Here is a 57,671-nt window from a genome sequence, read left to right as displayed (position 1 = left end):
ATTAAAAGGAGGAAAATCAAAAGTTGTTACAAAACGCAAACGAAAGATATCCGTTGTATCAGGTTGTACCAAATGTTCATGCGAATCAAAAAAAGAAGGCAGCCTTTCAGCTTCTGCGTAAGAGGAAAATAGAACCCCCCCTGCTACAAATAAAATACGAATAAAAATATTGTATGGATTATTGAATAAAAGATACCGTAAACGCAATTGAAGATGTTTTACATATATAGATTTTTTTATTTTCAAAATCTCTCCCCCATTTTCAAAACTAAGATGCAACTCTCCTTAATTATTATCTAACGCACTTCACCAAAATATCTGGCGTTTAATAAATAAAATTCTTGCTATTTTTTAAAACTGTTAAAAAATTTAACAGTTTTCATATATTTTTTTGAAACCATTGAAAATACTTCTTAAAAAATTGCGTGAATAAGCCGCACAATAGCGTTTTATTTTGAATAAGAAATGTAACCTCCATGGACAGGAATAATACAAACAAATATACACAATATTCTCACCTCAATTTAACATACAAAAAGTTAAAAAACTTAGAGAACGCGTAATATTAACTTCATTAAGATTGAAGATTGATTTATAGGTAAGAAAGTAAAAGTCTCGTTAGTGTAACATAAAGATGCACAACTAATTTTGAAATATTATGCATATGTAAAAATAAACAATAATACTACTCTTTACATAATTTTAAAATTTACGTTTAAAGTTTACGTAAAGCATAATTGGCCTCGTCCTCAAATTTTAAAGGAAAAGGATTCGTACCAACGCTGTTCTGTAAACAGTCAGCTTCTCTCGATAAATTACGCTTTTAATTTCTTTAGTCTTCTCATTGTGATTCACTTAACTAAAGGCGTTCAAGCCCTGCCCTGAATATTCACCACGCACTGTAAAAATACTTAAATATACCAAAGAGGTGCTTACTTGTCTTATATTATCACCCTAAATGACGGTATTTTACTGTATAATTGTGTCATATCATTTCATCATTCTTTCCATTATATATCGACAGATATTGAATCTAGATCTGATATACGGTAAATGTTTAATGTGGTTATTCCATAAATAACTTATCAGAACATTGAGCTTTAAAAAAGCGGATAAAATATTGAAATTGAACACAGGAATGGACTAACTTATGAGTGATGAAATAACCTCACCGGCAAAAAGCCATGACTATGATGCGGCTTCTATCAAAGTTCTCAAAGGTCTTGATGCTGTACGCAAACGTCCTGGGATGTATATCGGTGACACTGATGATGGATCGGGGTTACATCATATGGTCTATGAAGTTGTAGACAATGCTATCGATGAGGCTTTAGCCGGTCATGCAACTCTTGTAAACGTCACACTCCATGCTGATGGTTCTTGTTCTGTTCGTGATAATGGACGCGGAATTCCGACAGATATCCATCCAACAGAAGGTATTTCTGCAGCTGAAGTTATTATGACACAGCTTCATGCCGGCGGAAAGTTTGATCAAAACTCTTATAAAGTTTCAGGCGGATTACACGGTGTTGGCGTCTCTGTTGTGAATGCACTCTCTGTTTGGCTTAAATTGCAAATCAAACGCAATGGTAAAATTCATGAAATATCATTTACCCACGGGGTAGCTGATGCTCCATTAAAAGTTGTTGGCGATTGCGATCAAGAAAGTGGAACAGAAATTAGATTTTTACCAAGCTCTGAAACCTTTACTATGGTTGAGTTTGATTTTGAAACTTTAGAGCGTCGTTTACGGGAATTAGCCTTTCTAAATTCTGGGGTTTATATTCTTCTTGTTGACGAGCGTCATGCTGATATTAAATCCGTTGAATTGCATTATGAAGGTGGATTAATAGAGTTTGTGAAATATATTGATCAATCAAAAAAAGCGCTGCTTGATACTCCTATTTATATTACAAGTGAAAAGGATGGTATGAGCGTTGATGTTGCCCTATGGTGGAATGATTCCTATCATGAGAAGGTCTTGTGTTTTACCAATAATATCCCTCAGCGTGACGGTGGAACTCATTTGATAGGTTTCAGAAGTGCCCTTACACGCCAAATTAATGGCTATGCTGAATCTTCAGGTATTGCTAAAAAAGAAAAAGTGAACTTAACCGGTGATGACTGCCGTGAAGGATTAACAGCTATTCTTTCTGTCAAAGTTCCTGATCCAAAATTTTCTTCACAAACAAAGGATAAGTTAGTCTCTTCTGAAGTGCGCCCTATTGTTGAAAGTTTGGTCAATGAAGGTCTTTCAATATGGCTGGAAGAACATCCTCATGAAGCAAAACTTCTCATTAGTAAAGTGGTAGAAGCTGCAACAGCACGTGAAGCAGCACGCAAAGCACGTGAACTCACAAGACGAAAAGGGGCGCTTGATATCACTTCTCTACCAGGAAAGCTTGCCGATTGCCAAGAACGAGATCCCGCAAAATCAGAAATCTTTATTGTCGAGGGGGATTCGGCTGGCGGTTCAGCAAAAAGTGGGCGCTCACGTCAAAATCAAGCAATTTTACCCCTTCGTGGTAAAATCCTCAATGTTGAACGAGCACGTTTCGACCGCATGCTCTCATCTGATATGATTGGAACACTTATTACAGCTCTTGGAACGTCTATCGGTAAGGATGAATTTTCACCCGATAAATTACGTTATCATAAGATTATTATCATGACAGATGCGGACGTTGATGGAGCCCATATTCGTACGCTGCTGCTCACTTTCTTTTTTAGACAAATGCCCGAGTTGATTGAACGTGGACATCTTTATATTGCTCAGCCTCCTCTTTATAAAGTATCGCGTGGAAAATCTTCCCAATATATTAAAAATGAAGCAGCGTTTGAAGAATTCTTGATCGATACTGGATTAGAAGAAACAACGCTTGAGCTTTCAACGGGAGAAGTTCGTGCAGGAGCTGATTTGTATCAACTCGCTAAAGATGCTCGTATATTACGTCAACTTTTAAATGGTCTTCATACCCGTTATGACCGTAATATTGTTGAACAAGCAGCAATTGTTGGCGCTTTTAATCTTGAAGTCTTTGCAACACAAGAAAAAGCGCAAAAAATAGCAGATACTGTAGCACTCCGCCTTAATCTGATTGCTGATGATATGGAACAAGGTTGGAGTGGACAATATACAGCAGATGGAAGTTTATGTTTTGAGCGTATTTTACGTGGTGTTAAAGATGTTGTTACGCTTGATGTGGGACTTATAAATTCAACTGACGCACGCCAAATTGATCGCATTTCCCAAAATTTTATCGACATATATCATCCTCCTGTTCTTTTACGTCGCAAAGATAAAACAGAGCGTATTTTTGGTCCTATGAGCCTTTTAGAGAGCATTTTTACAAACGGTAAAAAAGGTGTTACTCTTCAACGTTATAAAGGTCTTGGGGAAATGAATGCTGAACAACTTTGGGAAACAACGCTTGATCCCAATGCACGTTCTCTTTTACAAGTAAAAATTAATGATGCAACCGATGCAGATTCACTCTTTTCTCGTCTCATGGGTGATGAAGTTGAACCTAGACGTATTTTTATTCAAGACAATGCCTTAAGCGTTGCCAATCTTGATATCTAAAGATACTCTTCTGTTTTTGGCTGTGTAAACGTCGTAGTTTTATACGTTGTTTTTTCGTATTTGAACATTTCATCTCTCTTTCATTTACGATAAAAGAAAAATAAGAAAGGTCATCCATATGACAGCTGAAACAGAACGTGTAGGAACCAAGGGTGGCATGGAGCACTCTTTTGGTTTTACAAGAGTAGATGAAACACAAAAACAATCCATGGTGGATGGTGTGTTTCATTCTGTCGCTGAAAATTATGACAAGATGAATGATATCCTATCATTGGGGCTACATCGTGTGTGGAAAAATTCCATGATTGCTTGGCTTTCCCCACCAGCACTTTCTCATTGGAAAGTTCTTGATGTCGCTGGCGGTACAGGTGATATTGCTTTTCGTATTCTTAATGCTTCACGCCAAAAAGCCCATGCTACAGTGCTTGATATTAATGGCTCAATGCTCAGCGTTGGTAAAAAACGCGCACAAAAAAATGGTCTTGCCCCTCTGATTGATTTTGTTGAAGCCAATGCAGAACATCTACCTTTTGAAGATCAAAGCTTTGACGCTTACACGATTGCTTTTGGAATTCGCAATGTTCCTCATATTGATCAAGCCCTTAGAGAAGCTTTTCGTGTCTTAAAGCCCGGTGGACGTTTCTTATGTTTAGAATTTTCAAATGTCGAGATGCCTCTGTTGGATAAAATTTATGATCTTTGGTCTTTCCATGCTATCCCTAAGCTGGGTCAATTTATCGCAAATGATGGCGATGCTTATCGTTATTTGGTTGAATCTATCCGCAAATTTCCTAAGCAAGATGATTTTGCCCATATGATCAAGCATGCGGGGTTTTCGCGGGTATCGTACCGCAATCTCACCGGTGCGATTGCAGCGCTGCATTCAGGTTGGAAAATTTAAAAATGGTGCAAATTTCCCCTTACTTTCAATTGATGCGTGCAGGATGGGTTCTAACACGTGAAGGTGTTTTAAGTGCTCTCCCTCATGATGATCTTCAAGGATTTCCAGCGCTATGTCATCGTATAGCGAGTGCATTAGCACGACGCAAAACAAAAAAGAAACAACGATCTGAAAATATTTCATATGCCATTAATAAGCTTGGACCCTCTTACATAAAACTTGGTCAATTTCTTGCCACAAGACCTGATATTGTTGGGCGTGATATTGCGGAAGATTTGTCACAGCTACAAGATCGCGTCCAAACATTTTCTTGCACTGCCGCTATTGCTCAAATTGAAAGTTCTCTTGGTCGCTCTATTGATGATTTATTCGTAAATTTTTATCCCCCCATTGCCGCCGCGTCTATTGCTCAAGTTCATCCAGCTGAATATAGTGATGAAACTGGCCATAAGAAAAAATGTGCTGTAAAAGTTATTCGTCCCAATATCAGAGCACGTTTTTCTAAAGATCTTAGAGGATTCTATCTCATTGCTCATTTACAAGAGCGCTATATCCCTGCCTCTCGAAGGCTTCGTCCTGTTTGTGTGGTGGATACTTTAGCACAAACAACACGACTTGAAATGGATTTACGCTTAGAAGCAGCAGCTATATCTGAAATGGCTGAAAATATTCAACATGATACAGGCTTTCGGGTTCCACGTATTGACTGGGAACGGACAGGACGTAATGTTCTTACAATGGAATGGATTGATGGTATAAGAATATCCGAAACTTCCAAACTCAAAGAAGCAGGTTTTGATTTGAAGGTGCTTGCTATTACGCTTATTCAATCTTTTCTTCGTCATACACTGCGTGATGGTTTTTTTCACGCCGATATGCATCCTGGTAATTTATTTGTAGATGAAAAAGGATGTATTGTTGCTGTTGATCTAGGCATTACAGGAAGGCTTGGCAAAAAAGAAAAGCATTTCCTTGCTGAAATTCTTTACGGCTTTATTACCCGCGATTACCATCGAGTTGCACGTGCCCATTTTGAGGCCGGCTATGTTCCTTCACACCATAATATCGAAAGCTTTGCGCAAGCCAACCGTGCTATTGGCGAACCAATTCACGGACAATCAGCACAAAGCATTTCCATGGCTAAATTGCTCACTTTATTATTTGAAGTCACTGAATTATTTGACATGCAAACGCGACCTGAACTTTTATTGCTGCAAAAAACAATGGTTGTCGTGGAAGGTGTTGCCCGTACATTAGACCCCACTTTTAATATGTGGAAAGCTTCTGAACCCGTTGTCAAAGAATGGATTAGTAAAAATTTAGGACCCGTAGGCGTTGCAAAAGACTTTAGTGAAGGAGCACAAGCTCTCCTTTCGCTGGCACGCAAAACACCACAATTGGTTCAAAATTTCCAACGAATAGAAGAAGATTTCAATCAAATGAGAAAAACAGGTTTTAATCTTTCTCCTGCTACCCTCAAACAACTTGCTGTGGAACAAAGTTACAGAAACCGTTATGGTCGTTATAGTCTTTTCATCATTGCACTTTGTTGCGCTTGTCTTACTTTTTACTTTTTTCATCTTTTCTAATCTCCTTAATATGCTAAAAATATCAACAATGAAATCATTGAAATCATTTTTATTTCTTGGAGGTATTTTATGGCCAGTATTACTATTCGTAACCTGTCTCTTGAAACCAAAGAAGCTTTGCGCATACGCGCCGCGCAAAATGGTATTTCTATGGAAGAAGAAGCCCGCCGTCTTTTAAGCAATCCCCCTACTCACACCACACTCCCCTCTCATGCCAGTGCTGTTGAAGTGCAATCATTGAAATCAAAATCTCTCCTTCTTATTATTGGTGGAAGTATTGCATCTTATAAAGCCCTTGATTTGATTCGCCGTTTACAAGAACGTGGAGCAGATTTAAAAGTTGTGATGACAAAAGCGGCGCAAAAATTTATTACGCCTTTAGCCGCTGAAGCTTTAAGCGGTGGTACTGTATATACTGATTTATTTTCACGCGAAGAAGAACATGATATCGGACATATCCGATTAGCACGTGATGCTGATCTGATTATTTTAGCTCCTGCTACAGCCAACCGCATTGCAAAAATAGCCAATGGCATAGGAGATGATCTGGCTGATTGTGTCCTTTTAGCAGCACGCTGTCCACTCTTGATTGCACCCGCCATGAATCCAGCCATGTGGGTGCATCCAGCAACTATTCGTAATGTTGCACAATTGCACGCAGATGGCGTTCATATCATCGGACCAGAAATCGGAAATATGGCTGAACGTGACGAGATTGGATATGGACGTATGAGCGAACCTTTAACTATTGTCGCTGCTATAGAGAATCTTTTGAACGTGCATGAAAAACCTCTCTTTGACCGCCATTTCATCGTTACCTCTGGCCCTACCCATGAACCAATTGATCCAGTACGTTATCTTGCTAATCGGTCCTCAGGTAAACAAGGTCATGCCATTGCAACCGCTCTTGCACATTTGGGTGCAAAAGTAACACTTATTTGTGGACCTGTTCATCTTGCAGACCCACAAGAAGTAAAAACAATTCATGTTGAAACAGCACAACAGATGTTAAAAGCCGTTCAAACCGCATTGCCTGCTGATGGTGCCATCTTTGTTGCCGCTGTTTGTGACTGGCGTAGTCAAACCCAATCTTTACACAAAATTAAAAAGGATGCTCATAAAACACCACCATCCCTTCAAATGGTTGAAAATCCTGACATTTTAGCAACGATTGGACACGCTCCAAAACGCCCCTCATTGGTCATTGGTTTTGCTGCTGAAACATGCGATATTATTGCTAATGCGCAAAAGAAATGCGTTGAAAAAGGAGCTGATTTCATTCTTGCTAATGATATTTCTCTTCAAGTAGATGGTACAAGTGTCATGGGTTCTGATACAAATCAAGTTTATCTCGTAAGTAGAAAAAAAGTTGAACAATGGCCTCATATGAGTAAACAACACGTAGCGCAAAAATTAGCAAACGTGATTGTATCATTTTTTGCCCCCCAAACATCTACTCCTCATGAGAAAAATATACCCCTTTGCAAATAAGAACTCTTCAAACGCGTTGATATTAAAACACCTTATAAAATAGAACTGATAATAGGTGTCTATCCATCTCAATTAGTATATAATATTTTTGATTTATAATGATAACCTAGCATTGTTCATATTAAATTAGAATCCCAGACATCGTAAGATTCTCTCATTCCCAATCTCTCTCATATTGAATCAATAAAAATCATTTTCTTGCACGTTTTAAACAAGGATAACTGTATGAATACAAAACGTTTAAGAAAGAACTAAAAGCGCTTATAATGGACCGTCTCAAGAACCAAGAGTTTGTCTCGGACAACACTAAGGATGATGGCACCAACGTACTCTTTTTATTAAGAGTATAGTGATGCCCTATAAGTTTTATATTATTCACGAGAGCTTTACCCATAGACCATTCACAAGCGCTGTTGCGAAATGGGTGTGACAAGCGTTGGAAAATATTTTTTAAAAAAATCACATCTCACTCTAGCCTTCATAAAAGTAGGATCTATTGCACTACTGTCTCCCCAGCTTATAAAAAAACAAGCTATCATTCACTTTGCCTAACATTAATTTTGAGAAAGCTCTTGCACTGGATAAAATTTATAAAAAGCATTTTCTCTCTTCAATGTTTTTATCCCCATATTGGTCCTATTTATGATATACGAATAAATGATTTTGATTGTTTCATGATGAGAACAGCTCATGAGAAAATATGACAACTTTATTTGAAGCTCTTATTCACTATGAAAATGATGTATAAATTAATATATTATAATATCTCAATGCAATTTTAAGCATACCTCACACTGACGCTCATAAAGAGTGTAGACAAAATTCATTGTACCACTGTCTATAAGTTTATGAAACTGACGCTTTTATTATTTTCCTCAGTGATCGGTCTTTAAGATTAAATGTCTGTCTCCTCTCTCCAGCATACCAAGACCACAAAGACTAGAATTTTATCCATGATATCCTCACATTGTGACGATTCATGAGAAGCATTTTTATTCTTTTATCGAAAGCTTTGTACCCATACATTGGTCTCGCCTATAATGTGCACGTAAATAATTTTTTGATGTTGAATAGAGACTTTGAAATTAAAGAATATTTCTATATTTTGGATTCTTATTCAAGTTGAAAATGATCAATTCTCTTCATAAATTAATGGTGTTATTATCTAAAAATTATTTGATACAGTGCACCACTTGTATGAAAAGTGCTTCAATGAATTCTTACTTCATTGCACTTATGGCTTTTAAAATTCAAAATCTCATCATTTTTAAGCATCAGTGACATCTCCCTTTCTTTGCTTCTTCTCAAAAAACTGCTCTTCCATGGAATCGGACGGTCAATCGCCTAAGCTTATTTTTTCCACTTCTATCATATTAATCATTCTGTTGCCCAAAATTAGAATATCTACGGAGCTACTACGTTACCCCTATTCCATTGAACTCAATATTTTTTTGAAAGCGAGAGGCAAAAACATGCTGCCAAATAGTAGAAAAGTACAGAATTTTAGGAATTGTGTAAAACAATTAAGCACTTAAATAAACTAAGTTAGATAAATCTACTGAATAAATAGAAGTAAATAACTTTCCTCCCCAAAGTTCTTATTCCTTAATTTTTTACATATATCATATAAACGCAATAATCTACACTATGTACAAAAATAATAAAAACTTCTTCTACAACAGCTGCTTTTTAAATTCTTCTTTGTTTTAAAAATCAAAATTTCTATTTATTCAAACTTTATTTTAAATAAAGGAGCCTTATCCGTTTTTTATAATGTTTTTGAAAAAAATCTTGTAATTCAAAGAAAGAAAAAATTACACTGTACATACTTTAAATATATTTCTTGTTTTTTTTGCTTCTTTCCTTAGTTTATTAATCTATGATTTTTACTGCTGCTTATCGTGCTTTACAACGTCTTCTGACCTCGCAATATCGTATTATGATACTGAAAGCATTGGGGGTTACTTTTTTCATTCTCACCATTTTATGGTTATGTGTGCACCAACTTTTTGTGTCTTACTTTTGGCCCTGGATTGCTCAATTTCTTCCTGGACTCCCTAGTTGGGCGGGATGGATTGGTTTTAGCATGCTTATCATTTTTAATCTTGGTTTGGCTCTTTTGTTAGCTTTTTTGATTGCACCAATCACCGCTATGATTGGTGGTTTTTTCATTGATTCTGCTGCTGAAATCATTGAAAAAGAGGAGTACCCAAATGAGCCTATTGGACAAGCTTTGCCGTTTCAGCGTTCTCTTATCATTTCCTTTAAATTTGTTATTTTAAGCCTTCTTGGTAATGGAATTGCTTTTATTTTATTCTTCATACCAGGTATTAATTTAATTGCTTTTTATCTTATTAATGGTTATTTGCTCGGTCATGAATATTTCTTGTTTGCTGCTTATCGTTTTCGAACAGAGCAAGATGCACGTACTTTTTTACATACTCATTACACAACGGTTTTTGGTGCAGGATTATTGATAGCGCTTTTTGTTTCGATTCCAATTCTTAATTTAGCAACACCGCTTTTTGCAGCCGCCTTTATGACATATTTACACAAAATGCTTTCCCAAAAGACCATGGCACGCATTACACAAAAATAGTTTCCTTGACTTTAAGGTTAATAAAACTTGCCAGCCAAAGAAAGCATAATATAAAATTTTATGCTTTCTCTTTTATTAAAGCAATATATTGATTTATAATGATAATTTATTGTTTCACAATATGAGTGAAAAACCTAAATATCATGAGGGTTTCTCATTTTAATCCTATTCATATTGGATCAATTGAAATCGTTTGTTTATGTATCATAAATGAAGGTGGTATGCGGATAAAAGTACTTTCAAAAAGGCGTGAAATATCTTTATATGAATCCTCTCAATGCAAACATTATCGTCGCATTGAAAACTGAAAAAGAGTATTATGGTGCCGCTTTGTACCTTATATTTCAGTAAAAATGGAGAGCATAATGTATTTTATACCCTTCATAGAGAAATGATTATTATACTCTTCATGGGTACCGTCATAAGAGAGTTTTGGGAATATTGAGACTGTTAAATCTAGCAACGCGTGAATACATAACAAGAACAATATTTTGTTTTTGACGTTCTATTTTATGTGAAAAGCGTGCGCTTTGAAAAACCATTCTGAAAAAATATTGCTCTGGTGTTGGCGTTTCGCTAACATAACATTATCATAGTCATTATCTTTAATGGAATGAGTGTGGCTTATATTATAAGGTTTCTTGATTTAAAAATTGTTGATACGAATGATTAATTGGATATCCATTTTTATTAAAAGAAAATAAGGCGTTTGTTAACCATCGCAAGGAGTAAATTTTAATACCAAAGTAAAAATAAAAACATGTAAGTTCTTAAAACTTCTGAGAAGTTTGTTATAGGAAATACTCTTCATGCATATGATTGTTGTAAAATTGGAAAAATTAAAAAACAGTGGAGTGAGAGCTATACGTATACTGATAAAAGTATTAAATAGACTCGTTTGGTCAGCCGGCAAAGCAAATGTGACTGCTTAAATTCTATATTCTTTCAAATCATGCAAAAGGTGTATAATATTTTAAAGGAAGGTTATAAAGATGAACTGGATTACAAATTATGTTCGCCCTAAAATTAATTCTATATTGGGACGCCGTGAAATTCCAGAAAATCTATGGATTAAAGATCCTACCAGTGGTGAAATGATCTTCCATAAAGATTTGGAAGCCAATCAATTTGTGGCTCCTAATTCTGGCTATCATATGCGTATCAGTGCCAAAAATCGTCTCATGCATTTTTTTGATGATGGTATTTATACAGCTCTTGAAAATCCAAAAGTTGTGACAGACCCTTTAAAGTTTCGCGACGAAAAACGCTATATTGATCGGTTAAAAGAGTACCGTTCTAAACTCGGTGTTGAGGACAACATTTTGAGTGCACGCGGTACGATTGAGGGTTTGCCAATTATTGCAACCGTTCAAGATTTCGCCTTTATGGGGGGATCACTCGGTATGGCCTCAGGAGAAGCTATTATCAAAGCTTTTGATACTGCCATTGCCGAAAGATGCCCTTTGGTTCTTTTTACTGCTTCTGGTGGTGCACGCATGCAAGAAGGAACACTCTCATTGATGCAAATGCCCCGTACAACAGTAGCGATTGAAATGTTGAAAGAAGCAAAACTTCCCTATATTGTTGTGCTGACTAATCCAACCACCGGTGGTGTTACTGCTTCTTACGCCATGCTTGGTGATATTCACATTGCCGAACCTGGCGCTATGATTGGTTTTGCTGGTCCACGTGTGATTCAACAAACGATACGTGAAACCCTACCAGAAGGGTTTCAAAGTAGTGAATATCTGCTTGAACATGGTATGATTGATATGGTTGTATCGCGTTTAGAAATGAAAACAACAATTGCGCGTATTTTACGCTTGATGATGAAACGCCCTGCTGTTTTTAACCCTTCCGATCCATCCCCAACAGACTCTCAAACATCGCTTTCTAGGACAAAAGCAGCTTAAGTTTATGCAACAGAGTCAAATACAAAGGGTGGTGGATGATTTACTAAAAAATTATCCGAAAAAATTTGATCTTTCTTTAGAGCGTATTGTTCACCTTTTAGAGCGTCTTGGTAATCCACATTTAAAACTTCCACCTGTTATTCACATCGCTGGAACAAATGGCAAAGGATCTGCCTCCGCAATTTGTCGTGCTCTTTTGGAAAGTGAAGGATACTGCGTTCATGTTTATAGCTCACCTCATCTCGTCAACTGGAATGAACGCTGCCGGTTAGGTCAAAAAGGAGGTGGTCAACTTGTTACAGAAAACCAATTGGCTGAGACAATCCGTGAAATTATAAAAGTAAATCGTCAAGAGCCGATTACTATTTTTGAAATTTTTACAGCCGCTGCCTTTATGCTGTTTAGTATACATCCAGCTGATGTTGTTATTTTAGAAGTTGGATTGGGAGGACGTTTTGATGCTACCAATGTCGTTAACAAAACAGCTGTATCGCTTATTATGCCCATTGATTATGATCATGAGAATTTTCTTGGAAACACAATTGCTCAAATCGCTTTTCAAAAAGGGGGGATTATAAAACCAAACGTTCCAGTGGTCATCGGAAAGCAAAATTATGAAGAAACTCTTGCTACTTTAATACCCCTTGCCGATAAAAATAAAGCATCTTATGCTCTCTTTGATCAAGATTATCAAAGCTATAAAGAACATGGACGTATGGTTTTTCAAAACCATCAAGGTCTCATGGACCTTCCTCTTCCTAACCTTATTGGAGACCACCAAATTGCTAATGCTGGTGCATCTCTTGAAGCAGTTTATCAAGCGGGTTTTCAACTTTCAGAACAAACCATAAATGACGCTTTGAAGAATATTTATTGGCCCGCACGAATGCAGCATCTTACCCAAGGGCTTTTGGTTGATCAACTATCTCCTGATATTGATTTATGGTTAGATGGTGGTCACAATCCTGCTGCAGGAAAAGTTATTGCGGCAGAACTTACACAATGGAGAAAAAAAACAGATCGTCCCATTATTATGATTGCTGGCATGCTTAATACCAAAGATGCTGTCGGTTATTTTCGTCCTTTAGCAAACCTTGTCGATAAAGTATATACGATACCGCTTATTAACAATGACGCCAGTCTCTCTCCAATAAACTTAGCTGAATCAGCCCAAAAAGCAGGAATCTTTGCTACTCCACAAGCACATCTACAAGATGCTTTGCATAAAATTAAAATGGAATATAAAGAGGCTATTGTCCTTATTAGTGGTTCTCTTTATCTTGCGGGTGATATTTTGCGTGACAATAAAACACCACCGTGCTAGATAATTAGCTATTTTTAAAGCTTTGAAAGATAGACCTTTTAATCATGCAACTTGATTGTGCACTTTATCAACATCCTAAACTCATTACTGTTTTTGGCGGATCCGGTTTTGTAGGACGACATGTCGTTGAAACTTTGACTAAGCGGGGATATCGCGTTCGCATCGCTGTTCGTTGTCCACAAAAAGCTTATTACATGCTACAAATAGGAGAAGTAGGACAAACCCAAATGCTTAAAACAGATATCAAGCATCGTGCCTCTGTTGCACGCGCATTGCTTGGAGCTGATGCAGCAGTGTTTTTACCCGGTAGCTTAAAACAAGCAAATCAATCGAATTTTAAAAGCACACAAATTGATGGTGCTTACAATGTTGCTGAATTAACAGTAGAAGCTGGTATTCCTCTCATCTATATGTCGACTCTTGTGGCTAGCGAAAACACTGCATGTCTTTATGCACGTGTTAAGTTTATGGGTGAACAAATCATTCATAACAAGAATCCTCAGGCAATTATTATACGTCCATCCATTATCTTTGGACCAGAAGATTGTTTCTTTAATACCTTAGCAGATTTGTCACGTTTTTTACCAATTATGCCTCTTTTTGGAGGTGGGAAAAGCAAATTGCAACCCGTATATGTTGGTGACGTTGCTGAGTTTATCGCACGTGCTTTAGATGGACAGGTAGCTTGGGGAAAAAAATATGATCTTGGTGGTCCCCAGATTATCACCCTCCAAAATGCTCTTGAAAATATACTTAAAATCATTCGTCGTAAAAAAACAATCCTATCTATGCCTCTTTCTGTCGGTCTATTGATTGGAGGAGTTTTAGGAACGATTGGTAAGTTGCCTCTTGTGCCAACGCTCGTAACAGCCAATCAAATACGCTTTTTGCAAATGGATAACATTGTTTCTAAAGAAGCTATAGAGAATGGATATACTCTAGAAGGAGTAGGAATTACTCCTAGAGCAATGACTGCATTCTTGCCAAGTTATCTCTGGCGATTTCGTCCACATGGTCAATTTTCCCAAAACCTACTCGTCTAGAATAAATTCTTCTAAAACTGAGTTAATTATTTGATTTATAATTCATAGCGCGTTGTTAGCGGTTTTAAAATCAGAGTGTTCAATAGAGTGATGTTTTTGCATTTTTAATGCTCCATTTAGTATCACAAAACATGTTTCCTCGCACATCTATAGTATTTTGATAAAAACTGTTGGAAACAGGAGAAAAGCACTTCTTATAAACTGTCTTTATCCAAGAGCAGGTGCAACATTGGAATCCTAAAGAACCGATCCTGAACTGCCTATCCATAAACATGATAATCTATAGCTTTGCATTTATATTATTTTGCCAAAAAGCTTAATAATGAGATTAAAGTAATTCTTCCTTTTTCAGAAACCGCATAAGTGAGTAGAATACGAGTATACTACTTTCGATATTATCCCATAAAAATCGATATAAAAACTGTAAAGCAATGCACCATTTTTATTATTTAAAAGGTATTCCCTCTAGAAACTTTTAAAAGCTTTAAAGTTACGTGAAAAGGATAGAATTTTGTTTATATAATAAAACTTATCATGAAGATCTCCTACTCTGTCAGTAACATCACTACTCAGATCCATAAATGCATATTTGTTGCACAAATTTATGGAGATTTTAAAAGAGCTTTTTCACATAAAGAAGTCCTCTTCTTGTCTTGCATTTTTTTTTAATTTCTCCTACCGTCTTGGAAAAAATTATTTTAAAGGAATGAAGAATGGCAGCTCAAGATTTTGTTGTCAAAGATATTGCACTTGCCGCTTATGGTCGTAAAGAACTTGATATTGCTGAAACTGAAATGCCTGGTTTGATGGCTTGTCGTAAGGAGTTTTCTTCCAGCCAACCTTTGCGCGGAGCGCGTATTTCTGGCTCATTGCATATGACAATTCAAACAGCTGTTTTAATTGAAACATTAAAAGCAATTGGCGCCGATATACGGTGGAGCTCTAGCAATATTTTTTCTACGCAAGACCATGCAGCAGCAGCTATCGCCGCAACTGGCATTCCTGTATTTGCCGTTAAGGGTGAAACATTGGAAGAATATTGGACTTATATAGATGCAATCTTCCAATGGCCAGATGGTAATCCTTCCAATCTTATTTTAGATGATGGAGCTGACGCCACAAACTATATTTTAATGGGAAGTCGTGCAGAACAAAATAAAGATATTTTATCGCATCCCAAAACAGAAGAAGAAGAAATTTTTTTCAAACAAATACAAAAGCGTATGGATGCAACGCCAGGTTTTTTTACACAACAGCGCGCAGCAATTAAAGGTGTAAGCGAAGAAACCACAACAGGTGTAAACCGTCTTTATCAGTTACAAAAAGAAGGACTTCTACCTTTTCCTGCTATTAATGTTAATGATAGCGTCACTAAATCAAAGTTTGATAATAAATATGGATGTAAAGAATCATTGGTCGATGGTATTCGACGTGGAACAGATGTGATGATCGCTGGTAAAACTGCCATTGTCTGTGGTTATGGTGATGTAGGAAAAGGTTCAGCAGCATCTCTTTCTGGTGCTGGGGCTCGTGTTAAAGTAACAGAAATTGATCCTATCTGCGCTCTTCAAGCCGCTATGGATGGCTATGAAGTTGTTAATTTGGATGATGCTGCTTCCAGTGCTGATATTATCATCACGACAACAGGCAATAAAGATGTTGTTCGTTTAGATCATATGCGACAAGTAAAGGATATGTGTATTCTTGGAAATATTGGTCATTTTGATAACGAAATCCAAGTCGCTGCCCTTAGAAATTTGCCATGGACGAATATTAAACCACAAGTTGATATGATCACCTTTCCCGATGGAAAACGCATCATTTTGCTCTCTGAAGGACGATTGTTAAACCTCGGCAATGCGACGGGGCATCCTTCTTTTGTCATGTCAGCTTCGTTTACCAATCAAGTTTTAGCGCAAATTGAACTTTTTACCCGTACAGAACACTATACAAATGAAGTCACTGTTTTGCCTAAACATCTTGATGAAAAGGTTGCACGTCTACATCTGGATCGGTTAGGAATAAAATTAAGTGTTTTATCAGAAGAACAAGCCGCTTATATTGGAGTCTCACCACAAGGACCTTATAAACCAAACCATTACCGTTACTAATACGTTTCCTTGGGTTAAAAAAGGGAAAGATGTCGTGCTCAGCTTTGGTGACTATAACCCCAAAGAAAAAACTCAAAAAGAGATCCGAATCTATACGTATATACTTTGCCTTTTTTTCTTTTTTTCTCCAACATGCGCTTTTTCTCAGTCATTGGAAGGTTATTTACCATTTTTCTTCACTTTGCCGAATGGTCCATGGCTGCTTTTAGCGCTGTGTGGAGGAATTTCTTGTGCTTCACTTCTCTCATGTATAGCTGTTACCGTGCGTGCAAAAAAAACTGCACAGAAGCCTTTGAAGATAATTCAGGCAAATTTTTCTGAAAAACTTAAATATTATGAATGGCTTCTGGAAGAAACCGAGCAATTCCTTCTTATTTGGGAAAATCCAACAACCTTACCCCATGTTGTTGGTGCTCTTTCCACATTGCAAAAAATAGGAATCGATCAGAAAGATTTTCAGCGTTTTGAGCTCTGGGTTGAAGAAAATTCTCTGCGAGAACTTGATTATGCATTGACTCAACTCCGTTGTAAATGTCACCCTTTTGATCTTTCTATCACCACCACAAACAATGTACTGCTACAAGTTACAGGAGTCATCGCAGGAACAGTCGCCATTGCTCGTTTTCAAGATATCTCAAAACAACAGAGTGAAAATGCTCGTTTACAGAAAGATATCGCCCGCCTTCTTACTGAACTGAGAATGCAGCGTAATCTTCTTGATCTTATTCAAGAGCCCGTATGGATAAAAGATTGTGAAGGAAAAGTTTGTTTTATCAATCGCGCCTTTAGAGAAATGACAGACTTTCGTGAAGACAGTGATGACGTGGGGGATCTTTTCAATGAAAATACACAACGCAAAACAGATGAAACAGAAACAATTTTTCAAGAACATGTTCATACGGTTATTGGTGGAGAACGGCACCGTTTTCATCTCACACGTATTACAACAGCTGAAGGGATGGCAGCTTTTGCACGTGATGACAGCGCCTATGAAAATCTTGCTCATGAATTAAGATATGTTCTTCAAAGTCATTGTGAAACACTTGACCAAATTTCAACAGCTGTAGCCATTTTTGATACAAACCAAAAATTAAAATTCTGTAATCACGCTTTCAAAATTTTATGGCCGTTGGAGAGTTCTTTTTTAGAAAGTGAACCAAGCCATACATTGTTTCTTGAACGTTTACGTGAAAAGGGGCTCATTGCTGAACACCCTGATTGGCGCGCATGGAAAGAAGAACTTTTAAAAGCCTATTGGCAAACAGAATCGAACCAACAAATTTGGAATCTTCCAGATGGGCGTACGGTGCGTGTTGTCTCGAACCCTCATCCACAAGGAGGTGTCACTTGGCTTTACGAAAACCTTACCGAAAAAATTGATCTTGAGCGCCGTTATAATACACTTATTAAAATACAAGGTGAAACACTTGATAAACTTTCTGAAGGTGTGGTCGTTTTTGGTACTGATGGACGCCTTCGCTTATCGAATCCTGCCTTGTCGAAATTGTGGTCTCTTCCTTATAATTTACTGGTAGAAGGAACCCATATTACACAGTTACAAAGCCATTGTTCAGCCTTAACCTTGGGGCAAGAATGGGATCAATTTACCAAGTTCATTACCGGTTTTGCTGAAAAACGTGAAACATTTTCAGGTCGTATAGATCTTAAAAATGATATGATTATTGACTATACTCTGGTCCCTCTTCCTAATGGACAAACGATGCTTACTTTTGTGAATGTTACGGACACTGTCCATATTGCGCGTGCTCTTCAAGAAAAAAATGAAGCATTAGAAAGTGCTGATCGTTTGCGTAATGAATTTGTCCAACATGTTTCTTATGAATTACGCACACCTCTCACCAATATTATTGGATTTTCCGATATTTTACGTGATCAAATTTTCGGTTCTATCAATGAACGTCAACAAGAATATCTTGAACACATTCATTCAGAATCAGGAACTCTTTTAAATATTGTTAACGATATTCTTGATCTTGCTACCCTTGATGCAGGCATTATGGAGTTGGACATAAAATCGGTTAACATTGCCGATGCTATGATACAAGCAGTAGCACGTGTAGAAGATCGCCTTAATGGACGTCATATTACGCTTTTACAACAAATTTCTCCTTCCTTAAATTCTATTTCTGCTGATGAAAAGCGCTTGCATCAAATTTTTGTGAATGTCCTGAGTAATGCTATTAATTTTGCAACGGAGGCGAGTACTATTGAATTTTGCGTTGATGAACAAGATGATAACATTGTCTTTAGCGTTCACAATCAGGGCTCTGACATCCCAGAAGATGTCCTTGATCGTATTTTTAAACGTTTTTCTTCCCATTCACACCATGGTGGGCGTGCGGGAGCGGGTCTTGGCCTTTCCCTTGTAAAAAGTTTCGTTGAACTACACGGTGGACATGTTGAAATTCTTACCGGTTCTGGAAAAGGAACAACAGTTAAATGTTTTTTCCCACTCTCCAAAGGAGATACGATTTTTTAATTTTAACCTTTATGATAACAAAAATTTTTCATCCATTTCATGGAACTTTTAATGAATTTTAGTTTTTTTCTTGAAAATGAAGAGGCAACAAAGCTTTTTTCACAAAATTTAGCTCTTTCTTTAAAGCCAGGAGATCTTGTAACGCTGCAAGGAGATCTTGGAACTGGAAAGTCAACCATTGCACGTACAATCATTCAAACACTTGCGAACGATAACACTATGGATGTTCCAAGCCCTACTTTTACTCTTGTGCAAAGCTATCAACTTCCAAAGTTTGAAATTATTCATGCTGATCTTTATCGCCTTTCTATGGCAGAAGAAATTGATGAATTAGGGCTTCATGAAGCTCGTGAGAAAAATATTTTACTTGTTGAGTGGCCAGAAAGAAATACAGCTCTTTTAGAGCTTGCCACTTTTGCACTCACCTTACATTATAAAGAACATGGGCGTCATGTAACAGTTAAATCAGCGCAACATTCCATTGAATGTTTGCAACAGTCTTTCGCAATTCGTACATTTTAAAAAAAACATGGACATCATCATTTTTAATTTGATAATACCTCAGTACTACCTATGAAATTTGAGATGATGGACAACATAAAGAAGGCTTCAATGGAGACACCAACCATGGAAGATGAAGTGAAATGCTGACTCTTTCATATAACAATGACATAAATTGCAAAGAACAGTCGTTAATTTATAGGAATTCATCAATTTATTTTAGAGAATCTGATACCTACAATTTTGATTTTAGAGAATAGTATAAGAGAATTTTAAATTGAAGTGGTAACCCTTTAGAAGAGCATTATATAACCTGTAGTGAATTGCTTGTTTCTTTCTGCTTAAAAATTGTGAGCTTCAAAAAAGTAATTTGCAAAGTTTTTGCTTAAAATCTCCTTTTATGTGTTGAAAGCACTATCTATCTCAATAGTCTTATCTAAGAAGAAAATATCATTCACTTAAATATTCGTTGGCACGCATATAAACAAGGAATTGCCTACATTGTTCATACAGGACAATTTTTTGATAAAAAATGATCTATTGAATTACGTATAACAGTGTGGATTCTTAAAATCATTTAAATTTTTGATTTAATTGAATTGCTATTACAATGTATTACAGAAAAGGAATGTAAAAAAAATCAAAAGGAGAGACTAAAATTTCTCTCCTTTATCGTTACTGTGTATGGCATTAACTAAGGCCATTTTTTATCCACTCAGAAAGACGTCCTTTAGAGGTAGCGCCAACCATATTCGATGAAATATTTCCATTTTTAAACATTAGTAATGTAGGGATAGAACGTACTCCGTATTGGGTAGCCAGTTCCGGATTTTCATCAATATTTACCTTAGCAATTTTAACTTGATTTTGCATTTCTATTGAAACTTCATCCAAAATTGGAGCAATCACTTTGCAAGGGCCACACCATTCTGCCCAAAAATCAACCACAACAGGGGTGGAAGAGGTTAGAACTTCACTTTCAAAATTATCCTTATCAACTTTTATACACGTCATTGATTTATCCTTTATATTCACTTTTTATAGATTGGTATAATAACAATTCATATCAAGTTATTGCAAAGATAAATTATTAAAGGACTTTTTTACATCAGAGATTGTGCGTTGTGTTTGTTTGAGCGATTTTATGAAAGTAAATAAAGTGTAAAAATGCTTTGCAAGGAAAAGACTAACTTATAAGGCAACTTCACTAAGAAATGCCTCAAGTTTTTCTGGAGAAAGTTTGAAAATTTTGGCTTCTTTACTATAGATAAGCAGAGCTTGTATATCTTTATCGGGATGAATAGCTTGCAATAATTTTCGATAAAGAGCCATTTGCAACCAATGATGGGAAGCAATAGCGGCTTCATTTTCTGGTGGGGTTCCCGTTTTAAAATCGGCAAAGATAATGCTGTTTTGCGTGATGTAGAGACGGTCAATTTGACCAGAGATTACTTGTTCTTTTCCACGAATTTTTACAATGCCCATTAAGGAAACCTCAGCACGTGAATGCTCAGAAAAAAGGGGTTTGAGATAAACATGATCTAATATTTTCCAAATATGGCAAAGAGCATCTTCTCTTTGGCTCTCATGCCAATGAGAGGCTTTGATATTGAGATAGTTTTGAGCATAATCTCGACGTTTTTGTGGGGGACAATCGGGTAAATATTGTAACAATCGGTGAATGAGATTACCGTACTCAATGGAAAAAGCTCTGTTTGTGTTCGTTTCTCCTAAAACAGGTGAAATAGTAAATTGTTTTGGACTTGAGGAAGGTTCTGTATCAGCTTCAATAGAAAGGCTCGCTACTGAGGGTTTTAACGGTTTTGGGAGAATTGGTTCTGCTGGTACTTTATGAGAGAAAAAATCTGGTAGAGGTGGAAGTGTTTGGCACTCAGAACGAGAGGCTTCCTGATTTATTGAGGCAGAAGAAGAATCTGTGATACAATAACGCCAAGCTGCAATATCTTCTGCAGGACCCTTAATGGGAACTGCATGCGGTTTGAGAGCTTTCTTTACCAATTGTAGCCACGTATGAGGATTATTGCGTTCACCGCTATACCCGCAAACAAACAATCGATCTTCAGCACGCGTCATTCCTACATAGAGAAGGCGCCTATACTCCTCTTCAGCACGCTCTTTTAAACGCAAAATTGCTTGTTTAGAGGGCATTGTATCGAATTCTGCATTAGGGCACCAGATAAAAGCTTGTTGATCACTCAAATGTGCATTGTTCAAGGGAACTTCAAGCAAGTGAGGTGAATGCTGAGGATGCCAGATTGCACTACCAGGATCAACCAGAAATACAACGGAAGCTTCCAGTCCTTTTGCAGCATGAACAGTCATGATGCGAATTTCTTCATGATTTTGGTCAAACTCACGTTTAATTTCTGGTTCACTGACACTTAATGTTTCCAAAAAAGCTTGTAATCCTGGTAACCCCGTTTTTTGAATCGCGAGTGTGTAGTCCATAAAAGCATCAAGCACATCATTGGCTTCCGAGCCTAAGCGCGCTAAAATTTTTTGTCTTCCCTTATCATTATTCAGAATATGGCTATAGAATTCGAAGACTGGTATTTTATCCACTAAAGTACGATAATGGTTCAGCTTTTCAAAAGCATCTTTAAAAGATACCCGCGATGATGTATGCGTACACAAACTTTGCCAAAGAGAGCCAGTGCGGTGTGCGGCAAGCAGATAGAGTTCCTCTTCACTAAGAGCAAAAAGGGGACTTTTTAAAACACAAGCAAGAGAAAGATCATCTTGTGGCTGCAAAACAAAACGCGCAAGTGCCATTAAATCACGGATACTAATATGTTTAGTAAGTTGTAAACGGTCTGCACCAGCGACAGGTATATTGCGTTGTTTAAGGGCACGAGAAAGCGCTAGGGCAAATTGATCACGCTTACGAACCAAAACCATAATATCACTAGCACGCAATAACCGCCCTTTTGCTGGAAGCATTTCTCCTTTTTGTAACCAGCCTGCAATAGTTTCAGCAACTTTTTCTGCCAAACGTACTGCTGGTGTATCTAAATGATCAACAGTTACATGCCAATCATCAGGAAATTCGTCTTTTTCTTTAGAAATAGCATCCCATAAAATAACTTCACCTGGACTGTGAGTACGGATAGCTTCGTGTATGGTTTTTGTATTTTCTGCCGAAAGCCCTTTATAATTTTCTGGTGTTTCAAAAACAAGATCAACGCTTTTAAGAACATCTGCTGTAGAGCGAAAAGAGTAATGCAGTTGTATTTTTTCGAATTTCTGCTTTGCTTGTTGTGCTTTTTTTTGAATAATTTTCCCATTTGCAGCAAAATTTTCTGGTGCAGCGCCCTGAAAGGAATAAATAGACTGTTTTTCATCTCCAACAGCAAAAAGAGTACGTATATTGTCACGTTGACTATGACCTGTAAAAAATTCTTGCGCTAAAAATTGAATAATTTTCCATTGATCAGGGTTCGTATCTTGTGCTTCATCAAGCAAAATATGATCAAGACCCTTATCAAGTTTATAGTGCACCCATTGGCTTGCACCTTCACGTTGCAATAAATGGAGTGTGCGCTCAATGAGATCATCAAAGTTTAAAAAACCATTGGTTTTTTTTAAATTTGCATAAATTTTGAGATAAAGGGCACAAAGCTGAAAAGCCGCCATATTGAGTGCACAGACTTTTACGCACTGATATTTCTCTAAAAGAACAGAAAGCTTGCTTTGTTTATCTTTAATCAATTGTTGAATAAAAGGCCAAATTTCATCTGATTTTTTAGACGATATAAGTGCAAAATTACGAGGTTTACCTTCTGTTGTAAAATAAATATCAGAAATACTATTGAGAATATTTGTCTCATCACGTACCTCTTCTAATTGGGAAAGTTTTGCCACCATATCCTTGAAGCTTTGACTTCCATTGGTTTCACAATGGTTAAGAGCATAAAGAGGAAGACGAGCAGTCTGTTGAATTTTTTCTAGTAATTGCTGATTTGTATCATCAGGTGCTAAATCAAACAGCGACCGCAATTTTTCTTCTCCATTTTCAGACAGAAGAGAAGACAAAAAATCAGACAGTTTATGTTGCTTTTCAGCTGCTTCATACAGCAATTGGTTAAAAGTATGTTCACTGATAACCTTAAGCAGCTGTTTTAGAGCGGGTTGTACATCATGATGCTTCAAAAGTTGGCAGCGAGCTTCTTGTAGTAATTTCTTGCGGTTGACATCATCTATGAGTTCGAAATGTCCAGCAATATTGGCTTCTAGCATAAATTGATGCAAGAGAGATTCGCAAAATGCGTGAATAGTCTGTATTTTCAAACCACCAGGTGTTTCTAAAGCACGAGCAAAGAGTTGGCGCGCATAGGTTATTTTTGTTGCACTGATAGGTTTGTTTTCAAACTTCGATAAGATTTCTTTAAGCTGCGCATCATCGAGTTCATTCCAGCTGGAGAGCGTGCGAAAAATTCGTGATTGCATAACAGCGGCGGCGGCTCTCGTGTAAGTAAGGCATAAAATACGTGCTGGAGGCGTACCGTTTAAAAGCAAACGGATAACACGTTCGGTTAGAACATGGGTTTTTCCAGATCCTGCATTTGCAGAAACCCACACGTTTTTTTGGGGATGTGTTGCTGTTGCTTGTGCATCAAGAGCGGCTTCAGGAATAGAAAAAAACGTCATGATTACTCTTCTTTATGAAAACCACTTGACCATTCCCATAAGCGTGCCAGATGATCATAGTCACTTTCATATTGTTTTAACATAGGAACTGCGTGTGAAAGATAGCCTTGTTGTGGATTTTGATAATAAGTTATGAGTGCGATAAGATTTTCCCATGCATTGTTAGCAAGATCAACAGCATTTAGATGAGTTTTTCCGTCTTTTTTCTTTAAAAGAATTGATTGGGATTTAATTTCACCTTTTTTGTTAAGAGGAATGTAAAATAAATTTGAGGGGGTAAAATCTTGAAAATCTGGGAATCCCCCTTGTATGAGTAAAGCTGTTTCTAAAGCCAATTGCGGAAATAATAATTCACGAACTTGTTTTGATGAAGGAGGGGTTCCGGTTTTGAAATCTAGAATTTCAACCGTTTTATCTGGCAAAACATCAAGACGATCAGCACGTCCTGAAAGGGTTACCCCTGTTGTTCCTATAGGGATTTTTTGTGATACCACTTCCGAATATCGCTCTCGCAGTCCTAAACTTTGTTCCCATTGAATAAAACGTGGAGCAAGATTTTCAAAACTATCCCACCAAATTACTTCAATATCCGGTGGAAAATTGAATTTATCAAACTCTTTACGTCCAATAGCAAGCAACACATCTAATGCATTTGCAGCATTTAGATTTTTTATTTGTGTGCAAAAATCTGCAAGAATAGCGTGATAAAGTGTTCCACGTTCAGGAGCGCTAGAATTATGAATAAGGGCTTTAAGTGGTTTGAGCCTTAAGATTTTTTTAGCATAAATGGCATAAGGGTCATACCGTAATATTTCTATTTCAGTAACTGAAAAATGACGTGGACGCATATCAAGAGGTGGTACAGGGCAGGGACGCTTCACCTCAGAAATCATGTTTGTATGATCAAGCATCTTTGCCCAATGAAGGAGTATTTCACCTCGTGCACGGATTTGTTTCCAAACTTGTTGTCCTACGACGGTTTCTAAGCGTTGTAGCCAACGTGAAGGAATGGAAGGCGTATGATTAACACGCAATGCGCGACTCATCACCACTTTATCCATTCCCATCGCCCATTGAAAATCATGCGCGGAAAGACCAATATGCTGCTCTGGTGGCTCCAGAGTTAACATCATTTTCATCGGTCGCGATAAAAAAGCATCATTTCGGGTTGATATCGGCCATGACCCTTCATTAAGACCGCCGATGACCACTGTATCAACCGTTTGCAAACGCGATTCCAAAGTACCCCAGATGAATAAACGTGGATGTCCTCCAGGAGAAGGTGTAACGGAACGCATTGCGATCAATGCAGAAAACATAGCAGGCCATTCGCAAAGATGAAATGTTAATCCTGATTGATCACTGACCAATTCACGTAAGAACTTTGATAAGGCTTGTCCTGCTTCGTGTTGATAAAGATGTGCAAGAGAGTTATCCTCATCGCGACCAAAATTTTCAAAAACTTCAACAGTTGCTATCGCAGCTTCGTTGATGGTGCACTCTTTCTCTTGTTTCATAAGAGATGTTAAAGGTTCAACAGCTGTCCTCAAAAGATGACAAAGGAAACGTGCTTCTTCACATTTCTGCTGATCAAGAGCGTTGATTTCAGAACTATTATGAAAAGATGTTTCAATCCATTTTTCAAGAAATTGATCACATTCGCAAAGATTGATGCGCCCTGTATTCCCTCGAAGAACAAAAAGTTCAAAATTTTCTGCCATTTCCCGTAAACGATGACGGTTTTGTTGGAGTGTTGTAAGGGGATGTTTAAGAAGAGAAAGAAAAGCAATGGGATCATCAGGTTGTAATACATTTTCTAAGATAAGCCGCAAAAGCGTTACAGGCAATGTTTGGGCAAGTGGTATTCCCCCTGAATCATTTGCTTCAATTCCAAATCGTTGTAATTCCGCAGTAACACGGCGTGCTAAATTACGGTCATTTGTAATAAGAGCTGCGGTTTTTTGGGGTTCTTCAATAGCTTTGCGTAAAGCAACAGCAATAGCGAGAGCTTCTTCACGTTCATTGATAGCTTCAATAAATGACCAGTCTGCACAAAGAGCCTCATAATCATCACGGACAATTTGTATCCATTTATCTGTCGTAGAAGCAGGTCGCAATGCTTCCGATAAAAGAGCCATTCGTCTTTTCTTTGTGCTACTTTGTTGGCCAATTTCGCAAACATGGCGACGTTGACACCCCATGAGAGAAAGAAGTTTTTTTAAATGATATTGAGGATGGCTAAAAATATTTTCTGCAGGATCAAAAAAATCGCAAGCTGTTTTTTCTTTATTGCTTGTGCTTAATGCATTCCATTGTTCTTCATCCATATAAAAATCAAGGCCAGGAAGAACAACAGCCCCTTTGGGCAGAGAAGCTATAACCTTTAAAAGATGAGAAACTGCGGGCATAGAACCTGACACACCAGCTGCAATGATCGGTTTATCAGGCTTCGTACGTCGTAAATTCTCTGCATGCATTGTGAGTGCTTGATTACGCCATTCAGCGGGATTACTTCGTTGTCTTTCTGTCAAGATTTGTGGCCAATTTTGCGTAACAATAGTCAGAAAATCGAGCGTTATCTGCCACCATTCAGCGACCATGTCAGGGGCAATATCTTTAAGTTTCGACCAATCTGCTCCTTCTGTTTCAATTTCGTCCATCAAGTGTGCTAAATCTTGAGCAAGCCAAATTGCATCAGCACTATGAGCTGGAATAAGCACATCTTCTGTACCAAACATGGCACGCAGATGCGCAGGTAAATTTTCACGCCATGGACGAATAAGGCGCGCTAAAAGCAGTAGGCGTTCACTTTCTCCAATAGGCGGATTTAAAGCGCTAGTATGATTTTCAACAAAAAGGAAACTGTCTTCATCGACATCTCCTAGAGCACGAATAGTTGGTAAAAAGGTTGATTGTGTATTACTTCTTTCAACAAAAGCTAAACGCAAAGCGCGCGCAGCACGACGTGTCGGAACATAAATAAGGCTATCAGCAAGAGCAGTTTGAATGTCTCCATTGGGAGCAAAATTATCAATAAGGGTACCAGAGAGCAGTGCATCAACAAAGTGAGGCAAAAAAGCCGTTCCAGAAGATATAGAAAAGACACGTGGCTTATAAGTCATATGATCTCATATTGGGAATAACAAATTTCATCTTATTGATTATTTGCTTTATTTTGACTGTATACAATTTTCATACAAGAAAAAACTGAAAAGCTCTATTTATACAGGAGATTTTTAACTGACATTCAAAATACTTAAATATATGACCTTGTCTTAAGCTATTGTGAAAAAATATATCAAAATTTTAAAAGACGTCACAATTACAAATATATTATAACTTATTGAATATTATAAATAAATTTACTTCTCTCTTTATATAATACAACCTGAAAGTGTTCTTTACATACTCCTTTTGTTTTCAGAAAAAATAACAATATTCAGATCCCTAACTCAATATGAAAAATCATTATCAACCAAATTGTTACATAAAAAATTCTTCTTTACATTAAGAGCTTACTTGATAATCTTTAAAAGTAGAAAATTTTATCTTAGGAGCTCTTTCTGCTTCATAATTTAATGAAAAATGGTTCTCCGCTAAAAAAACTGGATCACCTTCTAAATCATACGCAAGAGCAGAGCGATGATTGTTGAGAAACTTTTGCAACTCATCTTTGCTCTGCGCTGAAATCCAACGGCATAAATTAAAGCGTGCAGACTCAAAATTCACTGGCAAAGAATATTCTATTTTTAATCGCTCTTTTAAAACATCAATTTGCAAAGCACCAATAACACCAATGAGAGAAGGCGACCCATCATCAGGAATAAACAATTGCACAACCCCTTCTTCAGCCATTTGTTGCAAAGCTTCTCTGAGCTTTTTTGCTTTCATTGGATCACCCAAACAAACACGACGCAAAATCTCTGGTGCAAAATTGGGTACTCCCTTAAAAAGAATATCTTCTCCTTCAGTCAAAGTATCACCAATACGCAATGTTCCATGATTAGGAATCCCTACGATATCACCGGCATAGGCTTGATCAGCAATTTGGCGCGAACGCGCAAAGAAAAATTGTGGAGCAGAAAGTGTCATCGGTTTTCCTGTTCTGACCAATTTTGTCTTCATACCACGTTCAAGTGTTCCCGAACATACCCGAAAAAATGCAATACGATCACGATGATTAGGGTCCATATTCGCTTGAATTTTAAAAACAAATCCCGTCATTTTAGGTTCAGTTGCTATGATATTGCGCTGATCTGCACTTTGATCACGAGGACTTTGACCAAAATCAATAAGCGCATTGATCAAATCACGAACACCAAAATTTCGTAAAGCTGAACCAAAATAAACCGGAGTCATATGACCTTCACGGAAAGCTTGAAGATCAAAATTCTTGCAAACACTTTGAGCGAGTTCTACTCCTTCAAGAAAAGTGGAACGTTGATATTGGGGAAGTAAATGGACAACCTCACTGGGATTTGAAACGATCCGCTGGGTTATCTCATCATCTTTTTGGCGAAAACGGTTATGATGAAGATCAAAAGTCCCAACGAAATCTTTACCCGTCCCAATGGGCCATGTTATGGGGGCGGTATCAAGAGCAAGCTTTTCTTCAATTTCATCTAAAAGCTCTATAGGATCACGCGCCTCACGATCCATTTTATTGATAAAAGTAACAATAGGAATATCCCGCATCCGACACACTTCAAACAGTTTTAGTGTTCTAGGCTCAATCCCGCGGGCCCCATCCAATACCATGATAGCACTATCAACCGCTGTAAGCGTGCGATAAGTATCGTCTGCAAAATCTTCATGGCCTGGGGTATCTAGGAGATTAAAAATATGATTTTCATATTCAAACGTCATCACAGAAGTCACAACAGAAATACCACGATCACGCTCAATATTCATCCAGTCAGAACGAGTTTGAATACGATCTTTTTTGGCTTTTACTTCTCCTGCAAGTTGAATAGCACCACCAAACAATAAAAGCTTTTCCGTCAATGTTGTTTTCCCAGCATCTGGGTGAGCAATAATTGCAAATGTACGGCGCCGCTTTACTTCCTGTACTCTTCGTTCCATTATTCCTCCATAGGTCGTGCAAGTGCTTCAGCAATCAGTGCACGCATTTCATTAATCCCATAAAGCGCTATAAATGATCCCCATCGTGGACCTCTCTCTTGTCCTAAAAGGACCTCATACAACATTTGAAAAAAAACATTGGAAACGCCAGGCCCACCTTCAGGGCTTTTTTTGCTATGATCTTGATAGCGTTCCGTTAACCGCGCAACATCAAGAAGTGTATTTTGTAGTGTGTTGCCATCAACAGTTTCAGGCAAATTGGCTAATTTTGCATCAATTTGTGCTAATGTTGCTCGTTCGCTGTCATCTGGTATACGAAATTTTTTGTTTGGTTTAACAAAAACATCAAAATATTTAATGGCAAATTTCACCAATTGATCAAGTTCTGGACAAGTTTGCGCATTTGCTCCCTTAGCGTAACGAGAAATAAAACCCCAAAGAACCCCTGCATTCTCTGCATTTGAAGCACTTACCAAATTTAAAAGCATCGCAAAAGGTACAGGTAAATCAACCTGCGGTGGACAACCATTATGAATATGCCATACAGGATTATTGAGCCGTTCTTGCCAACTTTGACGACCATAGGCAGAAAGATGCGCATAATATTCATCCACAGCTTTGGGAATAACATCAAAATAAAGCCGTTTTGCTGTCTTGGGCTTTGAAAACATATAAAGCCCTAAGCTCTCTGTTGGAGCATATGTAAGCCATTCATCAATGGTTAAGCCATTTCCCTTGGATTTGGAAATTTTTTGCCCTTTATCATCTAAAAAGAGTTCATAGTTAAATCCCTCTGGAGGCTTTCCACCCAGTACTTTACAAATTTTAGAAGAAAGATTTGTGGAATCGATAAGATCTTTTCCTGCCATTTCATAATCAATGCCAAGCGCAGCCCAACGCATAGCCCAATCGACCTTCCACTGACACTTAACTTTACCCCCTGTAACCTCTGTTTCTATGGTTTCTCCTGTTTCAGGTTCAATATAAGTAACTGTCCCTTTTTCAACATTACGCGCAATCATTGGTACTTGTAATACTTTTCCAGAAAAAGGAGAAATCGGTAAAAAGAGAGAATAGGTCGCCTGTCGCTCTTCACCTAATGTTGGTAAAATAATTGCCATCACCTTGTCATAACAAGCAAGAATTTTTAAAAGTGTTTCATCAAAACGACCAGAATTGTAATAATCCGTAGCACTTGCAAATTCATAATCAAAACCAAAACGATCAAGGAAAGCCCGTAACCGCGCATTATTTGCCGCTCCAAAAGAAGGATAATCATCTCCAAAAGGATCAGGTACACGGCTCAACGGTTGACCAAGATAATGTTCCATCTTCTCGCGATCTGGCACATTCTCAGGAACCTTGCGCAAACCATCCATATCATCAGAAAAACAAAGTAATTTTGTTTTTACTTTATTCTCTGTGAGAATATGAAATGCATGACGCACCATGGTTGTACGTGCAACTTCCCCAAAAGTTCCAATATGCGGTAAACCAGAAGGTCCATAACCGGTCTCAAATATTATACTGTCTGGGTAACCCGTCTTTTCATACCGTTTGATAATCTTACGTGCTTCTTCAAATGGCCAAGTTCTCGATTGAGCAGCCGCATCCTTTAATTCAGGCGTAAGGCTAAGGGCATCACACTGATTACGCATCATTATTTATCCTAAAAATTATAATCTTCCAAAATAGGGTGTATGGTTCTTGAATTTATTCGTCAATAATAGCAAGCAAAAAGATGTAAATTTCTTTATACTCTTAAGTCACAATACAAAAACCACCCTCACTGTAAACATATTTCGTTCTGAGTGAAATAAAAACATTGAACGTTATAAAGCAAAATTGTCTTGTTTTGATTATCAGAGCCTTCATTATTATTTTCGTGGATCTTGCTTATTACCGTCATTCGCAAAAAAACGAAAAATCTAACATTCAACGAAAGAACTGTAAAAACAAACAGGTAAAAATTTTTAAATTAAGCGTTTTATACAAAAACACTCCCCCACATGATACTTATCAAAGTAATTTTTATTTCTTTTCTTTATCACCTTGATGACGCCTTGCTAATGTACGCAAACGTAGAGCATTTAATTTAATAAAACCAGTCGCATCTCTTTGATCATAAACACCTTGATCATCCTCGAAAGTTACCAACTCACTGGAATAAAGTGATTTTTTACTTTGGCGCCCTTCAACAATCACATTCCCCTTATAGAGCTTTAACGTGACTTCACCTTCAACATGTTCTTGAGATAAATCAATAGCTGCTTGCAACATCTTACGTTCGGGAGAAAACCAAAAGCCATAATAAATGAGTTCTGCATAACGTGGCATCAATTCATCTTTTAAATGAGCTGCGCCACGATCTAACGTTAAAGATTCTATAGCTCTGTGAGCCGTTAAAAGAATGGTCCCCCCTGGTGTTTCATAAATACCCCGCGATTTCATACCTACAAAGCGATTTTCTACCAGATCCAACCGACCAATACCATTATCCCGCCCATAATGATTTAATTCTGCAAGTAAAGTTGCAGGAGATAAATTTTTTCCATTGATTGAAACAGCATCGCCTTTTTTAAAGCCAAGAGTGATTCTGGTTGCTTCATCTGGAGCATCTTCCACCGAAAGAGTACGCATATGGACATATTCAGGAGCAGGAAGTGCTGGATTTTCTAAAATCTTTCCTTCTGATGAAGAATGTAATAAATTTGCATCCACTGAAAAAGGAGCTTCGCCTTGCTTATCTTTTTCTACAGGAATTTGATGCATACGCGCAAATTCAAACAGATCTGTCCGACTCTTAAAATCCCAATCACGCCACGGAGCAATAATCTTTATATTAGGATTAAGTGCATAAGCAGAAAGTTCAAAGCGTACCTGATCATTGCCTTTGCCCGTTGCTCCATGAGCAATGGCATCTGCCCCTGTTTCCTTAGCAATTTCAATAAGACGTTTTGAAATAAGTGGACGTGCAATTGATGTTCCTAAAAGATAAGTCCCTTCATAAACGGTATTGGCTCGAAACATCGGAAAAACAAAATCACGCACAAATTCTTCACGCAAATCTTCAATGTAGATTTCTTTAACACCTAGCATTTCAGCTTTACGACGAGCAAGCTCTAATTCTTCCCCCTGCCCCAAATCTGCTGTAAAAGTCACAACTTCAACGCCTAGCGTACTTTGTAACCATTTGAGAATAATTGACGTATCCAATCCCCCCGAATAAGCCAAAACAACTTTTCTAATACTTTTCCACTTTTTCATTCTAAAGCTCTATACGAATTGTTCTTTTTTTCTAAAAAATTAAAACGACACAAGAAATATAAAAATAAATTCTCTTTAAACAACATTAAAAAGACTCAAAAAGCATAAATAAAGACGCCTCAAAGTATAAATAATGAACATTACTTAAAAATAAGAGGAGATTGACGTGTCATTTCTACCGGAGTGGTCTATTGTTGTACAATTTGCTTTAGCATCGTTGATTTTAGCACTTATTCCAGGACCTGATATGATGCTTTCTGTAGGACGAACCATTACACAAAGCAAAAAAGCTGGAATTATGTGCGCCTTGGGAAGTGCAACAGGATTTGCCATTCAGGTTACAGCTGTAGCACTTGGTTTATCAGCGCTTATTTTTGCTGCGCCACACGCTTTTGTTTTTCTGAAAATTGTTGGCGCCTTTTATCTTTTATGGTTTGCCTTTCAAGCATTAAGGAGAAACCCGACACTTTCCTTTGAACCAACATCTTCTAAACCTCAAAGCTCTAAACGTAACTATCTTGCTGGTATTGGAATTAATCTTCTCAATCCTAAAGTCATACTCTTTAACGCAACATTCTTACCACAATTTATCAATGCAAATGATCCTATGGCAACACAAAAGCTGCTCTTTTTAGGACTCTCTTATATTCCTATTTCTTTCCCCATTACAATTTCAGTCGTTTTTACAGCGCATAAACTTACCAAAATCCTTAAACAGAACCCTCTTTATCTTCGCTTTCTCGATTGGCTTATTGCAGGTACTTTTACCAGCTTTGCCCTCCATCTCCTTGTGGTTACAAAACATTGATTTATAAGTGTAATGTATCGCTTTTAATTTAAATAAAAAAACAAATATTATAAGATTTTTTCATTTCAAACCTGTTTATTTTGAATAAAACAATACCTTTCCTTTGTACATCACAAGAGAAGCTGGAGTTTTTGTATGGATAAAAACTATCTAAGAAAAGAATAAAAACACCTCTTATAAACCATCTCAAGTACTAAAAGCTGTTACAACATTGGGAGCTAAAAAATAGAATGGTGGTACCAATTTACACCTTTATTAAACATAAAGGTGTAGGAGTACAATACATTTCACAGAAGCTTTTTGTTATACTCCTCACAAGCATTATCGTGATATGAAGAGTGCACTAAGAGATACTTAAAAAACATATCAATGGATAACTCAATGGTATTTATATTTTAGATCCTCTGTAGGCACTGCACAATCTCCACTTTTTAAAAGGTATTACCGTAGATGCTTTTAAAAGACACAAAACCTAATTAATGAGTATGATAATAAGGTAGAAATTAGTTACAATCCTTAAGACTTCATATTCCCTCTAAATTAGGCTTCCTTCTTATTTCAGAGATTATGCAAACAGACTATAGACAATCTCTTACCCCATTTAGCATATAAACGCTGAAACTGTTCGTCTAGCACTTATCCAATCTTAATCTCTGTCTCACATATGCTATCGCACGAGGTTTGGATATTAATTTACAAACAAAAAAGCACAGACTTTATATCGCTTCGCTATATAGCTAAAAATTGTATTAACTAATGACCAACAGCATTTTCAAGTCGTAAACGTTCAGATTTCCGTAAGCGCTCTGAAGCCGATTTAAGCTGTCCACATGCAGCTAAAATATCGCGTCCACGCGGTATCCGAATAGGAGAAGCATAACCCGCTTGATTAACGACATCAGCAAAACGCTCGATTTGATCCCAATCAGAACACTGATAGTTACTCCCTGGCCACGGATTAAAAGGAATTAAATTGATCTTAGCAGGAATCCCTTTCAATAGCTGAATCAATCGCTTTGCATCATCTAAACTATCATTGATATCTTTTAGCATAACATATTCAAATGTGATTCGCTTTGCATTAGAAAGACCAGGATAATTACGGCAAGCATCCATTAGTAAAGAAAGCGGATATTTTTTATTAATGGGAACAAGCATATCCCTTAATGTATCGTGTACTGCGTGGAGTGAAATCGCCAACATAACACCAATTTCTTCTCCGGTTCGGATAATTCCAGGAACAACCCCACTAGTTGAAAGCGTAATTCGACGTTTTGATAAAGAAAGTCCATCGCCATCAGAAGCAATCAATAAAGCTTTTTTAACAGCTTCAAAATTATAAAGAGGTTCTCCCATTCCCATCATAACAATATTGGTAATTTTGCGCCCTTCAATGGGAACAATTGCTCCATCAGGAGTATTCTTATCAGGAAAATCACCCAAACAATCACGTGCAACCAATAACTGTGCCAAAATTTCTTCTGCAGTCAGATTGCGAACAAGCATCTGTGTTCCCGTATGGCAAAAGGAGCAGGTTAACGTACACCCTACTTGCGATGAAAGACATAAAGTACCACGCCCTTCCTCAGGAATATAAACCGTTTCAATCTCAACAGGCCTTCCAGCTCCACGTGCAGGAAAACGTAAGAGCCATTTACGCGTACCATCTTTTGATATTTGTTCTCCAACAATTTCTGGGCGCGCAATGGAAAAATGACACTTAAGTGTTTCTTGCATTGCTTTAGAAATATTCAGCATTTCATCAAAATTTGAAACACCACGTACATAAAGCCAATGCCAAAGCTGGCGTACACGCATACGCGTTTGACGCTCTGGTACACCAACGGTCTTTAATGCCTGCACCATTTCATCTTGTGACAAACCAATTAAAGAAAGCTTTGAACTCTCCTTCACGACCACATTATCTGTTTTTCGTGCTGAACATGAACCAACTGGTCTAAGGTCATAGGAAATGGCCATTGCTTTCCAATTTACATTACTATTTTAGAGTTATCGAAACCTTAATGGCACTTTTGAACTGCATTTAATGCAGCAGTAACCCCTTTTAAGGAATAAGTATAAGTGGTATGCGTTCCTCGTTTTGATATCGCTTTCACTGTCATATCGCTTCCAGCACGCATAGCAGAAACAAGCTGCTTTTCTAGCTCTGATGACGCCAACCAAGCTGAGGAATCTTTCGTGAAAAAATCAAAGTCCTTACCTCCAATGGTCACTGTCACTCTAGACCCTTCTTGAAGCGTATAACCAGCCATGAACTGCGGTTCAAACGAAATAGGAGAATGAGAACGCTTGGTAACCAAGAAAAAGTTATCACCATGATTAACTGTCGTTGGAAGAGCCTTCAAAGGTACCGATAACACATAGCAAATCGTATTTTTGGGCGATTTATAAGAATAGGCTCCCCACGCTTCAAATTGATTTAAACGGCTTGGCGTTTGTGCATATGCCACTCCTGCTGTAACAAGAACCATTACAGATGCAGCAATAACAGTCTTTTCAAACATCTTCATTTAGCTCACTTCTTTAGTCTCTAACAAGATTTTCTTCATTGGAAAAATTCAACAAAAACTCCTCCATATTCATGTGTTATTGTCCTAATTCCTTCAATAAGCGAAATATTTTCAAACTAATCAAAATAGATTTCTACGTTTCATTATGACCTTTTAATCGTTACCAAAAAATAAACTTCTTATTCAATAACCACATTAAAAAATAACATCTTCATTTTACGCTACTTATTTCGTTTTTGTATAAAAAACGATTTCTTTAAGCTATAGAACCTCAAAATGAGATAAAAATATACCCCGGACTCCCCGCAAAAAAGCTTAATCGCCTTACGAATATCACTTCTCGACTTTATGCATTCAATACATTTATGTTCGCAAAATACTCCACCTTTTACTCATTATAGTGCATTCATATTTCGTATTCAATATCGTCCCGATAACACTTTTTCTCAACCTTCAAAAGACCTTGTAAAAATAATAAAATATTATCAAGATATTAATAATAAAACATAAAGAATTTAGATTCTATCTCAATAATCACATACAACTTTGTTTCTTTTGATCTTATTTCCCTATATATTTCATCTCCAATTATTAATTTCTAAAATGATTTTAGTAGCTTATAATAGCTTAATCGTATTATTTTAATATATTAGATAATATTCTTCCGCTTGTTACCAAAAAACGCCTTAAGAATTCTTTTGGTAAGTCTCCTTATCTTATTTCTAAGTAATTTATAAAAAGAAATATAAAACTTTTTTCTACAGCAGTTCTAATCTTATTATTTTTTACACAACATTTCAATCAATTAAAACATACTTGAATAAATCTTCTCATACACAAAAACTCTTTCACTCAACCCAAAGCTATAATTTTCATTCTTACCGTGCAAAATTATTGTTTAGTATGAGCTGGCATCTAAACCATATCTATTAAAATAGTTTATCTCTCTCCTCTCTCATACAAAGAACGCAATATCCCTTATTTCTGCTTGAACCTTAATAATATTATCCATAGATACTCAAAATTAACTTACGAAAAAATTCAATGCACAAATAAACTTTCCCGCTGATTTCTTCCCGGCCTTCAAAGGACGAAAACTCTTAATCCAATTTGGCTTATAAACAGTTTAGATTCTTGTCGAGCGCAGCTCCTCTTGTTTTCCCACTCATGAAATTAAGTTAACTCAAAGCTCTACAAGCAAGTCCTGCTTTAAGAATATTTACCACACATTCTAAAAGCACTAGTATATTAAAGAAACTTACATACTTTATTTTACCACATCTGAAATGATAGTGTTTTTACAGTATAATAGGACGAAAAAATCCACGAACATAATAATTAGATGCTTTAATATACGAGAACAAGAAAGGACAAGCCCTTCGTTTTTGTTGCTTGCTCTTTAAAAAGAAGGTTCACTTAGAAGTGATTTTCTTAAATCTCATGACATAACCTTGTGTTATTAGTCTTAAGATGCAAATTATATTATTTCCTACGCTCTGTAGCGCATACCTCGCAACTACACGCTCATAATACCTTTTAAGCTGCATTTGATTCTGAAGTTTGAATTAATAAAGCATAAAGCGCATTGGCATTATGCGTATTGCGCAATTTTTGCACAACATCAGCATGACGCAAAACACGTGCAATCTGTGATAAAGCTTTTAAGTGATCTGCACCAGCATTTTCAGGTGCCAAAAGGAGAAAAACGAGATCTATAGGTTCGTCATCGAGAGCTTCAAAATCAACAGGACTTTCAAGACGTGCAAATATACCAATAATCCGATTAATATCTGGTAATTTCCCATGAGGAATCGCAATACCACCACCCAGACCCGTTGAACCAAGCTTCTCGCGTTGCAAAACAACATCAAAAATCACATGCTCACTAAGACCTGTCAGTTGAGACGCTTTTTCGGCTAAAATTTGTAGAACTTGTTTTTTCGAATTAGCCTTAAGAGCCGGAATGACCGCTTCCGGTGCTATTAACTCACTCAAATTCATCCTTTAATTTTCCTCTTATACGCTCAAATGCTCAATCAATAAACCTATAAACGGTATAGATATTTAAAGTTCTTTCACTTTCATGCATCATTGCATGTGTTTTTATTTTTCAATTTATAACGGGTGATAGTTTAATACATGTCATATCACTTTTAACACAACAATAAATAATATTTAGCTCCTCATTAACAGCATGAGAAAAAAAAGAAATGAAATTGTTCATAAAATTAATTTCCTTAAGACAATAGAAAAGGTCATTATTGATAAAATTTATTAGACTTATCACAAGAGTTAATGCACAATTCCCAATTAAATTTTTTCTTTTTTTTAACGAGCTCTTAATAACATGGGGAAACATACTGAGCGAAATAGACCTTTACTTTATACAATTACGGTATAGCTTAACACTGCCTTATAACAACAATCTAAAGGCTTCTAGAGATTTAATGACTTTTTTAGATCTATTCTGATATCTATAGACGAGCTCCTATTTTGAAATATGCCATACAAACCAATAAAACACGACAATCCCTCTTGAATAACCGCAATATATAATTGGTGCTCCCATCAAAATACCCGAAACAGCATTATCGATATGTTATTTGATTCGACAGAAAAAAATATGGTGAATATCTCTTACCTTTCAATAACACATACATTTATTTACAGCCTCATTTATCACTCATTATCACGTTAATCTAGTGATATCTTTTCTACGATACAATCATGTGTAATCTAAACTAATAAAACAACAAATTCACCTTATAGTGATGAAGCTTTCTGCACCACTCCATAAAAACATTTTAAGATTATAGTCATAAAAGAAGTTTTAGCATAAATAAGGAGATTTTCAGTAATAATGTTCGGTTAAACTTAAATGGAAACTCGTGAAAATTGTAAAATCAAAGAGAAAACTGATTTCCCAAATAAATTCTGCGTACATCAACGTTGTTGATAATATCATTAGGACAACCGTGAACTAACACCTTACCTGTGTGAATAATATAAGCGCGGTCGACAAGTCCTAATGTCTCACGCACATTATGATCCGTTATTAAAACACCAATGCCACGCCTCGTTAAATGACGAATAAGTTGTTGAATATCGAAAATAGCGATAGGATCAATTCCTGCAAATGGTTCATCAAGTAACATAAAATTGGGACGAGACGCTAAAGCGCGCGCAATTTCAAGTCGCCGACGCTCACCCCCAGATAAAGAAAGTGCAGGCATTTTACGTAAATGATCAATTTTAAATTCATGTAATAGGCTATCTAACTCTTCACGTTGTTTAAGGCGATCTTTTTCAACGACCTCTAAAACAGCTTTAATATTATTTTCTACTGAAAGGCCACGAAAAATAGAGGCCTCCTGCGGAAGATATCCAATACCTAAACGTGCACGTCGATACATCGGAAAATGTGTAATATCAAATCCATCAATCTTAATGGAGCCTCCATCAGATTTTATGAGCCCCATAACCATATAAAAACAAGTTGTTTTACCTGCCCCATTAGGCCCTAAAATACCAACAGCTTCTCCTGTACGAATGCCAAAAGAAACACCATTAACAGTTCGTCTTCCTCTATAAACTTTAACTAAATGACTGGCAATCAAGGTCCCCTTTAAGCGCTTTTTTGAAGCTTCACTTGCAAGGTCATACCTATCTGTCTGTTTTTTTCTTTTGATTCCAAACATGAAATCTTAATGGCCATTCTTTTGATTTTGTTTAAAAATAATAGAAACACGGCCTTTTTTCTCAGGCGTCTCACAACCTTCTAAAAAAGCCTTTCCGCTTTCCATATTTGCCGTTAGTTTGCACCCCGTTGCCACATTATCACCATCAGTTAACACAACATGCTTCCCAGTCAAACTCATCATTTTTGACTTTCCATCAAAAACGCCTTTATCACCTGTAGCAATTTGCGTAGCAATTTTTATATAGACCTTTCCTAAAGCTTCCATTTTTTTTATGCTTGACGAACCCAATAAAGAAACAGGTGATGCCTTTGTATATTCTTTGTTTCTATCCGTTTTTTTATAGGCTTTATCGTAGTAAACAACTAATTTTGCCGTTCGTAAAAGACGTTCACCTTGTACTACTGAAACATCACCCTGAAAAAGCGCTATCCCCTCTTTATCACGTATTTCTAAAGAATCTGCATAAAGTTCTACCGGTTCTTTGTCATTTGATAGACTTATTCCAAAATGAGTCCCTTCAGCATATCCTAAAACCATCCCTCCTTCTAACATTCCCATGCTAAAAGCTAATGCCATACCTATCCATCTTTTGTATGATCTCATGATTTCAATTCTTCATGTTTATATATACACATACTTTTCTTTACAAATATCCACTTTAAAGATTCGTATTGATATTCCGTCATTGCTTTTGCAGCACTAAATGCACACCACCATGAAAATACATGTTTTTTCCTTTTTCTCGAATTTGCAAAGCATTTGCTGCAAGATGCAAACCTGCTCGCTGAATATTAACACGTTGATCTGTTTTTAACTGCCCCTCAGATAAATTAATACTAGCGGATATAAATTGTGCCATCATCCCATCATTTGTTGTAACAGTGAATGGCTTATCCAACTGTAAAAAACCATTAATGTTATCATAAACTCCCCCTTGTGCTGCGAGAAAAACCTGTCTTTGTTGGCCCATAAACGCTTTAGCCGTAATGTTTTGCAACCTAATTATTCCAGAGTGTGTATGATCTTGAAATGCCTTTTCTGCTTTAAGCCAATAAGGTTCATGAGCACGCGTATACCCTTCTAATTTTGGATTGAGTATCGTCAAATTCATCACTTCACTCTCTTCGCTATTCAAAGGCATAGAATTAGAAGTAACAGGAACTGAGAAAAACGTAAACCAGCAAAAAACCAACGCTGAAACCAACGCTAAGAAAGGTAAAAAAATTTTTAATATGCTAATGCGACGCGAATGACGGGAAGCTTTTTTAAAAACATCTCCAAAAGATGATCGCGTGGAAAAGACTTCATAAGGTTTGTGTACGAACATATTCTCCTAATCTCTTAAATGTTCCGCATTTTTAATTTGTATAACCTTTATAAGAGGTATTTTAAAATTTTGTTTCTTGCAATTTGTTTTTTCTTTGTTTTATTTTGCTTTTATCCGCTTATATATTGTAATATGCATGGAGTGCACAATTATAAAAAAGTTTTTTGTGTGAAAGTGAGGCTATTGTGGTTAAATCAGAGCTTGTGCAAATTATTGCTCGTCATAACCCACATCTTTTTCAAAGAGATGTGGAAAATATTGTGAACGCTATTTTTGAGGAAATTTCAACAGCACTTGCAAATGGCAATCGCGTTGAACTTCGTGGATTTGGAGCTTTTTCTGTAAAGAGCCGTTCAGCTCGTAATGGACGTAATCCACGAACAGGTGAAGCCGTTACTGTTGATGAAAAGTGGATTCCCTTTTTTAAAACTGGCAAGGATTTACGTGACCGTCTTAATCAATGAGAAACTTATGATTATTAAACGTATTCTTCTAACAAGTATCAGTGTGATTCTCGCTGCGTTTTTGATTGTTTTTATCGTAGCTAATCGTCAAATGGTTCCGTTAAACCTTGATCCTTTTCGAGCAAATTCTGAAAGTTTTACTTATCATGCTCCCCTCTTTATATGGCTCTTTATTTTCTTTGGTTTTGGTATCTTATTAGGAAATTTGATCCGTTGGTTTTCCTATCACAAATGTAAAAAAGCTCTCAAAAAAAGTAAAGCCGAGATAGAGAAATTGAAAACGACTATATCAAATCTGGTATAATGGTATTTTAATGAAATCTTTTTCTCTCTGTATTTTATATTAATACGGAGTTTAAAAGTGCTCTTTTTCTTTTTTATACATGTTTTAATTGACTTTAGCTTTTTTGCACTTTTACGAAACATTTAAGAGCTTTATAATATATTTTTATATCTCATATACCGTGATACAAAACATGCCCCCACAATGCTTTCAATCCTCCCATAATAATAGATATCCGCAGGAAAAGCTGCCCCTTATTTTAGAAACGGGTATAAGCGAAAACTATGCTCTCATTGATTCTGGTCATGGACAAAAATTAGAACGTTATGGAGCTTACCGCATTATTCGACCAGAAGGTCAAGCACTATGGAAACCCGCTTTATCACAGAAACAATGGGCTGATGTGGACGCTATTTTCACGGGAAATCGTGATGAAGAAGGGGTTGGTCGTTGGCATTTTCCTAAAAAGCCACTTAATGAGACATGGCCACTTTCTTGGAATGGACTGTCTTTTCTAGGCCGTTTTACTTCTTTTCGTCATGTGGGAGTTTTTCCTGAACAAGATGCCCATTGGCGCTCTATGGAAGAACAAATTGTTAAAGCCGAACGCCCTATAAAATTGTTGAATCTTTTTGGCTATACAGGTATTGCCTCTTTGATTGGAGCACGAGCGGGTGCGAATGTTACCCATGTTGATGCTTCTAAAAAAGCCATTGCGTGGGCAAAAGCTAATCAAGAAAGAGCAGGATTACCAGATCATTCTATTCGCTGGATTTGCGATGATGCTATGAAATTTGTCGAGCGTGAACTGCGTCGTAAGAAAAGCTATGATATGATTCTCCTTGATCCCCCTGCTTATGGGCGTGGACCCCATGGTGAAGTTTGGCAACTGTTTGATCATTTACCAGATATGATCACAAATTGTCGTAAACTTCTCTCTGATAAACCGCTCTCTGTTGTGCTTACAGCTTACTCTATTCGTGCTTCCTTCTTTGCACTTCATGCTTTAATGCGTGATGCATTTGTAAATCTTGGTGGTAAGGTCGAATCAGGAGAACTTATTTTGCGTGAAGAAGTTGCAGGACGCGCTCTTTCTACTTCCCTTTTTAGCCGTTGGATTGCTTGAATATGTTTAGACCTAAAACTGGCAAAGTGAAAGAAATTACTTCTCTTAGCAACCCCATTATAAAAGATCTTAAAGCGCTCAGCCAAAAGAAAAATCGTAATAAAGAAGGTCTTTTCATGGCAGAGGGATTGAAGTTGGTCATTGATGCTCTCGATCTCGGCTGGACAATACAGACGCTTATTTTTTCTAAAAGCAAAATCGGTAATGCTGCTATCGAAAATATTGCTGCACGCGTTGTAGCCAATGGTGGTTTTGTGATTAAAGCTTCACAAAAGGTTATGGAATCACTTACCCGACGCGATAATCCACAAACAGTTATTGGTATTTTTAAACAAAAATGGCAACCTCTTGAAATGATAACTGAACAGACTAAAGATGTTTATATCGCGCTTGATCGTGTGCGTGATCCTGGAAATCTTGGTACCATTATCCGAACTGCCGATGCCGTAGGTGCTAAAGGTGTTATTTTAATTGGCGAAACAACAGACCCTTTCTCGCCTGAAACAGTTCGTGCAACTATGGGATCAATTTTCTCTATACCGCTTTATCGTTTTGATGAAAGCGCCTTTTTAAACTGGTCTGCTCACTTTAAAGGCATGATCGTTGGCACGCATCTTAAAGGATCTCTGGATTATCGGACACTTGATTTCAAAAATGGTCCTGTTATCCTTTTAATGGGAAATGAAAAACAGGGATTATCAGATATTCTTACAAGGCGGTGTAATAAACTCGCGCGTATTCCACAAAGTGGACGTGCTGATTCGCTTAATCTAGCAGTAGCAACAGCTGTTATGCTTTATGAAATCCGTCGCCCTTATTTAATACTGGAACCATGTGAGGAAAAACATGATTCGTAAATCACTCCCTTTTCTTCTCTTGGGCTTGGCTTTTACAGTAGTACTTGATCAAGCTGTCAAATACTGGATTATGCACAATATGCCTTTAGGAACAGAAATTTCGCTTATTCCTTTTCTTTCCCTTTATCATGTGCGCAATTCTGGCATTGCATTTTCATTTTTTTCTTCCTTTTCTCACTGGGGAATCATCGCCATCACGATCATTGTGATTATCTTTCTTCTATGGTTATGGAAAAATACTGAATATAATAAATCTTTTATGCGCTTTGGTCTTATCCTTATTATTGGGGGAGCAATCGGCAATCTTATTGATCGTATTCGCTTTCATCATGTCACTGATTATATCCTTTTTCATATTGATGATATCTTTCATTTTGCTATTTTCAACCTTGCAGATAGTTTTATCACTCTTGGTGTTATTGCCATCCTTATTGAAGAATTGCGTACTTGGATGAAGGCAAAACGTCATTCCAACAGCACATCTCCTCATTGATATGTTCAGCGCCTTAAAAACCAGAGGTTATTAATCATCACAAGTCTGATTACAAATTGATTTTTCTCAATCAATTCTTGTTTCTAATAATTTCATGTGTTTCTTTTCATGGAATTATAAAACCTTACTTTCACTTGATCTTTATATACTTGATCCGTGTAAAAGGAATGAACTCAAATAGAAACCAATAATTTTTTATTCATACGTCCTATATCCCATTCTGAGAGGAAATATTTTACAGCATTTAAATTCTGTTCATTTGCTTAAAACAATTGCTTTTCATATGTTTTTTAGTTTTTACAGGCGTCATTTTTACAGTGTTTTTCTTAAGCGCTTCGTGTAAAAACACCCCTCTTTTATTTATATTGCTTATTAAGCAATATCCTTTAACTATTTTCAATGTTTTATTGATAATACAACATATTGATATATAATGATAGTTTACCATTTTGTATATTGAATGAGAACCCTAAAGTTCTTTTATTTCGAACTTTCGCATGTTGAATTAATTAAAACCATGTCTTTTACACACCAATCTTGCTTGTGTGGAGCAAGCAAATAAATAACCTTGATTGATTTAATATAAGAAAATTTGTCATCAGAGAATCTTACTATATTCGGAGAAGAATTTAGCATACAAAACGATAATTTATTATTATATATCAGTTTTTATATAAAAAGATTCAATTCAATAGGTCTTCTAACCGTATAGAGCAGATGCAATATTGTAAGTTGAAAAACAGTGCAACGACACTTGCCTCTCTCTTCATCAAAGCAAAAACCGTTGATACCTTAAAGAGAATTATATTACACAATTTCTATGAACAGTAAAAAAATTTTAAGTATAGTCTTTTTATCTTGCAAAAATATGGCAAAAAATGGAAATATTATTTCATCAAAATAAACTATTTCCTTACCAATTTGTAAGGTTCCTTCTTCAGATAAATCTCTTGTAATTTTTAAATAAATCTCCATAATAAGAGCAGATGTGCTGGAATTCCGCCAGTGATTCTTAGGGTTTTTGTGTTAGCCAATTTAGGACTTATACGAAGTGTGTATCTGTAATGACAGAGGTACTTTTAAACCCCAATATCTGACGGAACATATGCTAAAGGATTTTATATTATGGCTAATTTTAAAAATTTACGTTCGGCGCCTGCTTCTCATGCCGATGCATCAATTGATCTGGGATTGCGCGACTATATGTTGGGTGTCTACAATACAATGGCCATTGGTTTGCTTATTACAGCTGCTGCCGCTTATGCAATTGTATCATTAGCAACGACAACAGATATGAGTCAAGCAGCAGCTCAAATCAATAGCAGTGTTTATTTAACATCTTTTGGAGTAACATTTTATACATCACCATTCTCTTATATTGTTATGTTTGCACCACTCATAGCGGTCTTATTCCTCAGTTTTAAAATTAATACACTGAGCACAAATGCTGCTCGTAGCCTCTTTTTTGGTTATGCTGCTCTGGTTGGTCTTTCACTATCTTCAATCGTTTTGCGTTATACGACAGAAAGTATTGTACAAACCTTTGTTATTTCCGCTGCAACTTTTGGAGCTCTTTCACTTTATGGATACACAACAAAGCGTGATCTTACAGCAATCGGTTCATTCTTATTTATGGGATTGATTGGTTTGTTACTTTCTATGATTGTAAACATTTTTCTTGGGTCAAGTGCTTTGCAATTTGCTATCTCCGTTATTGGTGTTTTTATCTTTGCTGGTTTAACAGCTTACGATACTCAAAACATTAAGTTGATGTATTACGAAGGAGATGAAGGTGATACAAGAGGACGTAAAGTTATTATGGGTGCATTGAATCTTTATCTTGATTTCATCAATATGTTTGTCTTCTTGCTACAATTTCTTGGTTCAAACCGTGATTGATTTTAAAAGATCATCGCTTAATGAAAGAACCTTGTTTCCAAAAGAAACAAGGTTCTTTTGTTTTTAGTGTAAGTTTTTACCCTTTGCCTCTTAGAGATTATATTCTTTTCGCAAAATGACAAAAATACCTTACAAGCAAAAGTTTCCTTGGTTTACCGGTTTTATCCAACAAAAGCTCCATAATTCCCTTTTAAAGGCAATCTATAGCCGCTCTCATCATCAACCAAACATCATCAAGCCAAATGATAATTATGATCTAACCGTTGCTTCCTATAATGTGCATAAATGTGTAGGTATTGATAAAATTTTTAATCCTACACGTATTGTACGTGTTATTAATGAATTACAAGTTGATATCCTTGCTCTTCAAGAAGCAGATAAACGTTTTGGAGAGCGCGTTGGCTTGATTAATCTTCAGCTATTAAAAGCTGAAACTGGCTTGATTCCTGTGCCTCTCAATACCATGTCACCTCATGGTCATGGTTGGCATGGAAACGCTCTTTTTTTGCGAAAGGGATATGTACGTGAAACTTTACAAATCACTCTTCCTGGTATTGAACCACGTGGGGCTGTAATTGTAGAATTGGAAATGCAAGCAGGCCCTATTCGTATTATTGCGGCTCATTTTGGCTTATTACGTTATTCTCGTAAACAACAAACAAAAATGCTCCTTGCAATTTTGCAAAAACGCTCCCTTATGCCTACACTCCTCATTGGAGATTTTAATGAATGGCGGATAGGAAAAGGCTCATCTTTGAACCATTTTTCTCCCTATTTTGATAACACACTTGAAGTTGTGCCAAGCTTTCCTTCGCGTTTTCCTCTTTTAGCCCTTGATCGCGTTTTTGCTTTTCCCCACCAATTGGTAACAAATATTGAAAATCATCATTCACCACTTGCACGTATTGCCTCAGATCATTTGCCTATAAAAGCCTACCTTAATCTTGCCAACGCCATGAATGTTCTTGAACATAAAATAAATAAAAAAAGTTAATGTGCCTCATCCCAATTTTGAGCTGTCATGACTTTTACTTCAAGGGGTACAGATAAAGATAAAACCGGCATTGTAGCATTTTCCATAACATTTTTAACAACGTCCATGGTTTTTTTACTCTCTTCTTTTGGTACTTCAAAAATCAGTTCATCATGTACTTGCAGCAACATTTTTGCTGATAGATTTTCTCCTTTTAAAACATCTTCCATCTGTATCATAGCGCGGCGAATAATATCTGCAGCAGAGCCTTGAATCGGGGCATTAATAGCTGCCCGTTCATTAAGGGAACGAATTTTTACGTTCTTTGCTTTTATTTCTGGATAATGGATACGACGTCCAAAAATTGTTTCTACATAACCATTTTCACGTGCAAAGTTTTTTGTCTTTTCCATATAATCTTTAATTCCTGGAAACCTTTCAAAATACAATTGAATATAACGACCCGCTTCTTGGCGTGAAATTCCTAATTGATTGGCTAAGCCAAAAGCTGAAATACCATAAATGATACCAAAATTAATCGCTTTTGCACGCCGTCGTATATCTGAATGCATTCCCTCTATTGCAACGCCAAACATTTGTGACGCCGTTATAGCGTGAATATCGTGACCTTTAGCAAAAGCTTCTTTTAATGCTTTTATATCCGCAATATGTGCAAGAATGCGTAATTCAATCTGACTATAATCAGCAGAAAGCAACACGTGCCCTTTGGGAGCAATAAAAGCTGTTCGAATTTTACGTCCTTCAGCAGTTCGTACTGGAATATTTTGCAAATTTGGCTCTGATGATGACAATCGCCCTGTTGATGTTATTGCCAAAGAATAATTCGTATGAACACGCCCTGTTTTTGGTAAAATATAAGAAGGCAAAGCATCGGCATAGGTAGATTTTAGCTTTGCAAGTTGACGCCACTCAATAATTTTACGCGGTAATAGATGACCTTCAGCAGACAACTCTTCTAAGGTCTGTGCAGAAGTTGACCATTGTCCACCCTTGGTTTTAGCACCTCCAGGTAATCCCATTTTGCCAAAAAGGATATCCCCCAATTGCTTTGGCGAAGCAAGATTAAACTTTTCACCAGCTTGTTTGTAAATTTCCTCTTCTAGAATCAAAGTAGCTTGCGCCAATTCTCCTGAAAGGCGCAATAAAATCTGCCTATCAACAAGAATCCCACGTTCTTCCATTCTTGCAAGAACTTCTACGAGTGGTCGATCAAGGCGATCATAAATTTTTGCCATTTTTTGAGCAACAAGTTGCGGTTTCAAAACTTGCCAAAGGCGTAGCGTTATATCGGCATCTTCCGCCGCATAAAGGGTAGCTTGTTTTAAATCTACTTGTGCAAAAGAAGTAATTTTTTTTCCTTTATGCGTTAAATCCTTATAGGCAATTGGTTTATGTCCAAGCCAACGTTCAGACAAATCATCCATATTATGGGTTAAAGTTCCAGCATCAAAAGCATATGACAAAAGCATAGTGTCATCAAAAGAACGTATAACAATGTCGTATTGCTTCATCACCAACCAATCATATTTTATATTCTGACCAATTTTTAACACCGCTGAATCTTCTAATAGCGGTTTTAAAAGTGCTAAAGCTTTTTGGGTCTCAATCTGCGAGGCAATACGCCCATCCCTTAAAAGGTCCTCTTTTTCCTCAAAATGTTCAAGTGGTATATAGGCTGCTTTTCCTGGTTGTAATGCCAGTGAAAAACCAACAAGCTTTGCTTGCATCGGATCAAGAGAGGTTGTTTCAGTATCAAAAGCAAAAAAGCCCTGTTCTTGTGCTTGCCATAACCATTCTTTTAAAGTTTCCTCCTCAAGAATCGTTGTGTAAGTATCTCTTGTAATTTTTTGAGACAGTGCTTGATCTTTACGTTTTTGTGCAAAAACTTGTGGAGAATTTTCAGAAAAATTATGAAAAGATGCACGTTCAGTATTTTTTATATCTAAATCATGTCCATAGCTTAGTTTTTCCCATTCAACATCTATATCAAGTGCATCAATAACAGCTGCATCACATGACGTTGCCTCTGCCACGCGACGCGTTAATGTTGAAAACTCCATCGCTTTCAAAAAAGCAATTAAACGCGGACCATTTTGTGGCTCCAAAATAAAATCATCTAAATCACTGTCTATAGGGACATCTGTTTTAAGCCTAACAAGCTCACGAGACATTTTAACTTGTTCTCTATAAGCTTGAATGTTTTCACGCCGTTTTGTTTGTTTAATTTCTGTTACGCGTTGCAATAAAAGATCAAGAGAACCAAATTCATTTAACAACTGGGCTGCAGTTTTGGGACCAATGCCTGGAATACCCGGTATATTATCCGTTGAATCTCCAATCAAAGCTTGTAAATCAATCATTTTTTCAGGTTCAACACCCCATTTTTCTATAACTTCTGAAATACCTATATGCTTGTCTTTCATTCCATCATACAAGGACACATGTGTATTTACGAGTTGCATAAGATCCTTATCAGAAGAGATAATGGTTGTCTTTGCCCCAACCTTCGTTGCCAATTTTGCATAAGTAGCAATTAAATCATCCGCTTCAAAACCTTCCTTTTCAATACAAGGCAAATTAAAAGCTTTTGTTGCTTGGCGTATCAGAGAAAATTGAGGAATTAGATCTTCAGGAGGTTCAGCGCGATTCGCTTTATATTGAGGATAAATTTGTTTCCGAAAAGTATCAGATGAATAATCAAAAATAACAGCAAAATGTGTTGGAACAATACCCATAGCTGTATTACGAGCATCACAAAGTAATTTCCATAACATATTACAAAAACCAGCTACCGCTCCTACAGGGAGTCCATCCTTTTTACGTTTTAAAGGTGGCAAAGCATAGTAAGCACGAAAAATGTAGCCTGATCCGTCAACCAACAAAAGATGATCTGTTGCTTTCATGACAATTTTATTTCTCCATTTCAGCTAAAAAACAAATTACCTGTATATATTTTTTTCATTTTTATTTTATTTTTTTACTTTGCCTCTAAAAAGCCATTTTTTCTTTCCATAAGACATGAAGTCGTTGCACTTATATTAAGTACCTAGAGCTTTTCTTTGCTGTTACAGGATTAATAGCTTTCATTTTGCTCCTCCTATGATAGCTGAGGTACAATGTAACGACAAGGTCGTTGTGGTGTTCCCCTCCCCACAACGACCGTTTTTTTTGGTATCCATATTTTATATTTTTAACCTTAAATAGCTTGTTTAGAGAAAAGATAAGAATATTATTCATAAACTTTGAAGTTATTCCACAGAGCTTTTTCACCCATTTTATTGATAAAATCAGCATGCAATCTTTTTTCTTGCGCACTCAATCTTGAAGGTAAAGCCTGTGGGCGAAATTTAACTGCATAAGGCATATCTTTGTCACTTTGAGTATGTTCATCAACACTCTTTCTGTTATCAAAACCCAATATGCCCTGCTTTCCACCAATCAATTCAATATAAACATCGGCCAAAATCTCTGCATCAAGTAAAGCACCATGAAGAACACGATGGCTGTTATCGATTCCAAAACGTTTGCATAAAATATCAAGAGAATTAGGACCCATAGGGAATTTACGCCGTGCCATAGCCAATGTATCAAGAATATTATCAACACTGATGAGCGGCTTATTGACGCGTTTTAATTCTGCATTAATAAAACCAATATCAAAACTCGCATTATGCGCAATCATTGTCGCGCCATTAATAAATTCCAAAAATTCATCAACAATATCACTAAAACTTTTCTCGTTTTTTAGGCGTTCATTGGTTAATCCGTGAATTGCTACAACTTCATCAGGAATAATAACGCCTTCAGGGTTTAAATAAACATGAAATTGGCGCCCTGTAAGATAACGATCAACCATTTCTACACAACCAATTTCGATTATGCGATCTTTCTCTTTATCTAAACCTGTTGTTTCTGTATCAAAAATAATTTCACGCATGATTTTAATTCTTTAGCAATTTTTTTATCACATCAAAAACCTGTTGACGGGTATTTTCTAAATCTTTCCCTGTATCAATAATAAAATCAGCACGTTCTCGTTTTTTTTCATCTGGCATTTGTTGGGCATTGATAAAGGCAAATTTTTTCTCATTCATACCTTGGCGAATCATTACACGTTCTTTTTGTATTTCTGGTGGAGCAGAAACAACAATAACGCTATCTACACGATTTTCACCATTTGTTTCAAACAGAAGTGGAATATCAAGAATAACTAATTTTTCCCCTTGTTTGCGCGCTGTATCAATAAATTCTTTTTCTTTTTCTTGCACCAAAGGATGAATTATTTTTTCTAATGTTTGTAATTTTTCCTTATCATCAATCAAAATTTCAGAAAGTTTCAAACGGTTAACTTCATCGTTTTCAACAACACTAGGAAAAATACGCTCTATGAGTGACAAAACTGGCTCACTTTTATAGAGTTGTTGTACCGCCTCATCAGCACTAAAAATAGAAATACCCGCTTGTCTGAAAAAATCAGCAACTGTTGATTTTCCCATAGCTATTGATCCGGTTAATCCTATAATTTTCATTCTCTTTCTTCACTCATATCCTCTAAAATGGCTGTCCTTAACGCTTTTGTTACCTGTGGTTTTATTCCAAACCACCGTTCAAATCCTATAACAGCCTGATGTAGAAGCATCCCAAGCCCATCAACCGTTTTGAGATCACAAGCCTTTGCCTGTTGTAAAAAAGGAGTTATCAATGGTGTATAAACAATATCTGTTACTAATGCCGTTGTTTTTGCTTTATGAAAATCACAAAAAAAAGAATCACTTTTTTCTTCTGGACTTTTTATGCCTATAGAGGTTGTATTAACAATCAAATCAGCTTGATGAAGTATTTCATGGATTTTATGCCAATCGTAAACTTTAATGATTTTTCCAAAATACTGAGCTAAATTATCAGCGCGTTGTTTTGTACGGTTAATCAAATAAATCTGTTCAAATCCGCGTTTTTTTAAAGCATATAGGATAGCGCGTGCAGCGCCACCAGCCCCAAAAACAAGAGCTGTTTCCCCTCCCCAATCAGATGCAAAATCATCAAGATTAGCGCTAAAACCATAGGCATCGCTATTCGTGGCACAAAGCTTATCTCCTTCATACCAAAGTGTATTAGCAGCACCAATCATTGTTGCTCTCTCATCTTTATAATCTGCTAAACGAAAGGCTTCTTGTTTATGAGGCAAAGTAACATTTCCTCCACAAAAGCCCATTTTTTGTAAAGAAACAATAAAATGACTAAATTCTTCGGATGTTACTTCCTGTGCAAGATATTCTCCTTGTAAACTATATTGTTTAAGCCAAAAATTGTGAATTTTTGGCGATTTTGAATGATGAATTGGAGAACCAACAACAAAAGCACGCGGATAATTTGTCTTTTTTATTATTAAGTTAACCATCAATAATTCCTAAGTGGCGCAATTTTATGAGTAGAGGCAGCAAAGGTAAACCAACAATGGTAAAAAAATCTCCTTCAATTTTTTCAAAGAGATGAATCCCTTCTCCTTCAATTTGATATACTCCTACGCTGTTTAGAACATCTTTTCCTACGCGTGCTAAATAACGTTCAATAAATTCTAACGAGAGTAAACGTACAGACATATGTGCACTAAAAGCTTCAACCCAAATTTTTTGACCATTTTTAAATAAAGCTACCGCACTATGAAGAGAATGGGTTTTTCCTGATAACTCACATAAACGTTGATGTGCTTCCTTAATATTTCTTGCTTTATGAAAAACTTTACCTTCCAAATCAAGAACTTGATCACAACCAATAACGAAAGCATCAGGAAAACGATCTGAAACATTTTTTGCTTTTGCACTTGCAAGAAAACAGCTAAGTTCTTTAGGTGTTTTTTCTTTTGTTGTTTTTTCTACTTCTCTCTCATCAAAAGAAGCGTCTTCAATTAAAAAATTTAAACCTGCCTTTTTCAACAACTGTGCACGATAAAAACTAAGAGATGCTAATATTAACGTATCTGCGTCCATGAGGATTTTCTCTCACTTTCCTTCACGAAATCGTGATAAAAGTTCAAATATTGCAGCAGCAGTTTCTTCAATAGAGCGCCTCGTGACATCAATAATAGGCCAACCAAAACGTTCGCAAATGCGTTTTGCATGGATTAATTCTTCAGCTATGCTGATACGATTAGTATAATTATCAAGAGCAAAACCTTCTCCTAAATCTCTATTTTGACGAATATGTGAAATTCTTTCAGCTGAAGCAATTAAACCAATAATTAAAGAATTTTTTACCTCTAAAAGAGATTCTGGCAAATCAATTCCTGGAATAAGAGGAACATTAGCCGTTTTGATTCCACGATTTGCTAAATAGATGCTTGTTGGCGTTTTAGAGGTTCTTGAAATTCCTACAAGAATTACATCCGCTTCAGATAAGCTACTGGAAGACTGTCCATCATCATGCTCTATTGTAAAATCCAGTGCCTCAATACGACGAAAATAATCTGCATTAAGATCATGTTGTGCACTAACACGTAAATGAGTTGGCATTCCAAGGTAAGACTGAAAAGCATTTAGAACAGGATACAATATATCAATACAGGGAACTTCTATTTTTTTGCATTTTTTTTGAAGGAGTAGTTTAAGTTCTTCATCAATCATTGTGTAAAGAACAATACCTGGCTCTTGTTGTATTTCATCAAGAACTTTTTGTAACTGTATTTTATTACGAATCATAGGATAGATATGCTCTGTTGCCTGACACATTGCATATTGGGATGCTACAGCTCTTCCAACAGAAATTAATGTCTCCCCCGTTGCATCAGAAAGCATGTGTAAATGAAAGAATTTTTTTTCTTTTGTCACAAAAATTTTAACTCCTTGTTAAGACATGTGTATATATTCTCACTGTTTTTTATAAAACTAAAATTTATGAAAAATTCTCCTTTTTTATGCACAAATTAAATGCTTGTGATAATTTTATCCCTCTTATAAAAAAGAGGGGATAATATCTTTAAGATAGTGTTATTTTTATTCTTTTTTCAGTTCCTTTTGTGGATAAAATTGAGGATAAATAATAATCCACACTAAACACAGTTATAAATAAGAATAATCCTTTCTTTAATATAAATTTATTAATATAAATTTCTGTAAAAAATACTTTTGAATAGCATTTCATTAGTGATATAGATTTTATTCATATTTTTCTTACAAAATAATTAAATACTGTTCGGATTTTATGTTTTTTTTAATTTTTATACAATTACTTGATATTACACAAATAAATTTCCTATAAATGGTACTTGCAGATTTAAAAAATTGAGTGTAAAATAATTTTTTCTTAAAGAATATTTCATTCATAAAATCTCCATAAATTATTCAGGGTAATCCTCTTCCTAATTAAAAGAGCATATTTCATGCAAAAAATGAAACTACAAGAACTTAAAAGCAAAAAACCAGTCGAACTTGTTTCTTTTGCTGAAACTTTAGAAGTTGAAAATGCTTCTCTTATGCGTAAACAAGAATTAATGTTTGCAATCTTGAAAAAACTAGCCTTACAAGATGTAGAAATTATAGGAGAAGGTGTTGTCGAAGTTTTACAAGATGGATTTGGATTCTTGCGCTCTGCTGATGCTAATTATCTTCCTGGACCTGATGATATCTATCTTTCACCTGCACAAATACAGTCGTTTTCTTTAAAAACAGGCGATACAATTGAAGGCCCCATACGTAGTCCAAAAGAGGGAGAACGTTATTTTGCTCTCCTTAAAATTAATACAATTAATTTTGAAAAACCTGAAAAGATTCGTTATAAAATTCATTTTGATAATCTTACTCCCCTCTATTCAAATGAACGTTTTCAAATGGAAATACAAGATCCTACAGAGAAAGATATGTCATCACGTGTGATTGATTTGATATCTCCATTGGGAAAAGGACAGAGGGGACTAATTGTTGCACCACCACGGACGGGAAAAACAGTTTTACTTCAAAATATTGCTCATTCTATTACCACTAATCATCCTGAATGTTATCTCATTGTTCTTTTAATTGATGAACGACCAGAAGAGGTTACTGATATGCAGCGTTCAGTAAAAGGAGAAGTGGTTTCTTCTACTTTTGATGAACCTGCAATACGTCACGTACAAGTGGCAGAAATGGTCATTGAAAAAGCCAAACGTCTCGTTGAATATGGGCGTGATGTTGTTATTCTCCTCGATTCTATTACACGTCTTGGGCGTGCATATAATACAGTTGTTCCTTCTTCGGGTAAAGTTTTAACAGGTGGTGTGGATGCAAATGCCCTACAGCGTCCAAAACGTTTTTTTGGTGCAGCACGTAATATTGAAGAAGGCGGATCTTTAACCATTATTGCAACGGCTTTGATTGATACAGGAAGTCGTATGGATGAGGTTATTTTTGAAGAATTCAAAGGAACAGGTAATTCGGAAATTGTTCTTGATCGTAAAGTTGCTGATAAACGTATTTTCCCTGCTATGGATATTTTAAAGTCAGGAACGCGTAAGGAAGAACTTCTGGTAGAACGACAAGATTTACACAAAATTTTTGTTCTTCGTCGTATTTTAGCATCTATGAATGTAACTGATGCAATTGAATTTTTGATTGATAAATTAAAGCAAACAAAAAATAATAGTGAATTTTTTGATTCAATGAATACGTAGAGTCATTAAAGTTTTTATTAGGATAAAACCTGTGGATACAATCTTTGCTGTTTCGAGTGGATTGTTACCTTCAGGGGTTGCAGTCATTCGGCTTTCTGGTCCTCATGTTGTGGATATAGTTAAAACGCTTTGTGGTCGTTTACCTAAAGCACGTTTTATGCATTATGGAAATCTTACTGCTCGTGATGGTGTTTTTTTAGATTCTGGTTTAACTGTTTTTTTTCCTGCTCCTCATAGTTTTACGGGGGAGGATTGTGCGGAATTCCATTTACATGGAGGAAAAGCAGTCGTCAATCGTTTTCTCGATGAATTGTCAACATTTTCTGGATGCCGTATTGCAGAGGCAGGTGAATTTTCACGTCGCGCTTTTATGGAAGGAAAATTAGATCTTGTTCAAGCAGAAGGTCTTGCTGATTTAATAGAAGCAGAAACGGAAAGCCAACGGCGTTTAGCTGTTATGGGTACAAGTGGACATTTAACGACGCTTTATCGTAATTGGCGTCATAAGCTTATGAAGGCGCGTGCTTTTATTGAAGCAGAACTTGATTTTGTTGATGAAGCAGATATTCCCAACGCAATATCTGATAAAGTTTGGAAAGATGTTGAGGATCTTTGTACTTCTATTAGGGAATATATTACTGAAGGAGAACGTGCGAGTATTTTACGTGATGGATTAAAAATTGTTATTGCTGGTGCTCCAAATTCTGGAAAATCAAGCATTATGAATCGTCTTTCAGGAAGATCTGTTGCTATTGTAACGGAAGAAGCAGGAACAACCCGTGATGCTTTAGAAATGAGAATTATTCTTGGTGGTTTACCTGTTTTTTTAACCGATACTGCTGGTTTTAGAAAAACAGAAAATAAAATAGAACAGATGGGAATAGAAGTTGCTAAACAGCATGTTAGAGAAGCTGATTTGGTTATTTTGGTTTATGATATAGGAAATCCTAAGCAAGTTGATTTACCAGAAACATCGGCTGAAATATGGCATGTTGGTAATAAGCTTGATCTTTATGAAAAAAATGATCAGCGTTGGTCTATACAATTTTCCGCATTAACTGGTTTAAATTTTGATTCTTTTATCAAAGAACTTGAATTATTTTGTCATCATCGTGGTTCTGAAATTGGAAATATTGTTCCAGCACGTAAAAGGCAACTTCAATTATTAAAAGAAGCTGTTAAAGAGATTGAGTTTGCTCTCAATTATCATTCTTTTGATCTCAGTTTACGTGCAGAACATCTCCGTCGTGCAAGTGATTTTCTTGGAAAAATTACAGGAGATATTGATGTTGAAGATTTGCTTGATATCATTTTTTCAGAGTTTTGTGTTGGTAAATAATGATTCACGTGAAACATTGATTATTTCATAGACAGATTATAAAGATTATGTAATTTATATCCTGTTTCACGTGAAACCTTAGAAATTTTCTACGGAATGAATTAAATGCGATCATATGATGTTATTATTGTTGGTGGTGGTCATGCTGGCTGTGAAGCGGCTTCAGCTTCAGCACGTGTAGGAGCCAAAACAGCGCTTGTTACACATAAAATATCAGCACTGGGAACAATGTCGTGTAATCCTGCTATTGGTGGTCTTGGAAAAGGGCATCTGGTTCGTGAAATAGATGCGTTAGATGGTCTCATGGGAAGAGCAGCAGATGCTGCTGGAATTCAGTTTAGACTTCTTAATAGACGTAAAGGACCGGCAGTAAGAGGACCACGGACACAAGCAGATCGACAACTTTATAGAGAAGCAATTCAAAAATTATTAAAAGAACAAGAAAATCTTATTCTTATTGAGGATGAAGTACTTGATTTGATTGTTAAAGATAATTGTGTATCAGGTGTTATTTTAAAAAAACAAGGAACAATTTTTTCTGGTGCTGTTGTTTTAACAACAGGTACATTTTTAAATGGCTTTATTCATATTGGTAATAAAACATGGGCTGCTGGTCGTATGGGAGATCAGTCAAGT

The 57,671-nt window shown here is 36.5% G+C and carries 41 protein-coding genes (2 of these 41 cut by a window edge); 22 read left to right on the top strand and 19 right to left on the bottom strand.

The features are described from left to right. On the bottom strand, positions 1–246 hold the beginning of the coding sequence (locus ACFIMW_RS01955) for a transporter substrate-binding domain-containing protein (RefSeq protein ID WP_375607928.1). 660 nt of this gene lie to the left of the window's left edge; only the first 246 of its 906 coding nucleotides appear in the window; the start codon lies at positions 244–246; its stop codon lies off the left edge, out of view. Positions 247–1,150: 904 nt separating this feature from the next. On the opposite strand from ACFIMW_RS01955, the gene gyrB reads away from it, so the two are divergent. From gyrB to tsaE, 11 genes are all read left to right on the top strand, one after another. Further along, entirely contained in the window at positions 1,151–3,583 is a 2,433-nt protein-coding gene (gene gyrB, locus ACFIMW_RS01950) for a DNA topoisomerase (ATP-hydrolyzing) subunit B (protein ID WP_375607927.1), read from the top strand. Positions 3,584–3,701: 118 nt separating this feature from the next. Further along, positions 3,702–4,484, top strand: a complete 783-nt coding sequence (gene ubiE / locus ACFIMW_RS01945) for a bifunctional demethylmenaquinone methyltransferase/2-methoxy-6-polyprenyl-1,4-benzoquinol methylase UbiE (protein WP_375606127.1) — start codon at positions 3,702–3,704, stop codon at positions 4,482–4,484. Positions 4,485–4,486: 2 nt separating this feature from the next. Then, entirely contained in the window at positions 4,487–6,073 is a 1,587-nt protein-coding gene (ubiB, locus tag ACFIMW_RS01940; RefSeq protein ID WP_375607926.1) for a 2-polyprenylphenol 6-hydroxylase, read from the top strand. Between the two features lie 69 nt (positions 6,074–6,142). Further along, positions 6,143–7,564 carry a bifunctional phosphopantothenoylcysteine decarboxylase/phosphopantothenate--cysteine ligase CoaBC gene (coaBC, locus tag ACFIMW_RS01935; RefSeq protein WP_375606125.1) on the top strand — a complete coding sequence of 474 codons (1,422 nt, stop codon included), beginning with the start codon at positions 6,143–6,145 and terminating at the stop codon, positions 7,562–7,564. Positions 7,565–9,443: 1,879 nt separating this feature from the next. Beyond that, positions 9,444–10,163 carry a sulfate transporter family protein gene (locus ACFIMW_RS01930; protein WP_375606124.1) on the top strand — a complete coding sequence of 240 codons (720 nt, stop codon included), beginning with the start codon at positions 9,444–9,446 and terminating at the stop codon, positions 10,161–10,163. A 992-nt stretch (positions 10,164–11,155) separates the two neighbouring features. After that, positions 11,156–12,076, top strand: coding sequence for an acetyl-CoA carboxylase, carboxyltransferase subunit beta (gene accD, locus ACFIMW_RS01925; protein WP_375606123.1), 921 nt, complete (start codon positions 11,156–11,158; stop codon positions 12,074–12,076). 4 nt (positions 12,077–12,080) lie between these two features. Beyond that, complete coding sequence (locus ACFIMW_RS01920) at positions 12,081–13,400, top strand: bifunctional folylpolyglutamate synthase/dihydrofolate synthase (RefSeq protein ID WP_375607925.1); 1,320 nt, start codon at positions 12,081–12,083, stop codon at positions 13,398–13,400. Between the two features lie 44 nt (positions 13,401–13,444). Continuing rightward, entirely contained in the window at positions 13,445–14,443 is a 999-nt protein-coding gene (locus ACFIMW_RS01915; protein WP_375607924.1) for a complex I NDUFA9 subunit family protein, read from the top strand. A 713-nt stretch (positions 14,444–15,156) separates the two neighbouring features. Continuing rightward, a complete protein-coding gene (gene ahcY / locus ACFIMW_RS01910) occupies positions 15,157–16,554 on the top strand; it encodes an adenosylhomocysteinase (protein WP_375606120.1) in 1,398 nt (465 codons plus the stop codon). 34 nt (positions 16,555–16,588) lie between these two features. Further along, positions 16,589–19,054, top strand: a complete 2,466-nt coding sequence (locus ACFIMW_RS01905) for an ATP-binding protein (RefSeq protein WP_375607923.1) — start codon at positions 16,589–16,591, stop codon at positions 19,052–19,054. A gap of 51 nt (positions 19,055–19,105) precedes the next feature. After that, positions 19,106–19,576 carry a tRNA (adenosine(37)-N6)-threonylcarbamoyltransferase complex ATPase subunit type 1 TsaE gene (tsaE, locus tag ACFIMW_RS01900; RefSeq protein ID WP_375607922.1) on the top strand — a complete coding sequence of 157 codons (471 nt, stop codon included), beginning with the start codon at positions 19,106–19,108 and terminating at the stop codon, positions 19,574–19,576. Between the two features lie 669 nt (positions 19,577–20,245). On the opposite strand, the gene trxA is transcribed toward tsaE, so the two are convergent. From trxA to ACFIMW_RS01870, 6 genes are all read right to left on the bottom strand, one after another. Then, the gene (gene trxA, locus ACFIMW_RS01895) at positions 20,246–20,569 is read right to left on the bottom strand and encodes a thioredoxin (RefSeq protein WP_375607921.1); all 324 of its coding nucleotides are present in this window, start codon (positions 20,567–20,569) and stop codon (positions 20,246–20,248) included. A gap of 177 nt (positions 20,570–20,746) precedes the next feature. Then, the gene (gene addA, locus ACFIMW_RS01890; RefSeq protein WP_375607920.1) at positions 20,747–24,223 is read right to left on the bottom strand and encodes a double-strand break repair helicase AddA; all 3,477 of its coding nucleotides are present in this window, start codon (positions 24,221–24,223) and stop codon (positions 20,747–20,749) included. 2 nt (positions 24,224–24,225) lie between these two features. Further along, positions 24,226–27,345: a double-strand break repair protein AddB gene (addB, locus tag ACFIMW_RS01885; RefSeq protein ID WP_375607919.1), complete on the bottom strand. Its 3,120-nt coding sequence runs from the start codon at positions 27,343–27,345 to the stop codon at positions 24,226–24,228. A 385-nt stretch (positions 27,346–27,730) separates the two neighbouring features. Beyond that, positions 27,731–29,305 carry a peptide chain release factor 3 gene (locus ACFIMW_RS01880; protein WP_375607918.1) on the bottom strand — a complete coding sequence of 525 codons (1,575 nt, stop codon included), beginning with the start codon at positions 29,303–29,305 and terminating at the stop codon, positions 27,731–27,733. After that, entirely contained in the window at positions 29,305–30,966 is a 1,662-nt protein-coding gene (locus ACFIMW_RS01875) for a lysine--tRNA ligase (RefSeq protein WP_375606113.1), read from the bottom strand. Before ACFIMW_RS01875 ends, ACFIMW_RS01880 begins: the two co-directional genes overlap by 1 nt. 370 nt (positions 30,967–31,336) lie before the next feature. Beyond that, positions 31,337–32,572 carry an argininosuccinate synthase gene (locus ACFIMW_RS01870; RefSeq protein WP_375606112.1) on the bottom strand — a complete coding sequence of 412 codons (1,236 nt, stop codon included), beginning with the start codon at positions 32,570–32,572 and terminating at the stop codon, positions 31,337–31,339. A 166-nt stretch (positions 32,573–32,738) separates the two neighbouring features. Between ACFIMW_RS01870 and ACFIMW_RS01865 the strand changes: the two genes are divergently transcribed. Further along, positions 32,739–33,380: a LysE family translocator gene (locus ACFIMW_RS01865; RefSeq protein WP_375606111.1), complete on the top strand. Its 642-nt coding sequence runs from the start codon at positions 32,739–32,741 to the stop codon at positions 33,378–33,380. A gap of 753 nt (positions 33,381–34,133) precedes the next feature. Here the strand turns inward: ACFIMW_RS01865 and rlmN are convergent. The 6 genes from rlmN to lptC form a co-directional block, all read right to left on the bottom strand. Then, complete coding sequence (gene rlmN / locus ACFIMW_RS01860; protein ID WP_375607917.1) at positions 34,134–35,360, bottom strand: 23S rRNA (adenine(2503)-C(2))-methyltransferase RlmN; 1,227 nt, start codon at positions 35,358–35,360, stop codon at positions 34,134–34,136. A gap of 41 nt (positions 35,361–35,401) precedes the next feature. Beyond that, positions 35,402–35,905, bottom strand: coding sequence for an invasion associated locus B family protein (locus tag ACFIMW_RS01855; protein ID WP_375607984.1), 504 nt, complete (start codon positions 35,903–35,905; stop codon positions 35,402–35,404). Positions 35,906–37,447: 1,542 nt separating this feature from the next. Further along, on the bottom strand, positions 37,448–37,912 hold the full coding sequence (gene ptsN, locus ACFIMW_RS01850; protein ID WP_375607916.1) for a PTS IIA-like nitrogen regulatory protein PtsN: 465 nt from the start codon (positions 37,910–37,912) through the stop codon (positions 37,448–37,450). 902 nt (positions 37,913–38,814) lie between these two features. After that, a complete protein-coding gene (lptB, locus tag ACFIMW_RS01845; RefSeq protein WP_375607915.1) occupies positions 38,815–39,609 on the bottom strand; it encodes an LPS export ABC transporter ATP-binding protein in 795 nt (264 codons plus the stop codon). A 6-nt stretch (positions 39,610–39,615) separates the two neighbouring features. Continuing rightward, positions 39,616–40,188, bottom strand: a complete 573-nt coding sequence (locus tag ACFIMW_RS01840) for an LptA/OstA family protein (protein WP_375607914.1) — start codon at positions 40,186–40,188, stop codon at positions 39,616–39,618. A 106-nt stretch (positions 40,189–40,294) separates the two neighbouring features. Then, complete coding sequence (lptC, locus tag ACFIMW_RS01835; RefSeq protein ID WP_375607913.1) at positions 40,295–40,939, bottom strand: LPS export ABC transporter periplasmic protein LptC; 645 nt, start codon at positions 40,937–40,939, stop codon at positions 40,295–40,297. Between the two features lie 185 nt (positions 40,940–41,124). Between lptC and ihfB the strand changes: the two genes are divergently transcribed. The 7 genes from ihfB (at position 41,125) to ACFIMW_RS01800 (ending at position 47,055) form a co-directional block, all read left to right on the top strand. Then, on the top strand, positions 41,125–41,403 hold the full coding sequence (gene ihfB, locus ACFIMW_RS01830) for an integration host factor subunit beta (protein ID WP_375607912.1): 279 nt from the start codon (positions 41,125–41,127) through the stop codon (positions 41,401–41,403). Between the two features lie 7 nt (positions 41,404–41,410). Then, positions 41,411–41,707: a lipopolysaccharide assembly protein LapA domain-containing protein gene (locus ACFIMW_RS01825; protein ID WP_375607911.1), complete on the top strand. Its 297-nt coding sequence runs from the start codon at positions 41,411–41,413 to the stop codon at positions 41,705–41,707. Positions 41,708–41,879: 172 nt separating this feature from the next. Next, a complete protein-coding gene (locus ACFIMW_RS01820) occupies positions 41,880–42,812 on the top strand; it encodes a class I SAM-dependent methyltransferase (protein ID WP_375606105.1) in 933 nt (310 codons plus the stop codon). A 2-nt stretch (positions 42,813–42,814) separates the two neighbouring features. After that, on the top strand, positions 42,815–43,669 hold the full coding sequence (locus ACFIMW_RS01815; RefSeq protein ID WP_375606104.1) for a TrmH family RNA methyltransferase: 855 nt from the start codon (positions 42,815–42,817) through the stop codon (positions 43,667–43,669). Continuing rightward, complete coding sequence (gene lspA, locus ACFIMW_RS01810; RefSeq protein ID WP_375607910.1) at positions 43,659–44,162, top strand: signal peptidase II; 504 nt, start codon at positions 43,659–43,661, stop codon at positions 44,160–44,162. The genes ACFIMW_RS01815 and lspA overlap by 11 nt, the downstream gene beginning before the upstream one ends. Positions 44,163–45,287: 1,125 nt before the next feature. After that, positions 45,288–46,061, top strand: a complete 774-nt coding sequence (locus ACFIMW_RS01805; protein ID WP_375606102.1) for a Bax inhibitor-1/YccA family protein — start codon at positions 45,288–45,290, stop codon at positions 46,059–46,061. A gap of 115 nt (positions 46,062–46,176) precedes the next feature. Beyond that, positions 46,177–47,055, top strand: a complete 879-nt coding sequence (locus tag ACFIMW_RS01800) for an endonuclease/exonuclease/phosphatase family protein (protein WP_375607909.1) — start codon at positions 46,177–46,179, stop codon at positions 47,053–47,055. Here the strand turns inward: ACFIMW_RS01800 and polA are convergent. The 6 genes from polA to ACFIMW_RS01770 all read right to left on the bottom strand — a co-directional run bounded on the left by polA (position 47,052) and on the right by ACFIMW_RS01770 (position 53,879). Then, on the bottom strand, positions 47,052–49,958 hold the full coding sequence (gene polA / locus ACFIMW_RS01795; protein ID WP_375607908.1) for a DNA polymerase I: 2,907 nt from the start codon (positions 49,956–49,958) through the stop codon (positions 47,052–47,054). The genes ACFIMW_RS01800 and polA overlap by 4 nt on opposite strands. 326 nt (positions 49,959–50,284) lie before the next feature. Then, positions 50,285–50,992 carry a DNA polymerase III subunit epsilon gene (dnaQ, locus tag ACFIMW_RS01790; RefSeq protein ID WP_375606099.1) on the bottom strand — a complete coding sequence of 236 codons (708 nt, stop codon included), beginning with the start codon at positions 50,990–50,992 and terminating at the stop codon, positions 50,285–50,287. 4 nt (positions 50,993–50,996) lie between these two features. Continuing rightward, the gene (gene coaE / locus ACFIMW_RS01785; protein ID WP_375606098.1) at positions 50,997–51,584 is read right to left on the bottom strand and encodes a dephospho-CoA kinase; all 588 of its coding nucleotides are present in this window, start codon (positions 51,582–51,584) and stop codon (positions 50,997–50,999) included. After that, on the bottom strand, positions 51,581–52,453 hold the full coding sequence (locus tag ACFIMW_RS01780; RefSeq protein ID WP_375607907.1) for a shikimate dehydrogenase: 873 nt from the start codon (positions 52,451–52,453) through the stop codon (positions 51,581–51,583). Before ACFIMW_RS01780 ends, coaE begins: the two co-directional genes overlap by 4 nt. Then, positions 52,446–53,042, bottom strand: a complete 597-nt coding sequence (locus ACFIMW_RS01775; RefSeq protein ID WP_375607906.1) for a Maf family nucleotide pyrophosphatase — start codon at positions 53,040–53,042, stop codon at positions 52,446–52,448. Before ACFIMW_RS01775 ends, ACFIMW_RS01780 begins: the two co-directional genes overlap by 8 nt. Positions 53,043–53,054: 12 nt before the next feature. Further along, positions 53,055–53,879 (bottom strand): pyruvate, water dikinase regulatory protein, encoded by an 825-nt coding sequence (locus tag ACFIMW_RS01770; protein WP_375606095.1) that lies wholly within the window; start codon positions 53,877–53,879, stop codon positions 53,055–53,057. A 551-nt stretch (positions 53,880–54,430) separates the two neighbouring features. Here ACFIMW_RS01770 and rho point away from each other — a divergent pair. The 3 genes from rho to mnmG form a co-directional block, all read left to right on the top strand. Beyond that, positions 54,431–55,696: a transcription termination factor Rho gene (rho, locus tag ACFIMW_RS01765; protein ID WP_375607905.1), complete on the top strand. Its 1,266-nt coding sequence runs from the start codon at positions 54,431–54,433 to the stop codon at positions 55,694–55,696. Positions 55,697–55,727: 31 nt separating this feature from the next. Then, on the top strand, positions 55,728–57,035 hold the full coding sequence (gene mnmE, locus ACFIMW_RS01760) for a tRNA uridine-5-carboxymethylaminomethyl(34) synthesis GTPase MnmE (RefSeq protein WP_375607904.1): 1,308 nt from the start codon (positions 55,728–55,730) through the stop codon (positions 57,033–57,035). 105 nt (positions 57,036–57,140) lie between these two features. Next, on the top strand, positions 57,141–57,671 hold the beginning of the coding sequence (gene mnmG / locus ACFIMW_RS01755) for a tRNA uridine-5-carboxymethylaminomethyl(34) synthesis enzyme MnmG (protein ID WP_375607903.1). 1,338 nt of this gene lie beyond the right edge of the window; the window shows 531 of its 1,869 coding nt (coding positions 1–531); its start codon is at positions 57,141–57,143; the stop codon falls past the right edge of the window.

The sequence above is a fragment of the Bartonella sp. AC329YNZD genome (assembly GCF_042196685.1).
In the GTDB taxonomy this organism is placed as follows: Bacteria; Pseudomonadota; Alphaproteobacteria; order Rhizobiales; family Rhizobiaceae; genus Bartonella.
The sequence above is the reverse complement of the archived record's forward strand: the minus strand, read 5'-3'. Positions and strand labels throughout refer to the sequence as shown.

Bases quoted from the DNA above. Each gene is read 5' to 3' on its own strand.
- gyrB (WP_375607927.1), top strand. From the start codon at position 1,151: ATGAGTGATGAAATAACCTCACCGGCAAAAAGCCATGACTATGATGCG.
- ubiE (WP_375606127.1), top strand. From the start codon at position 3,702: ATGACAGCTGAAACAGAACGTGTAGGAACCAAGGGTGGCATGGAGCAC.
- ubiB (WP_375607926.1), top strand. From the start codon at position 4,487: ATGGTGCAAATTTCCCCTTACTTTCAATTGATGCGTGCAGGATGGGTT.
- coaBC (WP_375606125.1), top strand. From the start codon at position 6,143: ATGGCCAGTATTACTATTCGTAACCTGTCTCTTGAAACCAAAGAAGCT.
- ACFIMW_RS01930 (WP_375606124.1), top strand. From the start codon at position 9,444: ATGATTTTTACTGCTGCTTATCGTGCTTTACAACGTCTTCTGACCTCG.
- accD (WP_375606123.1), top strand. From the start codon at position 11,156: ATGAACTGGATTACAAATTATGTTCGCCCTAAAATTAATTCTATATTG.
- ACFIMW_RS01920 (WP_375607925.1), top strand. From the start codon at position 12,081: ATGCAACAGAGTCAAATACAAAGGGTGGTGGATGATTTACTAAAAAAT.
- ACFIMW_RS01915 (WP_375607924.1), top strand. From the start codon at position 13,445: ATGCAACTTGATTGTGCACTTTATCAACATCCTAAACTCATTACTGTT.
- ahcY (WP_375606120.1), top strand. From the start codon at position 15,157: ATGGCAGCTCAAGATTTTGTTGTCAAAGATATTGCACTTGCCGCTTAT.
- tsaE (WP_375607922.1), top strand. From the start codon at position 19,106: ATGAATTTTAGTTTTTTTCTTGAAAATGAAGAGGCAACAAAGCTTTTT.
- trxA (WP_375607921.1), bottom strand. From the start codon at position 20,569: ATGACGTGTATAAAAGTTGATAAGGATAATTTTGAAAGTGAAGTTCTA.
- addA (WP_375607920.1), bottom strand. From the start codon at position 24,223: ATGACGTTTTTTTCTATTCCTGAAGCCGCTCTTGATGCACAAGCAACA.
- addB (WP_375607919.1), bottom strand. From the start codon at position 27,345: ATGACTTATAAGCCACGTGTCTTTTCTATATCTTCTGGAACGGCTTTT.
- ACFIMW_RS01880 (WP_375607918.1), bottom strand. From the start codon at position 29,305: ATGGAACGAAGAGTACAGGAAGTAAAGCGGCGCCGTACATTTGCAATT.
- ACFIMW_RS01875 (WP_375606113.1), bottom strand. From the start codon at position 30,966: ATGATGCGTAATCAGTGTGATGCCCTTAGCCTTACGCCTGAATTAAAG.
- ACFIMW_RS01870 (WP_375606112.1), bottom strand. From the start codon at position 32,572: ATGAAAAAGTGGAAAAGTATTAGAAAAGTTGTTTTGGCTTATTCGGGG.
- rlmN (WP_375607917.1), bottom strand. From the start codon at position 35,360: ATGGCCATTTCCTATGACCTTAGACCAGTTGGTTCATGTTCAGCACGA.
- ACFIMW_RS01855 (WP_375607984.1), bottom strand. From the start codon at position 35,905: ATGTTTGAAAAGACTGTTATTGCTGCATCTGTAATGGTTCTTGTTACA.
- ptsN (WP_375607916.1), bottom strand. From the start codon at position 37,912: ATGAATTTGAGTGAGTTAATAGCACCGGAAGCGGTCATTCCGGCTCTT.
- lptB (WP_375607915.1), bottom strand. From the start codon at position 39,609: ATGTTTGGAATCAAAAGAAAAAAACAGACAGATAGGTATGACCTTGCA.
- ACFIMW_RS01840 (WP_375607914.1), bottom strand. From the start codon at position 40,188: ATGGCATTAGCTTTTAGCATGGGAATGTTAGAAGGAGGGATGGTTTTA.
- lptC (WP_375607913.1), bottom strand. From the start codon at position 40,939: ATGTTCGTACACAAACCTTATGAAGTCTTTTCCACGCGATCATCTTTT.
- ACFIMW_RS01825 (WP_375607911.1), top strand. From the start codon at position 41,411: ATGATTATTAAACGTATTCTTCTAACAAGTATCAGTGTGATTCTCGCT.
- ACFIMW_RS01820 (WP_375606105.1), top strand. From the start codon at position 41,880: ATGCCCCCACAATGCTTTCAATCCTCCCATAATAATAGATATCCGCAG.
- ACFIMW_RS01815 (WP_375606104.1), top strand. From the start codon at position 42,815: ATGTTTAGACCTAAAACTGGCAAAGTGAAAGAAATTACTTCTCTTAGC.
- lspA (WP_375607910.1), top strand. From the start codon at position 43,659: ATGATTCGTAAATCACTCCCTTTTCTTCTCTTGGGCTTGGCTTTTACA.
- ACFIMW_RS01805 (WP_375606102.1), top strand. From the start codon at position 45,288: ATGGCTAATTTTAAAAATTTACGTTCGGCGCCTGCTTCTCATGCCGAT.
- ACFIMW_RS01800 (WP_375607909.1), top strand. From the start codon at position 46,177: ATGACAAAAATACCTTACAAGCAAAAGTTTCCTTGGTTTACCGGTTTT.
- polA (WP_375607908.1), bottom strand. From the start codon at position 49,958: ATGAAAGCAACAGATCATCTTTTGTTGGTTGACGGATCAGGCTACATT.
- dnaQ (WP_375606099.1), bottom strand. From the start codon at position 50,992: ATGCGTGAAATTATTTTTGATACAGAAACAACAGGTTTAGATAAAGAG.
- coaE (WP_375606098.1), bottom strand. From the start codon at position 51,584: ATGAAAATTATAGGATTAACCGGATCAATAGCTATGGGAAAATCAACA.
- ACFIMW_RS01780 (WP_375607907.1), bottom strand. From the start codon at position 52,453: ATGGTTAACTTAATAATAAAAAAGACAAATTATCCGCGTGCTTTTGTT.
- ACFIMW_RS01775 (WP_375607906.1), bottom strand. From the start codon at position 53,042: ATGGACGCAGATACGTTAATATTAGCATCTCTTAGTTTTTATCGTGCA.
- rho (WP_375607905.1), top strand. From the start codon at position 54,431: ATGCAAAAAATGAAACTACAAGAACTTAAAAGCAAAAAACCAGTCGAA.